Genomic DNA, 57671 nt, shown 5'->3' with positions numbered 1-57671 from the left:
GTGGTTGATTACCCAGTTCAGAGCATTTTTGCTGGTAGTAGTCCGCTTTTGTTGGATGCGCTGGGTTAACAACGTTATAAATGCTATTGGCGTTAGACCAGTTTTCAAGCACTGAAAAAATCGCCGCTATTACATCTTGCTGTTGTACCATGTTCACCACTTGCTGACTTGAGCTAGTAAGCTCTTTACCTGCAACAAACTTACCTGGGTCACGTTCGGGGCCTACAAGTCCCGCTAAGCGCAATGCCTTGCCACCCGCATTTAGCACTAATTGCTCCGCATCGTATAATGTTTGTTGGCGTGCTGATTGGCAGTTAATTTCTGTGCTTTCGTCGTAACAACCATTGTCAGTTGGGTAAACACCTGTCGAAGAACATAAAATAAAGCCTTTACAATTTAGGTGTTTGGCAAGTTCAAGCCCAGCTTGCAATGTATCTAAATAATTACTTTCTGAGCTGCGGCTACGCGGTGGAATTGCACACACCCACCATGCTCCTTCAAGTGATACGTCATGTTTAAGTACACCATCTTCAAGTGCAAACTGACGCTGAAAGTCATGTTCGTGATCGCGACTACGGTGTGTCCCCTGCACCTGCCACGCCAACCCCTTTGCCTTAAGACAAAGAGCTTGCCCCAACCAACCTGCACCTAGCACTACCATTTTATTATCATTCACAACCATTTAGTAACTTACCCTATGTATTTTGTAATATTTTATTAATAACTACCGTTTTGCAAAGTAGCGATTTAAGCGCAAATATGATTAGATAGATAACTCTAACCGATAATAAAAATACGTGCACCTATGTTAAACAATCTCTCTTTACGTAAAAAAATATTACTGCTGATTGGCGGGACGATTAGTGTACTACTGATCATCGCGTCTAGTTTCTTTGTTAATCATATTGCTGACCTATCTCGCAAAGCGATTCAACGCGAAGCTGATAGCTACTTACAAAGCGAACGACTGTCAATGCAAGGTTACTTTGCTAAATACGGTAAAGTTGTTGAAACCTTCGTAACAAATCCGCACTTAGTAAACTGGTTTGACAACTGGACTAAACGTGATCAAAGCCTTGATAACCAACCAGGATACGACAACGTTAATCAAGATTTTGTTCGTATCAGTGGTAACGATGACAACATTCTATCGGCCTTCTTTGCATCAGCAACAACAGGCGAATACTTTAAAGAAAACGAGCGAACCACCCACTACAATGGCCAGCCTTATTACGCTTATAAACGTGGTTGGTGGCAAGATGCTTTAAAGATCAACAAACTTTATGTTGGCCCTATTTCTGTAGATTTAACCACAGGTAATGCCTCAGCGGTTGTGCAACAGCCAGTTTATAATAAACAAAACAAACTTGTTGGTTTTGGTGGGGTTGATTTACAGCTCAACAATATCAACGACATGGTTGAGGCCATTCGCTTTAATGGCCAAGGTTTTGGCTTCTTGCTAGATGGCAATCAAAAGGTTGTTCACTTCTCTGAGCGTACTGGCCATAAATTATCTGTGACTGACGAAGGCCCTAATGGTAAAGAAGGCTTAGATGCCCTCGAAAAACAATTTAGCGACACATCAGGCTTTAGCGAATTAAACCGCGCGATGAAAAGCCAAAAAGATGGTAGCAGCTATGTCACATTTAAAGGTGAGCAATATTACGTTGTATACAATCGCCTTGAACTAGAAAGTCCATATCTTGATTGGTATGTCGGGATTTTGATCCCAACTAGCATGATTGATGAGCCAGTTAACGATGCGGTGATGACAACCACTACATCATTAATCATCATCCTTGCGATTATCATTGCGATGATCTTTTGGGCCACGCAAATGATCACCAAACCTCTTACAAAACTGACTTACATCATGCGTGATATCGCATCAGGCGATGGCGATTTAACACAAAAAATTGAAATTCATAGTCAGGACGAAGTTGGCCAGCTTGCTCATCATATGAACACCTTCATCGATAAATTACGTGCAATGATGCTCAACACAGCCGCGCAAGCAGAGCAGCTGAGCCAAGCAGCTAGTCAGCTGAAAATTGTATCGCAAAAAACCAATGATGAAATTCAGCAAGAAAAACAACAAGTTGATAGTGTAAGTGCCGCTGTTACTGAAATGGCATCTACAGTACTCGAAATTTCACGTAATGCGCAGCATACCAATAATGCAGCCGAAGAAGTGCAAGCCATTACAGTCGATGGCACTAAGCGCTCTACACAAGCTCAGTCAGTAATGACTGCGCTTGCAAGCCACATCGGCGAAGCATCTAAAGTAGTTGCAGGTCTTGAACAAGAAAGTGGCAACATTGGCGCTGTGATCGACGTAATCAACTCAATTGCAGAGCAAACTAACTTACTAGCACTTAATGCAGCAATTGAAGCGGCACGAGCCGGTGAGCAAGGGCGAGGCTTTGCTGTTGTGGCTGACGAAGTTCGTTCACTAGCAAGCAGAACGCAAGAATCAACGGATGATATTCGAAATATGATCAGTCGCTTACAGCAAATTGCTCAACAAGCATCAACTATGATGCAACAGGGTCAAGAGCGTGCTGAAGGCTCCGTTGAGCAAACGCAAATTGTATTGCAAGCACTGCAAGATATCGCGCAATCAGTGACAAATGTACAAGATCAGAGTCATCAAATTGCGACTTCAACAGAACAGCAAACTGTGGTTGCAGAAGATATTAATAATAGCCTGGCGGCTATTAACCACCTTGTTAATAGCACTGCGGATCATGCTCATGAATTGGCAGATGAAGCACGTGATTTAAATGAATTGGCAGCGTCTTTAAATAAGACAGTAAATCAGTTTAAGTTATAAAGATAAATTGCCGAAGTTATTAAAAACCCGATGTCACCTGAAGATGACATCGGGTTTTTATCGTCAGCCTTCCCTGTTAATCGTGGCGCAACCGCTTTCGCGTGTTCCATAAATTCATGCCACTGTTGCTTATTCCATAAAGCAACTCCTTTGTCGGTCAATCCTTGTGTTGGTTGCGTTTGTACTTGTTCCATATAGTCACCTCCTTACGCTAGCTTCATCCTGTTTGGCTCCAAGCCTGAGCTTATCCCTTGCTGTCATCTCCGTTCACTTTATCCATAAAGCGTTGCCATTGTGCGCTACTCCATAACGCTTTGTTACTTCCTTGCTGTCCTTTTTGCTGTGCTACATTGTCCATACTGTAAACTCCTTGCGGTTTATCGTCCTTTACTCCTACAGCTGCTCCTTGCTGTGTTCCCTGACTCATCCTTGCTGATTAATGAGGTAATTATCGCTTAGCGATGATATACACAGCATGAATCAAACCTGGAATGTACCCTAATAAGGTTAAAAGAATATTAATCCAGAACTGCGCACCTAAACCTACCTGTAAAAATACGCCAAGAGGTGGAATTAAAACCGATAAAATAATACGTATTAAATCCATGACTCACTCCTTGAAATCTATTAGCCCAGCCAAAGCTGGGCTAATTTAGGCTTGCTGTTATTCAGCAACAATCGTTAATTCATCGATTACTTTGCGAACGTCTTCAGCGTTTTCAGCGATACTGATTGCTAATTGCTTTTCAGCATCAGACTCAACAGTACCTTTAAGTGTTACTACACCGTTATCGGTATCAACATCGATGTCTGTACCACCTACTTCTGAGTTAAATAAATAACGTGTTGTGATTACAGTACTGATTTTCGCATCTGTTAAATCGCTTTCAGTTGAATCAGCTTTATCTGCTTTCATTTTCTTAGCCTTCATGTTTTTAACAACCGTTAGTTTGTTATCAACAGAGCTAACGCCATCCAGGCTAAGAACAAGCTCTTCAGCAAGCTCTTTATCTAATTCACTATCAACTTTACCTGTAAGTACAACCTTGCCATTCGTTACATCAGTGTTGATGTCAAAGTTGTTAAGGTTTGTGTTCATAAGAAGCACAGTTTCTGCCTTACCATCAATCCAAGCATCTTTACTTTCATTTTCCCAACTGCTTGCCTGAGCTGACATACTTGTTGTTGCACCAATTACTAAAGCGGCAATCATAGATTTGTTAAAAGTGTTCATAATCTTCTCCTTTTGATTTAAGACACTTTTACCAATGCGACTATGATGCCAACTATTTATTTTTTTAATTTCAATACCTTAAACCCTCATTCAGCGACTATTTATATTCAATTCGGTAAAGATTTACAGGCTGCTCGGTAAGAAGTTCACTATATTGCAAAAATAACCATTTAGTTGCTGATTTTATTAATCTGTGGTTAATTTAACTAAGTAACGTTGACACTATAAAACACAACATATTGATTTATAATAAAATAAAATTTGGCCTAAGCTTTGCTTTATTACGAATAACATAAAAATCACTTTGATAATCACAACAGGGAACTACCATGGCCGTTAAACTTGAAGATCGCCCAATCGATCAAGTAAGAGAAGAAGTAATTGATCAACTCATTTATAACTACAGTCATGCTGTTATTTCAGCTGAAGCATTTGAACGCCGCTTAGACCAAGCAATGGAAGCCACCAGCAACGAAGTACTCGTTGAACTTGTTGCGGACTTAGAGCTTAAAGCTGATATTGACTACAAATCGCAAAAGCATGCGCAATTTAAACCTCATTATGGCCACAGCAGCGATAACGAAAGTCTGCAGCTTCGTAGTATTTTGGGTTCAAATGAGCGCAGCGGCCAGTGGGTAGTGCCAAAAGAAATTCACCTTACAAACTGCTTAGGTTCAATTGAGCTCGATTTTAGCGAAGCGATTTTCCAGCACCAACATGTCACTATTTACGTGAACTGTATTTTAGGTAACGACGAAATCTATGTGCCAGAACATGTCAATGTGGTATCAAAGCTGTTCAGCGTTATTGGCAGTGTAGAGAACAGATCAGTCGCCTTAAATAAAGGCCAAGGCCCAACCATTACCATTGAAGGTAATGTATGGCTAGGCTCAGTCGAGATTTCAGTTAAACGTACCATGAAAGAAAAGTTCATCAGCTTTGCCAACAGTCTAAAAGCCAGTTGGAAAGAGATGAATAAGATGTAGTAAAAGTTGCGAGTTGCGATTATGTTAATGTGGTCGTCATTTATGGCGACAAGATATTGCATACGTTTCACCAATGACGCGCTAAAGCACGACCTACTAGAATGCGCGCGAAATAAATTTCACGCCTACGTCAAACGTGGGAACAGCTTTAGCCGTGAATAAAGTAAAGCTGTTCGGCGTTAAAAGGCCCCTACACCGTAGGCGTCACGCTTGCTTGACGCATCTTACATACAACGCTATTCCATCAATCAATACCTGACCTACAAACAACACCGCTCGGCTTCAAACTGACAGCTGAAAGCTCACTAAACTTCACCCCCACATCAAAGACATTTAATCGCACAAAGAGGTTAAGAGGCGCTGCGCTTTAGAGGAAGTAAAAAATGATCTTGAGGTTCCCTCATTCTCTTCTCATTCACTTCTCTTTGTGCAAATACTTTCAGCACTAAAGTACCTCTTAAGAGGCAGGCCTTTGGTAAAGGCCTAAAACAACACCGCTCGGCTCAAAACTGACAGCTAAAAGCTGACAGCTCTAGCTACAAGTCATTATTTCTCTCACTCGGTATATCACTGAAATACTCTACAAACTCAACTTCAAAACCTGCGGGATCGATAAAATATACATTTTTACGATAGGGGTTTTCTGGACCCTGTTTATCTATTTCATAACCAGCGTCAACCAAACGTTCAATTACGGCATTAATATCGTTTGTCACATAAGCAAAATGAGCAAGGCCCACTTGGTGCCCTGCTAAATCACGGTTTTCGTCTTCACCGTTATCACTCAGTGCAAGATATTGGTAATCATCACCAAAGTGCAGCCATTTACGCGGCTTGCCTGACCATGTGCTATCACCTTGGCTACGCACCCGCCAATGTGGGAATGCGGCTTTATAAAAGTGCAGCATGGCATCAACATTACTAACAACAAGGTTTACGTGCTCTAAATACATGGTAGTTTTCCTTTTTATTTTTAAACTGCCATCAAGATAAAACCTCAAGTTAAGTTCAGGTAAAGCACTTTTTCAAATAAAAAAGCCCCACAAACGTGAGGCTTTAAAAATTGAGTAGTTATTGATGAATCAGCTACCAGCAACCTGCATTTGTTCAATCAATACAGAGCCGGTTTGAATACCGCCACGGCGCTCGATATCACCACCTAAACCGACTACCGCTTTAAACATATCTTTTAAGTTACCAGCAATTGTGATTTCACTGACTGGGTATTGGATTTCGCCATTCTCAACCCAGAAACCCGCCGCGCCACGTGAGTAATCACCCGTTACAGTGTTCACACCTTGACCCATAAGCTCGGTTACTAGTAAACCTGTGCCCATAGTTTTTAAGAGTGCTTTTAAGTCAGCATGAGTTTGCTCAACTAACCAGTTATGAATACCACCAGCATGACCCGTTGGTGTCATAGACAGTTTACGTGCAGCGTAGCTTGCTAATAGATATGTTTGAAGCTCACCACCTTGAATAATTTCACGGTCGATAGTTTTTAACCCTTCCGAGTCGAATGGTGAAGACGCTAAGCCTTTTAATAAATGTGGACGCTCAGAAATATTTACACAATCACTAAATACTTTTGTGCCTAAGCTATCAAGCAAGAAGCTCGATTTACGGTAAAGCGCGCCACCACCAATCGCAGACACTAAATGACCGAATAGTGAGTTGGCAATATCTGCTCTGAAGATAACTGGCACTTTCATAGTACCTAGCTTTTGACTATTAAGCTTAGCCAATGTTTCTGTTGCCGCTTCGAGGCCTACTTTTGCAGCATCGTTTAAATCATCTTTATGTCGCGCTACGGTATAAGCAGAATCGCGCTGCATTTGCTCGCCATCTTTACCAATCACCATGGTGCTAATGCTATGACGCGTGCGCGGGTAACCTGCAATCATGCCATGGCTGTTGCCATAAACACGCAAACCTTGGTGAGAAGAAAAACTCGCACCGTCTGAATTTACAATACGCTCATCGGCGTTTAGTGCCGCCTGCTCTGCTTGATGGCAAAGCTCAATACCTTGCTCTGGGCTTACTTCCCACGGGTGATACAGATCTAAATCAAGTGGTGCGAATTCAAGCAGTTCTTTATCAGCGATACCATTGTATGGATCATCTGAAGTGAATTTAGCAATATCAATGGCTTTTTCGACCACTGTACGTAATGTTTTAGGGTTTAAATCAGCCGTTGAAGCAGAGCCTTTGTTATTCCCCACATAAACACTAATACCTAAGCCACCGTCTTGGTTAAACTCTATTGTTTCAACTTCGCCCATGCGCGTACTAACAGACAAACCTGACGTGCTCGACATCGCCGCTTCTGCAGCAGTAGCACCCAACTTTCTTGCATGCTCAAGTACTTCGCTTACCGCGTCTTTCACTTCAGAAATGTGTTGATAAATAGGATCTTTCATCTTGTGTGTCCTAGGTTCTGATATTTTTTATAGTGTAGCGAATGCTAACACACTGCGAGACGTGCATCAGCTAATATTAATCATTAACTAAATGACGTATAATAGCGAATAGTTAAGTTTACTGAATGAGCATCCTTATGGCGAAGAAGAAAAAGCCACTTATCGAAGAAGAAATTATTTACGTATCAAAAAGCGAGTTAAAACGTGAAGCCATGCAATATCATGGTTTGGGTGCTGAAATCGCGAAAATGCCGAAAAAGCAACGCGATCGCTTACCACTCAATCACGATTTAAAAGAAGCCCTTGTTGTTTCTGATAAAGTAAGTGATAAGAGCGATGCTTACCGTCGTAACTTAAACTATATCGCAAAAGTATTACGTACTACTGAAAACGTTGATGAAATCCAAGCGATGATCGATATTATGCTCAACAAAAACAACCAAGCGGATGTTTTGATGAACAAAATCGAAACGCTACGTGATGATTTAATCAAACAAGGTGACGATCTAATCAATTCAACAATTGATCAATACCCTTCTCTTGAGCGCCAAAAAATGCGCCAGTTAGTACGCAGCGCCGCAAAAGAAGTAAAAGCTGAAAAGCCAGCCAAAGCGTACAAAGAGTTATTCCAGTATCTTAAAGATGCGATTATGGTTTAATTTCCTTCGCGCGAAATAAATATCACGCCTACAGCAAAGACATTTAATCGCACAAAGAGATTTTGAGGCGCTTGGCTGATGAGGTAAACAAAATATTTTTTGTTTTCCTCATTCACTTCTCTTTGTGAAAAACATATTTGAACCACAGAGAAAACCAAATTATCACAAAGAGATCATGAGACGCTGCGCTTTAGAGAAAGTAAAAAATGATCTTGTGGTTTCCTCATTCTTTTCTCATTCACTTCTCTTTGTGCAAACAGACTTCGGTAATTTTCACAAAGAGGCCAAGAGACGCAGCGCTAAAGAGAAATAAATTAAGATATCTTTTTGGTTTACTCTTTCTCTTCTCATTCACTTCTCTTTGTGAATATATTTTTGCGCGACTTTCTAGCGCTCACCACCATAACAGCAAATGAACGCAGTACTAACATACCCCATTAGTTCAGCTTCAAACTGACGGCTAAAAGCTTTCTGCTCCTAAAACAAAAAAGGCTCTGAGCGTTCACTCAGAGCCTTTTTAAATCGATAATCAATTACCAGATTTTTACGCGATCTTCTGGTTTGATATACATCTTGTCGCCTTCTTTCACATCAAACGCCTGATAGAATTCTGGCATGTTTGAAAGAATACCGATTACACGGTAGTGGCTTGGTGAATGCGGGTCTGTCATTAGGCGGTTGCGTAACTCTTCGTCACGGTATTTACGACGCCAAATTTGTGACCATCCCATGAAGAAACGTTGATCACCCGTGTAACCATCAATCACAGGCGCTTTTTCATCACCAAGTGATAATTGGTAAGCAGTATAGGCAACTGTTAAGCCGCCTAAGTCACCAATATTTTCACCTAATGTTAGCTCACCATTTACGCTAGCATCTTCAAACGGCTTATATTCATTATACTGAGCAACTAGCTGACCTGTGCGCTCTTCAAACTGTTTAAGGTCTGATTCGCTCCACCAGTTACGTAAGTTTCCGTCACCATCGTATTTCGCACCTTGGTCATCAAAACCGTGACCAAGTTCGTGGCCGATTACCGCACCGATTGCACCGTAGTTAACAGCGTCATCGGCTTCAAGGTTAAAGAATGGCGGTTGTAAGATAGCCGCAGGGAATACGATTTCGTTGTTCACTGGGTTGTAGTAAGCGTTTACTGTTTGTGGTGTCATGTGCCACTCAGAACGATCAACTGGCTTACCTAGTTTAGCAATCATATCGGCATACTCCCATTCGCTGTGGCGAATGTAATTACCGACTAAATCATCGCTTTTAACTTCAAGTGCTGAGTAGTCTTTCCATTTATCTGGGTAACCGATTTTTGGCGTGAACTTATCAAGCTTTTCTTTTGCAGCGATTTTTGTTTCTGGGCTCATCCACTCAAGGTTTTCAATCGCAACTGCGTAACCTCTAATTACGTTATCAACTAACTCTTCCATACGCGCTTTCGCTTCAGGTGGGAAGTTATCTTTAACGTATACTTTACCAAGCATTTCACCTAATACACCGTTTGATGCATCAACTGCTTTTTTCCAAAGCGGAGATTGCTCAGTCACACCACGAAGCGTTGTGCTGTAAAAATCAAAGTTAAGATCTACAAGCTCTTTATCTAATAGTGCAGCGTAGTTGCTCACAAAGTGGAACTTAAGGTAATTCTGCCAAGTTGCTAAGTCTGTATCCTTGTAGATACCTGCAAATTTTTCTAGGTAACTAGGTTGGCGAATGATTACCTCTTCAGTTTTAATACCTGACGCATCAAGGTAAGCTGCAAAGTCAAAGTCGCCAGTAAGTTTGTTAGCATCTGCAACGCTCATCTTGTTGTAAGATTTAGTAGCATCACGACTTTCAACACGGCTCCACTGCGCATCAGCAATGCTTGTTTCAAGATCAATAATAGCTTTAGCCGCAGATTCTGCATCTGCTACACCCGCTTTACTTAAGATAGCTGTAACGTATGCTTGGTAAGCTTCACGAATTTTTGTGAATTTTTCATCGTCTTTTAGATAATAATCACGATCTGGTAAACCTAAACCAGACTGATAAACATACATCGCGTATTCGCTCGAGTTTTTTGCATCATTATTGACATAATAACCAAATGGTAAGCTACCACCTTTAATGCGAAGTTCAGCCATTAAAGCAACAAGCTCAGGCTTGCTCTTTACTGCATCAACGCTTGCAAGTACTGGCGTTAATGGTTTGATACCAGCCGCTTCACGGCCTGCTTCATCCATATAGCTGTTATAGAACGCCGCTAACTTAGCTTCATCTGACCCCGGTTTAACATTAGTGTTTGTCGCTGCCTTTTCTAGCACTTCTTTCATCGCTTTTTGCGAATCATCATAAAGCTGAGTGAATGAACCATAGTTTGATTTATCACCCGGAATTTCTGTTTTTTCTAACCATTCGCCGTTTACGTGATAGTAAAAGTCATCTTGTGCGCGAACAGACTTGTCCATGTTCGCCAGTTCAATACCTGAATTTAAAGGTGCTTTTGCTTCAGTGACGGCCGCAGTTGCTGGTGCTTTAGTTTCTTGTTCTTTTTCACCACAACCAACAAGACCGAGGGCTAGTGCAATACTTGCCGCGGTAAGTGTTACTTTTTTCATGGGAGTCCCGTACTAATTATTTTTTGATGTATTTATCGAAAAACTAGCAAACCTAATTAATCATTAGTTTTTCGCTTTCTCCATAATAAACCTCTCAACCAAAACAATAAAACCGAATATGTAACAATTCTTATCAAAAAAAGATAAGCGGCATATCTGAGCGGTGAGAGGGAGAAAAGCGATAAGGTGAAGACCGTAATGGTATTCCTAACAACTCATTTAATTAGCGTATATTTCGCAAGTCGAAGTCGTTATGAGCCGATGTTTTCACACATCAGCTTTTTAATTAGATGAAGCTTTCTTAAGCTGTGCAATCCCCCAAAAAAGCACCCCAGCCCCCGTGCATGATAAGAAAAAGAACAAACCCAAGCCGACAGGCGATCCCCAAAACAAAATACTGTATAAAACTTCCATCTATATATCCTTTATTATTATTTGAATAACACGTTATATAAGTTTTAGGAACGGCTCGTCAAGAAGCATTATCCACGCATTGCTTGAATACTCTCTAGCGCTTTAGCAAGCTGTGCTCTTAGTTTTTTATAACGTATATAAACAGCCAGTACGATAATGCCATTAATGCCAAGCTGGATAAGCCATAGGCTGTATGTTTTAAACATAACCATATTAAACAAGGCAACGATTAGCAAAGCGCACCAAAGCACAACGCAGCCAATAAAACTCACATGCCAGTAATGAACTTGGTGCTTCAGCTGGTTTTCTTTAAAATTAAGCATTGCATTGACGTCTAGTGTTTCTGCTCGCCAAAGCTTTCGTCTTAAACGGTATGACCAAATTCCAAAACCTAGAGGAATAGGCACTAATAGCGCAAACATAATGGTTTCATAGGTATTTTTTGCCTCAAACAACATGGCGTAAATACAAAATACGGTTACCACAACACCTAATAAAGAGTCGATTAAACCTTTTAGCTTTAACTTAGTTCGCGACTTTTGTGTTTGTGCAATTAACGCCGCGCTATCCACTTTCGGGGTTGCCTGCACGAATGCCTGCTGCCACTTGGCTAATTGATCATCTGCTTCGAATTTATTCACTTTATTACTCCATTAGGCTCGCAAGTTGTTGTCTTGCTCTACTTGCACGTTTAGCAACTGCATCTTCAGACAATCCCAGCGTTTGAGCTATCTCATTTTGATTAAACCCTTCAAGCTGTAAAGCAAGCACCTGCCGGTATTTCAGCGCTAATTTACGAAGGGCGGCCATTAAATCTAAACTGTCGTCTGGTGATTTATGAGCACTTAAGGCGTGGGTGTAATTAATACTTTCAGAGCTTGCCATCTCTTTGCGGTTTTGCTCTTTAATGACATGATCAACCGCTTTATTGTGAGCTATTCGGGCAATATAGGTTTTCATGCTGGCATCACCTCGAAAGGCAATATCGGGAGATGAGCCGCTACTTTCAAAAGCGCGCCAAACAGCCAGCGACATCTCTTGAATGAGCTCATCTTGCAGCGCTTGGTTTATCTCGTAGGTTGCAGCAACACGCGCCAACAACGGCGCGTATTCATTCAGCAACGAGTTTATTTGAACGTCAGCTTTCACTGTACTTCCATGTTTTTATTATTATTTGAACAAGCGATTATAGGCACAAAAGAAGGCACATGCTAATACAGGCCCCACCAATAGCATGGGTAAAAGACTATAAGGGGCAACAAAGGTAACAAGCATATTAATCAAACAAAGCATGCTTAATGGTTTAATCACCGTTAATGCGGTTGTAATACTTTCTTTTACAGCTGAAATAAGCGAAGCATTATTTAAAAGTAACAGGGGCACCACAAACATAAGCAGCATATTTATAGGGACAATTGATACAAACATAACCCCTACGCGCCAGCGCTCAACATCAACAAATTGACCAGACAATAATACCGATAACTGCTCACTACCGATCAAAGCACTGCCAACAGCAAATTGCACCAGCGCCAGTAAAATACCCACAACAGACCAAATCGCAACTCTGCCCCACTTCGCCCATGTTGCATTGTGCCTAAATGAAAATCTCTGGTTATTATTCAAGTTAAACAACAAAGGCCATACCGTTGCCATAAGCATAGGCGCTAACCATTTTGATACGGTTAAACCTGTAGGTGCAGGCAATAGTTGCACCACACCAGGTACAATAGCGAACAGCGTCATAAGTAAGAAAAGTTTAAACGGTGCTTTTTTAAATAGCCCCCATCCTTCTTTTAACCAAAGAGTAGCATCACTAAATGGTGCGTTCATTGAATCAAGTTTTAGCGTATTCACAGTTGAGGTTGTAGTCGTCATGAGTTTGTCCTTTTCGTAAAAATAGATACATAAGACACTGCCTATCGCTACCACCAAATAGAACAACTTCGTGTCATTTGCAGCTATAGACGAGACAAACTCAAAAAACCTGACAAAATATTTTTAAAAAATTAAAAATAATTTTATTTCGTTGAATTTTAAGGATAAAAAAGAGGTGTAGAAATTTTTGAGATTAAGCTAGTAAAGCTAATAAAAGAATTTTGGGTCTATAAGAGGTGTTTAATTTAACTACCTATTTGAAATTGTGTTTCTTTCTTAAGCAAAAAAGTCCCACATAGGGACTTTTAATAATTACTTATGGCCAGCAGGTGCTTTATTTACTACCTGTACTTGAGAGGAAATTGCTCGCTCAATAACTTGATTATAAACTCGCTTTTTCTCACTTGAGCTTGAATCAAGTACAAAGTCTGAAAGCTTAGAATTTTGAGCTTGCTTTGGCTTTATTAAATTTGAAAACATAGGCACTCCTAAAGCTCGTTTTTTGAGCTGGACGATGATTTTATCAGGCTCTCTAGATCTTCTCTAGTGAATTTTTCATCTAAATGATGCTCAATTGCCTGAACATTATCATGATAAAAGCGTGTTCGACCCTTATTATTCTTAACTAATAAATCTACTTTAATTTGACTTCCAAACTTTGCCTTAAGTTCCTTTATAACTTTTTGTGATGCAAAAAATTGATCTATAAAAGTATTTGGTAAAATTCTACGCCCTTCTAACTTCTCTCTAGCTTCAACAAATTCCCATGCATATTCTGGGTTTTGGTATACAAACAAAATAAGCACATTTCGACCTTTACGAATAGATCGCTCAATATTTTTTTCTGCAACATCATAACTTGCCAAGGTACCATCTAACAAAAATGACTGTTTATTTTTAAAAGCATGGTCAAGTGTCCTCTCTACAATAAAAGATACAGCACGATGAAATAAATAAGAATTATCACCTGTGTAACCAGGTATTTGCTCTCTTAACTCATCGGGATCAAGTCTGAGTACATTATCAGCACCAATCTCTTCTAAAAAAGCTTTTGAAGCTTCCGTTTTTCCAGCACCAGGCGAACCTGCCATAAAAACAGAAACCGGTCTTGTATCGGGAGGAAACTGATTTTTGTCTGTTAACTCACGGGCAATACGTGTTCTGTGTTTTTTAGCATAAGCTATGGCATGTTGTTCTAGTTCATCAAGTGTCATATAAAGCCTTTCCCTATCTTTTTATTATGTCCCTAAAGTGCCTATTAGCAAGTGATTTAAATTCAAAATAAACCCTATGCGATTAGCCTCTTCAGAGTTTCTTTATGTTTATAAGCGCTTTTCCCAGCTCTAAAAAGGCGCTGAGCACAGCCCATAGCAGTTCGTGGCAGGGAGATTAACTAGTTGCAACGTTATGATATTGGTGGTGGTCATAAATGGTCATGCTCATTCTCAAAAGCATCTAGTCGCACACTCTTCTTTTCTAATGGCGGACATGGCCTTAGGCGTAACGCACAAGAGAGAATAGCAGAGCTAAAAAGCTTGGGGCTTAGTAGGCAAGTAGCTCTCGAAACTGAATCACAAGAGCTAGGTCATTTCAGGGCTGAAATTACTGAGGTTTATTTAAGGTAAATAGTTGCAGCTATTTCGAAGTTGTAAAGTTTATAACTTTAACAGGTACCATACTTAAACTCACATTACTAAATTTTAAGACCCTTCTTAACCTTTCATAGGTCATTTTTAATTCATATTTAGCCATCAGTGGCAGGCTATTATTGTCAGGTTTTATTTTTGTTTTATCGTACAGCAACCACAGACTGACAGAATAATCAGTTCCAAATATTTCTTCAGGAATCTCTTTGATATGGTCTAAAAATAAATTTTTCTGTAGATGGCCTGATTTTTCAATATAGTTTCTTATTTGTTCAATAAACTTAGGATCAACTAAAAAGGATTCACAATAAAATCGGGCTTGAGAGAATAAATAATTGATTGAGCTACACCCTCCATACTTTTTAACATGGATTATATTGCCTTTCCCTTGACTATCAATTTCAAAAATATCACAAAACTCTTTATCCTTTCGACCTTCTCCGATTTGTAATTTAGCCTGATCAAATTTTATTGAATCAGGATTAAGGTCGCAGTATTTTTGATTAAAATTTTCTTCTCTATTTTGCTTGAGTTTCCCACATGAGATATCTATATTTTTATAGCTGCTTGAGATATCAACTTCTTTCAATTCTTTATTGATAAAGTTATTAATTGTTTCATAAAAATCATCATCAACTTTTCTCCACTCACCATTAGAAAGAACATAACAGGATTCTTCTGCTATTTCGGCAACAAGACATTCATACAGAGACCAATTTTTATAACTTAATATCTTGTTTTGATCATGTGAATATGCATAAATATTTTTGCGACTCAGGCTACTTAACGATATTTTACTGATATCTTTAAAAACAACTTTTGCTAAATCATCAACGCTAATATGGGAAAAAATTTTATTTTCTCGCTTATCAGAATTCGAGTAGGAAAAGCTATACTCGTCATCTGGTATGAACTCTGGAATAGCTAAATGTATTTTAGAAAAGTCTTCGACTTGAATTAACTTCAAAAGTTTTTCATCAAGCTCATTTTTCACTTCTTCGGAAACCGGAGATAAATTGGGATAATTAGGGAACAAATCTTTGTAAGCTTCTGAATTATAAGCTTCTAGGTACTCATTCAAATTAGAAATCAAACGTTCCCAGTTAATCTTATCATCACCAACAACTTTAACTGTTAGGTTATTCTTACCTTGCAACGTAACTTTTTTATCATCTGAGTGGTGTGCTGATAAATAGCTCAGTAATTCAGTTTCTGACATACCAAAGTCAAATGCATCCGAAGGCTTACTTAACTGACGGTCAATCATTTTTGTTGTACTGGAGTGCACTGAACTTTTTGCCTGTCTAACTTCTTGATTACCGCATAAATTCATAGCTACTTTGATACCGAAGTCTGGCTCAAATAAGTTTTTCTTTAACCAGCTTCGACCACGGGTCCCAAATGCGGCAGCAAAAACACGATCGTTTTTCATTACCAATAATAACCCACTTGGACGTAAGGATGAGATTGTGAAATTAATTTCGGAACCCCCCTCTAGCTGTGAATTAATAAAGTCCAACCATGGCGGAGGAGATAAGTCAGATTTTATTTGATGACAATAAAACTCGCAGTGACAACCTCCAACCTCAAAGCTTCTAACTTTAAAAGAGTCACTTTCTACCTGCGGCATTTTTTCAACATCAATCAAATCACTAAAAATTTTACCTTTCTTAGATAAATAAAGTGATATCTGTCCTAACTCGTTATCCATAGCGTTCCCTACTATTTAAATAAAACTTTACTATGAAGTATTAATTTATAAAAACAAATATGCAAACATTAGTGGAACGCAAGTGAGGTTACACAATTATATTAATTTGCTATATTGAAAAGTAGCACAGGGTAATTTCTGTTAGTAGGTGTTTACTTGGGAAGCTTTTAAAAATGGTGGCCCCTCCCAGACTTGAACTGGGGACCTAACGATTATGAGTCGTGTGCTCTAACCAACTGAGCTAAGGGGCCATTGTATTAGCTTTTGCTAATTTTGAGATGCGTTTAGGAGGGCTAACTCACTAAAGCGGGTTGCAGTATAAAAAGTTTTTGTAACCTTGTCACTAGCAAAACTCTTTATTTTAAAAATCCTTAAACTATTTGCTCAAATAGTAAACTCTTTGTTTTTTCAACGACCTTAAAGCATGTCGATTGATTTCTAGCCTCCGACATTGTTCTAGATCAAATAGCTAAATCACTAAACTCGTTAAAATAGCCGCTCAATCAATTGCGGAGTGCTGACTGTGATAAATTTACCAAGCTGGGATCAATCTTTGATCAATAAATACAATATTTCAGGGCCAAGATATACATCTTACCCCACTGCGTTGTCTCTAGCTGATGGTTATAACCAACAAGATATGATTAACGCGATTGCGGCATCGAAAAGCCGTTCTTTATCGTTGTATATCCATATCCCTTTTTGCAGTCAGCTTTGTTATTACTGTGGTTGTAATAAGGTGATCACTCGTCATCAGTCTAAAGCCGATTTATACCTCGATAATTTAGCGCTTGAGATTGCTGAGCAGGCAACGCTTTTTGCTGATTATAACGTTGAGCAACTGCATTTAGGGGGTGGTACGCCAACGTTTTTATCTACAGAGCAAATGAGCCGCTTAATGGCGTTAGTTGAGCAGCATTTTAATTTTGCTGATGATGCTGAGCGCGGAATTGAGATTGACCCTCGCTCTTTAGCTGATGGCATGTTAGTACATCTACGTAAGCTTGGCTTTAATCGTGTCTCGTTTGGTATTCAAGATTTTAATGATGCTGTACAGCTGGCGGTTAATCGTCCGCAAAGCGTGCAGTCAGTAAAAGGTTTAATTAGCGAGGCTCGTGAGCTTGGCTTTAAATCAATTAATGCCGATATGATTTACGGTTTGCCATTACAGACACCTGAAAGCTTTAAAGAGACGATTGCACAGCTGATTGAGCTAAATCCTGATCGCGTGTCTGTGTTTAATTACGCTCATTTACCAGATAGATTTGCAGCGCAACGTAAAATTAAAGACGCTGACTTACCTTCTGCTGGCGATAAACTTACTATGTTCAAAAATACACTTGAGCAAATGTTAGCGGCGGGCTATCAGTTTATCGGTATGGATCACTTTGCTCGTAAGGATAATGAACTAGCGATTGCCCAAAATGAAGGTAAATTACACCGTAATTTCCAAGGTTACACAACACATGGTCAGTGTGACTTATTAGGTTTGGGTGTGTCGTCAATTTCGCAAATTGGCAATGCCATTTTACAAAACGAAAAAGAGTTAAAGCACTATTACAAAGCCGTGCAAGAAGGCTTTGGCAATGCAGTATGTAAAGGTGTCGCTCTCACTGATGACGATACTTTACGTGCAGCAGTGATCAAACAATTGATCTGCCAGTTTGAGCTGGATATTCCCTCAATCGAAAAACAGTTTAATATCAACTTTGCCAGCTATTTCTGTGAGGCATTGCAAGCACTGGACCCATTACTAGCTGATGGCTTGGTGTCTGTTAGCCAAGATAAGATCACAGTAACAGCCCGCGGTAATTTATTTATTCGTATTATTTGTATGTGCTTTGATGCGCACCTACAACAACAAATCAAGCAAACTCGTTTCTCACGAGTAATTTAACAACAAAAAGCAGAGCCTAGGCTCTGCTGTTTAATTAGCTTAATTCAACGATACGTCAACTTAATTAAATACTACGTTTTCGCTGCCTGGAGCTGCTTTAAACTCTTCAATGATACGTGCGCAATCTGCTTTAATCTCATCGCTATGCTGCTCTTCAGCACGCCAACGAGTGGTGTCCATTTTAAAGATCTCTTTTTTAGAGTACTTTTTACGGGCATCGTGCGTTGGCATGTCTTTTACAACTTCGTACATTTTGAATATGCCTGGGTAGCGCTCACTTAACTCAAACTCTTCTGCAAAGCTGTATTGAGAGATCAGCACCCAAATGCGTAGACAGCCTTCTGAGAACTCACATTGCTCTTCATTCATCGCACGGGCAATTAAATGAATGCTGTCGGCTAACTTTGCATTACGCTTTGCTTTTGAGTCAGCAAGCTTTAGCGCATACTCAGCTTTTTTCTTAGCGATAAGCTTATTTTGCTCTTTTAGTTTATACAGAAGTTGTCCTGCATAAAACGCAAGTCCTGCGATAATTGCCGCACCAATAACTATGGCAATAATCAAGGGTATGCTCATCGTTCATCCTCATCTTCGTCATCTAACCATTCGTTTGCTAGGTCATCAGATAAGTACTTATCGAAGTCAGATTCACCTTCATCGTATGAATCATCTTCAAAGTCATCTTCGTACTCGTCTTCGTCTTCAATACCTAGCAGTTCACATAACTCTTGGTGACGTGCGATACGACTATTGAAGTACTTAGCATCTTTACCTGTTAACAGCTCACCACGTTCGTGACGCTCAACAAGCTTTAATAAGCGCTCATCATTTTCTAATGCTTCTAGCTCTTGCTCTGGTGTTAGCTCTGGCTCATTAACTTTCTTAAGCTCAACCATTGGTTTTAAGTTACGTTTCATTTCAACTTTTGGTTCAGCTTTAGGCGCAACTAATGAAACTGGCTTTTTGCTACCAACACGTTTATCTTTCGGTTGGTTATTAGCCTTTGTGTTCTCTCCCTTTTGCACGTCAGGGGCGTTTCGAGAACCTGGTTTAGCACCTTTGGTCTTTTTAACTCGCTGCTCCTTCAACGCTCGCATCTCTCTAAGTTTTTCTTTACTCAGACGTACCGGGCCATTTGATGGAATTTTACGCGACTTTTTCTTTCTACTCATATCTTGATCGTCTCACTTAAGAGGTTGTGCACAACACCTTTAGCGGCATTGTAATGCTGGCATAACCAGAAGAATTCGGTGTGCGGATGTGGTTTGTCAACATGACGAACTGCGCACTTTTCATACTCTCATATCAATCGTGTTAAGTTATTTAGCAGCTAAATATTTAAGTCGATTGGTATTAGTACAAACGGTGGCTATTGTAACAGGACAAATAAAAAGGCGGTAGAGAAAACATCTCTACCGCCTACTAATCTGAGCGCCAATAATTTGGACACTTCTCCCTTCGACTTTTAGTCTTTATTATTTTTATTATTATTTTTTATCCATTTTGTTATTTTTAAACCTTCCGTGTAGCATTCCATTTTGTTTTTATTATTAAACTTCCGTGAGCTTTTATTATTCTCGGTCAATCCTGACACTTTTTTGTTATTTCCTTTAGTACATCAAACGATGTAACCCCCTAAAGATTTGCCGCAATCACTTTCCTTATTGCTTTGTCCTTGTTGTTTTTATTGTCTCAGCGACAGTGGTTAATTTACTCATTAATAATTTTGTTACAACTAATTTATATAACTTTTCTTACAGTCAAAAGATTAAAAAACGACAATTACCTTTTAAAACAATTTGTTATATTATAAAAAAAAATAAAAATAAGATTTAGCTCACATTGAAGTGTGGGCAATGTCTCACAAGGAAGTAAGAAATTTCGATGAGATAAATATGAAAAAAAAGCAGCTTGCGCTGCTTTTTTTACAATTTGTACACTTTAATGCCAATATTTACATTCGGCAATCAGACTTTAGTGTAAGCCACCTAAGTATTTTGAAAGAACTTCGATGTCTTTGTCTGTTAATTTTTTAGCGATGTCTTGCATCATGCCGTTTAGGTCATTATTGCGTGTACCATCACGGAATTTTTCAAGTTGAGACTTGATGTATTCTGGGTGTTGGAACGAAATTTTTGGGAATTTAGCAAGTGATGTACCGTTACCACGAGGACCGTGACACGCAGCACATGCTGGAATACCACGCTCTGCATCACCGGCTTTATAAAGCTGCTGACCCACTTCTACTACATCTTTAGGTGTTGAACCTTCAGACATATTTAAAGAAGAGAAGTAAGCTGCTAGGTCTTTCATGTCTTGATCGCTAAGCGGCATAGCCATACCACTCATTACTGGATCCATACGGCCTTCTTTGCCGCCAGACGTCATACCTAATTTAAACTCTTGTAATTGTTTATAGATATAATCTGCGTGTTGGCCTGCAATTTTAGGGTAGATATTAACCGGTGCATTACCGTCTGGGCCGTGACAGGCCGCACACGTTGCCGATTTCTCTTTACCTGCGTTTACATCGCCATCAAATGCTGTTGCGTTGCTTGCTGACAACGTTCCAAGCAATATAGTTAAAGATAGTGCTATTTTTTTCATGGTGAATTCTCTGTTTCCGACCCTGTATCATCTACAATATGGATGTTGTGATTTCTATATTCTACACGATAATAAATTCTCTGGCACGTTTTCTGCCCACTTTAAGCTCATAATTTATAGGGATTTGACTTAGATTAAGTTTCTATCTAGAAATTTTCCCACTAAGTAACTAAATTTAGCACGCTTAAATACGCTTTTGAATGCTGCTTTAATAGTATAAAATACGCGTCTTAAGTGAATTTTAGTCACTGTTCAACATTATTTATAAAAGATTAGGAGAGCCTGTGCTCAAATCTCGTATCAAATACAATACTGCGTCCTTTGTTACTAGCGCACCTGACATCTCACGCTTGCCTGCTGATACGGGGATTGAAGTCGCGTTTGCTGGTCGCTCTAATGCGGGTAAATCAAGTGCCCTTAATACGCTAACTGATCAAAAGTTAGCACGTACCTCTAAAACGCCGGGTCGTACTCAGTTGATCAATACTTTTGAGCTTGATGCTGATAAACGCCTTATCGACTTACCTGGTTATGGCTTTGCGAAAGTGCCAATCGAAATGAAGAAGAAATGGCAAAAATCGTTAGGTGAGTACTTACAAAAGCGCCAAAGTTTGAAAGGGATTGTTATTTTAATGGATATTCGTCATCCACTAAAAGATCTTGATCGTGACTTAATTGACTGGGCCGTTGGCAGTGAGATCCCAGTGCTTGCACTTTTAACTAAAGCCGACAAATTAAAACAGGGTGCACGTAAAGCACAAGTTTTACAAGTTCGCCGTGAGCTAAGTAGCTTGGAAGGTGATATTACTGTTCATGCATTTTCATCATTAAAAGGAACAGGCTTGCCAGAAGTTGCTAAAAAGCTAGATGAATGGTTCTTAGGGCCAATTGAAGTTCAAACTCCTGAATCTGAAGAAGAACCAGAAGCTTAGGCCAAGTAATAACGCTTACCTAATGACTCTATAAAGTAGCCCTGCTCGTCTGAGCAGGCTATTTCAGCCCATTGATAATAAACATTTCTCGATACTCTTGCCACTAACCCATGTGCTAACTGTAAATAAGGTACCTGCAGATTTTCAAATTTGCGTAATTGTAGTGGTTGCGATGATGTCACTAACCAAGTGCGTTGTAGATTATCAACACAGCATAAAGCCTGCCCTTGCTCGGTCTCTTCAAAATACCAATCAACAATAACAAATGGCACATCAATGACTGTAATCGCCATTTTCTCTACTGGCGTTTTTAAATAGTAAGTATTGGCTTCTTTACAAAGTACGGATGCAAATAGTTTGACCATTGCCTCCCGTTGAATTTCGCTGCCAGCATAAAACCACACTCCTTGACCATTGATCTCAATAGGCAACTGACCACAATTGTCTGGTTGCCATTGATCAAAAGGTTTATCAGGCTCTGCAAGTGCAGCTTCTAGCTCGGCAAGCGACTGCATTACTTATCTTTATCGAGCGTCAAAGAAAAAGTTACAGGAACAGCTGTTGCAATAGATGGTAAACCAGCAAGCTTTTGTAGCTGTGCAATGCCTTCTGTTACTTTGAAATCAGCTGCATTAATAATCACTGGTGAGAACGAAGAAACTGTCACATCACCATTGGGTGACATGTTTGCCAGTACATCAATCGTTAACTCTTTTTTATTGCCATGGAAGTCAAGCTCGGCTTTCAAACCAGTTAATACATGTTGTCCTGGCTTCAGTGCTAATAATGATTTACTTAAATCAGCAGTTAAAACTGCATGAGGAAACTCAGCTGTTTCGAACAACAATTTAGTCATGCGCTCATTACGGATAGGAATTAGCGTTTCAACAGAGCTAAGATCGATCATTAACTTGAATTGACCTTGCTCATTCAACGTACCTGATACTTTTTTGAAATGATGCGCTTCAGCAATTGAATTCTTTTTGATAGATACAAAGCTAACCTTGCTTTGCTCATTGTTAACCTGCCAGTTTGCACTAGCAAAAGGAGCAACTAATAAACTTGATAATGATAAGGCGGCAAAGGCCACAGATTTAAACATAACGCATTCCTTCGAAGATAATAACAATCTATTAGATGGTATCACCTGCGTTAATTTGTGCAATGAATTGTATGATAAGAAGAGAAAAAACGGCTCGCTCAATAACAAGCGAGCCGGTATAGCAAACTGGGGAGAAGCTATCAATACGTTGCATCTTTTCAGATGCATCATCAACAGGATGTCCTACAGGATGAGGACGGCGCGGACTTTAACAAAGTCCGCGTTAAAAAGAAATTGCATCCGCAATGAAAACGCTCGATTTGATAAACATATAACGAAACTCTAAAACTATCTTTTCTTGTTTACCTATAATTAACATTACATCAAGTGGTTATTTAAGGTATCGTTAAATTAATCAGAGAAAATAGCAGCATTATTAATACATGTTGATGGCAAAAACTTAGCACAAGAGTAAAAAGGAATGAAAAAATGCCTCCTAGCACTAGCTACCATCTTACTCATTTCGCTGAGCTTACCCTGTCACGCGAAAAATAATAGCACTCAATACCCGATTGTTTTGGTACATGGGCTGTTAGGTTTTGATAGCCTATTAGGCGTTGACTATTTTCATAATATCCCTAGCACTTTATCGCTTGATGGCCACCAGGTTTTTGTTGCTGCTGTGTCAGCTGTTCACAGTTCAGAGTTTCGTGGTCAACAATTACTGGCTCAGGTTAATCATATTTTGGCACTCACGGGCGCAGAAAAGGTTAACTTAATTGGTCATAGTCAAGGAGCGCAAACGGTTCGCTATGTCGCTTCGATCTCGCCTAACTTAGTTGCCTCTGTGACCAGTATCGGGGGTGCAAACTATGGCAGTACACTTGCTGATCTTATTCGCGAAGAAATAAAACCAAACTCACCATCTGAACATTCGTTTAAGCTAGTATTTGCAGCACTAGGCAGCATGATTTCGTTACTATCAGGTCACAGTGATTTACCGCAAGATCCGTTAGCAGCATTATATAGCTTAACCAGCCAAGGAGCCTCTGTATTCAATCAAAAGTACCCAGAAGGTTTACCGCCAACGGCATGCGAGCAAGGACAAATGCTTGCCAGTAATGGGGTGTATTATTTTTCGTGGAGTGGCACAGCAGCGCTTACCAATATTCTTGATCCAACCGACTTATCTATGCTGCTTGGATCAATATTGATCGTAGGTCAAGATGATGGCCTGATTTCACGCTGTAGTAGCCACTTAGGTCATGTCATTAAAGATGATTATAAAATGAATCATTTAGACGAAATCAATCAATTTATAGGTTTGCATCATTTACGCGAAGTCGACCCTGTTGAGCTTTATCGTCAACATGTAAAAAGGTTACAAGAGTTGGGGTTATAGTTAACGAGTAATGATTTATTTTTGGTTAAGTCGGGTCGCTAGAAGTGATGTTCTGTATACAGAAGCGATCAGCTTTCAGCCTTCAGCCTTCAGCGGTCAGACGCGCGAAACAAGTTTCACGCCTACCTGTAGCAGCGCCTTTATGCCGCGACCCTTAAATTGGAAGCTAGATTCGAGATAAATACGGTATAACGGTCAAGCAAATCGCTAACTTTTAGTCTGAAAGCTGACGGCTGATAGCTGACAGCTCTAACTTTCCCCTAGAAACTCGCTAACTTTCAGTCTGAAAGCTGACGGCTGATAGCTGACAGCTCTCACCTATTGCGACTATTAGTGTGCTTGTTGCCAGTTGTCACCGCTGTCGGCTTCAACAATCAGTGGCACATCAAGAGTGGCAGCTTCTGACATTAGCTTACAGATTTCAGCTTTATAGTCGTCAACACACTCTTCTTTAATTTCGAACACTAATTCATCGTGCACTTGCATTAGAAGCTTCACTGACCCTTCAGCTTGTGCGTTTACCCACTGATGAACTTTAAGCATCGCTTTTTTGATGATATCAGCAGCAGTACCTTGCATTGGCGCATTGATAGCTGCACGCTCAGCGGCTTTGCGACGAGCACCGTTACGGGCGTTGATTTCTGGTAAATGTAAGCGACGACCAAAAATAGTCTCTACATAACCTTTATCAGCCGCTTTTTCACGGGTAGTTTCCATGTACTCAAGTACGCCCGGGAAACGCTCGAAATATTTATCAATATAATGCTGTGCTTCATGACGTGGTACATCTAACTGACGTGATAAACCAAACGCTGACATGCCATAAATTAAACCAAAGTTAACCGCTTTGGCTTTACGGCGCATATCGCTGGTAACCTCTTCAAGGCTAACGCCGAATACTTCTGCTGCGGTGGCGCTATGAACATCTAAGCCATTAGCAAACGCGGTAAGTAGGCCTTTATCTTGTGATAAGTGCGCCATGATACGCAATTCAATTTGGCTGTAATCGGCAGCGACAATTTTATGGCCAGGTGCAGCAATAAAGGCTTCACGAATACGACGACCCTCTTCCGAACGAATTGGAATATTCTGTAAGTTTGGATCCGTTGAACTTAAACGCCCCGTTGCTGTTACCGCTTGATGGTAAGAAGTATGCACACGCTTAGTGCGCTCATTCACCATTAACGGTAGTTTATCTGTGTACGTTGATTTCAGTTTCGATAAACCACGGTGTTCAATAATTACCTTAGGTAGCGGGTAATCATGAGCAAGTTCTTGCAATACTTCTTCTGCCGTCGACGGTGCACCTTTTGGTGTTTTCTTGATAACCGGAAGCTCTAGCTTTTCAAACAAGATTGCTTGCAGCTGCTTAGGTGAACCTAAGTTAAACTTTTCACCAGCCATATCATAGGCTTCTTGCTCAAGCTCTAATAAACGTTCGCCTAAACGCTGGCTGTGAGCTGCCAGCATGTTGCTATCAATTGCAACACCGGTACGTTCAATATCAGAAAGCACCGACACAAGTGGTAATTCAATGTCTTCGAATACCGATTTTAATTGGCTATCAGCATCGATTTTTGGCCATAACACTTGATGAAGACGAAGCGTTATATCTGCATCTTCAGCAGCGTATGGTGCGGCTTTTTCGAGCTCAATTTGATTAAATGTCAGCTGCTTTTTACCTTTACCAGCAATATCTTCGAAGCTGATATTTTTGTGGCCTAGGTATTTAAGTGCCAGCGAATCCATATCATGACGGCTGCCTACACTATTAAATACATACGACTCCAACATAGTGTCGTACTTAATACCCTTTAATTCAAAGCCTGCATTCGCTAATACACTTTTATCGTATTTTAGATTCTGGCCTACTTTTGCCTTGTTTTCGTCAGCTAAGATTGGGCCAATTTTTGCCATAACTGTGTCTAAGCTTAATTGCTCTGGCGCATCTGGGTAATCGTGAGCAACCGGAAGGTAAGCCGCTTCACCGGCTTTAACCGCAAAGCTCATACCAACCAATTGGGCCTGCATGTAATCAAGGCTGGTTGTTTCAGTATCAAAGGCAAAAAGCTCGGCGTCATTTAACTGCGCAACTAAGGTATCAAGCTGCTCTTCAGTTAAGATTGTTTCGTAGTGCGCATCAGCCACTTTAGGTAGTTCGTTGGCTTCTGTTGGTACATCTAAATGAGTGTCAGCATCTTTAGGGTTATCAAGTAGCTCAGCTAACCAACGGCGGAACTCACATTCACCATAAAGTGCAATCAGTTCATCACGGTTTGGCTCTTGTAGTTTGAAACTTTCAAGGTTCGTTTCAACTTCAACATCACATTTTATGGTTGCCAGCTCATAGCTAAGTGGCAAATGATCAAGTGCTGCAGCAAGCTTTTCACCAATCTTGCCTTTGATCTCACTAGCGTGATCAATAACACCTTGTAATGATCCGTATTTTTGTAACCATTTCACCGCCGTTTTTGGACCACAGCCATCAACACCCGGAATGTTATCGACTTTGTCACCCATTAAGGCAAGGTAATCAATGATCAGCTCAGGTCCAACACCAAACTTTTCAACCACAGTTTCTGGATCTGAGATGCTATCGGTCATTGTGTTGATAAGCGTTACATGTTCATTTACTAGCTGCGCCATATCTTTATCGCCGGTAGAGATCAGCACATGGCGCTGTTGCTCAGAGGCAATACGTGCAAATGTTCCAATCACATCATCGGCTTCAACACCTTCAATACTGATAAGCGGAAAACCCATTGCTTTAATAATGTTATGTAAGGGCGCAATTTGTGTGCGTAAGTCATCCGGCATAGGTGGACGATTAGCTTTATATTCGCTGTACATATCATTTCTAAAGGTTTTTCCCTTCGCATCAAACACTACAACCATATGTGATGGATCATATTGTTTGATCAAACTCTTCAGCATATTTACAACACCGTATATAGCACCTGTCGCTTCACCTTTAGAATTAGTAAGGTGCGGTGGCGAATGATACGCACGGAATAAATAAGAAGAACCATCAACAAGAATTAGTGGATTTTCAGGGATCTGAGCCATGGTGAAATTGGATCCTAATTGAATAACATTAAATTGTTTGTAAGCATGCCATAAGGCTATGAAGAAAACGACTGTGAATTATTAACCAACAAGCGTTTAACTCAATAGCAACCTGTGGATAACTATGTAGATAACGGACACAGTTAATCCTCCCAAAATGTAAAAACACTTAGGAAAATTTTATTAAGACTATGTTTTTATTTAAAAAAGATAATGCGTGGTTCTTTTTTTATTATTTTTATCCGATGTGGAAAACGGTTTTAGCAGCGATTTACCTTGTGCTTATTCGATACCGAATTAACATCCCTTTTCATAACCGGAGGAGTATTCTAGCATAATGGATCAAAGATCATAGCGATCCTTTATACTTTTTTTTTCGTTAGCTGTTTATGAAATGGCATAAACAGCCATTCATCATGCTTTGCGAGTAACTGAGCATCAAAAATTTTTTATTTTGTCGCCTGACTCGCATAATTGTTACACTAGCGTTAGTCACATTAAGGAGAGACAAAAAATGAAAAAAGTTGCTGTAATTTTAGCGGGTTGCGGTGTTTATGATGGTGCAGAAATCAACGAAGCCGTCCTAACTTTACTACACATTGCTAAAGCAGGTGCAAGCTATCAATGTTTCGCTCCTGATATTGAGCAAATGCACACTATTAATCATCTAACGGGCGAAGAAATGACTCCAAACCGTAATGTATTAGTAGAAGCGGCACGTATCGCACGTGGTGAAATAAAAGCATTAACCGAGCTTAATGTGAATGAGTTTGATGCCTTAATCGTACCAGGTGGTTTTGGTGCCGCGAAAAATTTATCTGACTTTGCAGTAAAAGGTGCTGATGCCCAAGTGCAAAATGATGTACTTACAACAGCAAAGGCCTTTGTTGATGCAAACAAAGCAGCTGGATATATGTGTATTGCACCGGCAATGTTACCAATGATCTATGGTAAAGGAGTCAAAACAACCATTGGTAATGATGCAGATACAGCAGCGGCCATTGAACAACTTGGTGGTTCACACCAAAGCTGTGCAGTTAATGATATCGTTGTTGATGAGCAACACAAAGTGGTCACGACTCCTGCATATATGCTGGCGCAAAGCATTTTAGATGCAGATGCAGGTATCGAAAAATTAGTAAATAAGGTCTTAGAACTCGTTTAATTATTTATGTTAAGGCCAGCATCTAATGCTGGCTTTTCTTGCGCTAACGCAAAAAAATGACGTTTTTTATCAAGAAAAAGCCTTTTAGATCATTTTATAAATTGTGGCTTAGCGTTATAATCGTTCTAATTTCCGTCAGATATCGTGATTGATCACGTTCAAATCGAAGTGAGCAAGGCAAAATGAAAAAACTATCAGCTGCATTATTACTGCTAGCAACAACGGCATATGCACAAGCGTATGACAACTCTTTGACTGAAGATGCTATTAAAAAGCGTCTAGCGCCAATTGGTTCTGTATATCTAGAAGGTGATAAAGCTGCGGCCGCTGCTGAGCCTACTGGCCCTCGTTCTGGTGAACAAGTTTATCAAGCAGCATGTTTTGCATGCCATGGTACTGGTGCATTAGGTGCTCCTAAATCAGCTGATGATTGGGCTCCTCGTATTGCTAAAGGTAAAGATACACTATTAGATCATGCTATCAATGGCTTCAATGCGATGCCACCAAAAGGTACATGTATGGATTGTTCTGATGAAGAAATCAGTGCTGCTATCGACTTTATGACTAGCAAGTAACAATTCAGAAACTAATACTAAGGGCTTAAATTTTTTAAGCCCTTTTTTTGTGCCCATTTTTGCTCGCCAGGCTAGCTCTGTCGCAGAATTAGCCCCACAATTAATTAGTATTTTGTTAACAACTGTTACTTGACGATCTAATAAAAAAGTGGAACTATATAGGACGATATTTAAACAATAATAAGATCTGGTTCTAAATCATTGGAAGATTCAGCAACACACATTGATAAACTAGCCCGTAAAAATGCTCGTTTAAAATCGCTTTTACAACAGTATAAGCAATCACATCACCTGCAAAATGCTCTCTTACAATTATCAGAGCAGGCCAGCACTGTTGCCGAATTAACCCTACTCTATCCAGCTATTCACGAAATTTTACAAGATTTTATTCCTAGTAAGAATTTTTTCGTCGTTTTACACAATCCTGTATACGATAACCTCGAACTGTCTTATTTTGCCGATGAAAAAGATGGCTTATCGGTGCCTTTAAAATATGAGCAGTACTTTAAGGAAGGATTAACGGGGTATGTGTTTAAACACGGAGAAACCAGTTACTTTACTAAACAACAAACAGAGCTAGCAGAGCAGCAAGGTCTGTTTAAAGTATTTGGTACCCCGGCGGAGCATTGGGTGGGGGTACCTGTATACCGAGATAAAACAATCATTGGTGTAATGGTTGCACAAAGTTACGATGAACAAAATGGCTATACCGAGCAGCAAATTGAACTACTCGAAGCGATGTCGATGTACTTAGCAACAGCGATTGAGCGGGTCAAAAAACGTGAATTACTAGAATCAGAAGTAAAAATTCGTACTCGTGCACTAACGCAAAGTAACCAAGCCCTCAACGAAGAAATTCAACATCGGAAAAATGCCCTCGAGCGACAACAGATCCTGTTTAAAATCTCAGAGCTAGCTACGCTCAGTGAAAACTTAGAGGATGTTTATCTACATGTGCATGAAATAATTAAAACAATTACATACGCAGATAATTTATATATTGCACTGTATGATGAAAACACAAACTGGTTAAGCTTTCCGTATTGTGTTGATGAATATAATAACAATGCTAAGCCGCGTCCGTTTGCTAAAGGGTACAGTGAATTAGTGCTAAGTACCGAAAAATGTCAGCTTATTGATAGTAAAAGAGAACAAGAACTGGTTAAACTTGGCATAGTTGAGAAGCCTGTTAATGTTCCCCGAGAACAAACAGCCACGAGCTGGTTAGGTGCCCCTCTTAAAACATCGCAAGGTGTTATCGGTTTAATAGTCTGCCAAGCATATAATAACAAACATGAATTTAGCCAAGATGACTGTGAGCTCATTACCTTTGTTTCACATCAAATTGCCAACGTTATCCAAGCACATTTAGCCAATCAAGCGCTTAAACAAAGCCATCAAAAGCTTGAACATAGAGTGGCCGAAAAAACCAAAGAATTACGCCAAGCTAATATGCACTTGCAAATGCAGATGGAAGAACGTAAAAAAATAGAGCAACAGCTTTATCATGATGCCCATCATGATTCTCTCACTAGTTTACCTAATCGCAGTTTATTCTTAACTCAGCTTGAGAAAACACTTCAGCACTACCAGCGCTATCCAGAACAACAATTTGCAGTGTTATTTATCGATTTAGATAAATTTAAAGACATTAATGATCAGCTTGGTCACCAAGCCGGAGATCAGTTTTTAATTAGTGTTGCAGAATCCTTTTCGCACTGTATTCGTGAGCATGATTTATTAGCGCGCTTAGGCGGCGATGAATTTGTTGTGTTGTTGACTCATCTAACAGAGCAGCAGCAAGCACAAGATGTTGCTAAGCGAATTATTGAGATAATGAAAAAGCCGTTTTGTTTAAAAGGTCAATGTATTCAAAGCGGTGCGAGTATTGGTATTACTTACTCTCAACCGAGTTATAAGCACACTGATGAAATTATTCGCGATGCTGATGCTGCTATGTATTACGCTAAAAATGCAGGTCGTAATCGATTTGAATCTTTTCATCCATTGCTTAATACGTCGCTAACTCATCACGAATCAGAATCAATGCATCACTTGGATGATTTGCCAATGCACTTTAGAAGTGCAGAAATCATTACCCTTGATGAGCAACCTCACCCAGAGTCTTTACTCGAAGCATTTGGTGAACACCCTGTACTTGGCAGTACTAGCTTTGAAGTTTTGAAGAAGTTTGCGACTGATCGCGTGCAGCACTTTGAAGTTGAACTAAAGCTCATTGAACAAGCTTTTACGTTAATCAATACGAATAATCTTAAAAAAGTATTATTCCCATGCTCAGGCTTAGTACTTGAACGCATTAATTTCAAAGTATTGACTAAGCTATTACAAGTAAATCATGCGAGCAAAATCTGTTTGCTATTTAATGAGCAAGAGATCCGTTATGCATCAGCAGTGCAAATAGAGAACTTAAAAGAGCTTATTTCTTTGGGAGTATCTATCGGCTTGAACGAATTTGCTAAAGATCGCTGTGAACTAAACCTGCTTACTGAGTTCGAGTTCGATTACTTACTGTTAAGCTCAACCTTCAGCAAACGAGTACTACAGCAAGAAAATTATCATTTACAACTGCAAGGTGTGCTGGCGATTACTAAACTGCAAAATATCCAAGTAATCGCTAAAGGGCCGTCTATTTTCAATTACCGCACCTTGCTAGAAAAGCATGGCTTATCTTTGTTTATTGGAAAACAACGTGCGCTGGCACCCTTTGATCAAGTCGTGCCAAACGCAAAGTCGATTACTTCTTAAGCATTGCTCTTAGATTAGCCACACGAGCCTGTCCTTTTTCCATACGCTCTGCTTGCGATGACGGTGGCTTTTTAGATTCAAAGGCTAGGTCATCTTGCGGTAATTCCTGTACAAAACGGCTCAACTCAGTCTCTGAGGTTTCACCAAATTGACGGCGTAACTTAGCATAGGTCATTACCAGCTCTTGCTGAGCACGCGTAATACCTACATAAGCAAGGCGACGCTCTTCTTCGACGTTATCTTCATCAATGCTCACTTGGTGCGGTAATAACCCCTCTTCCATGCCAACCATAAACACATACGGGTACTCCAAACCTTTTGAAGCATGTAGCGTTAGTAATTGTACCGCATCGGATTCGTCTTCTTCTTCGTTACGTTCAAGCATGTCACGTAAGGTCAGTTTACTGACCACTTCAGCGAGGTTCAGCGGTGGATTGTCTGCGTCCCCTGTTAGCATATCAGTGATCCAACGATAAAGCTCTGAGACGTTTTTCATGCGCATTTCAGCGGCTTTTGCACTCGGTGATGACTCGTACAGATATGCTTCGTAATTAATTTGCCTAACTAATTCTTTAACTGCTTCAAGGGTGTCACCACGTACAGCGTTATCAGATAGCTCAACCACCCAACGGGCAAAACCAGCTAAAGCATTAAAACCACGGCCTTTTAGTCGATGCGCAAGCTCAGGCTCAAAACAGGCAGCAAATAAGCTGATATGTTTTTCATTAGCAAGCGTACCTAGCTTTTCCAAAGTGACCGTACCAATCTCACGGCGTGGCGTATTGACGATTCGTAAAAATGCGTTGTCGTCATCTTGGTTCACCAATAGGCGTAAGTAAGCCATGATGTCTTTAATTTCTGAGCGAGAGAAAAACGACATACCACCGCTGATCTTATAAGGAATGCGGTTGCTCATGAGTGCTTTTTCAAACACTCTCGCTTGGTGGTTACCACGGTATAAAATTGCGTAATCTTTATAGCTGGTGCGTTTCATAAATTTATGAGAAATGATCTCTGCCACCACTCGCTCTGATTCATGCTCTTCATCACGACAACCAATGACCTTGATAGGCTCACCATAACCAAGCTCACTAAATAGCTTTTTATCAAACTCATGAGGGTTATTGGCAATCAAAATATTCGCCGCTTTAAGAATTCGCCCAGCACTTCGGTAGTTTTGTTCAAGCTTAATCAAACGTAAGCCCGGAAAGTCTTTACTCAATAACACAAGGTTTTGTGGTCTGGCACCGCGCCATGAGTAAATTGATTGGTCGTCATCGCCTACCACGGTAAAACGAGCTCGCTCACCCACTAATAATTTAACCAGCTGATACTGACTGGTATTAGTATCTTGATACTCATCCACCAGCAAGTAACGAAAACGCTGTTGCCAACGCTCACGAGAAGTGGCGTTTTGGCTAAGTAATAAAGTGGGGATCATTATCAGATCATCAAAATCAAGCGCATTATAAGCCCTCAGTTGATTTTGATAACGCGCATACAGCTGGGCAAATAAAGCTTTTTGCGGCTCTCTGGCTTCGCGAATAGCACGCTCAGGTAGAATTAATTCGTTCTTCCAGCTGCCTATTTGCATCTTAAGCAGGTTGAGTAAATCTTTGTCTTTTTTAAGCTCTTCTTCGGTCAGCTCAGCTAATAGCTGATTGGTATCTTGATCATCAAACAACGAAAATCCGGGCTTAAATCCTAAAGTGGTTAGCTCTTTTTTGATTATCTCAAGCCCGAGGGTATGAAACGTTGAAACCCATAAGCCTTTCGACTCTTGCTTGCCGAGTGTTTGCGTGACACGCTCACGCATCTCTTTTGCTGCTTTGTTGGTAAAGGTTACCGCAGCAATATTGCGTGCTTGATACTCACACTTTTGCACCAAGTAAGCGATTTTATTAGTAATAACACGCGTTTTACCAGAGCCCGCACCGGCTAATACCAGACACGGCCCACTAATATACTTTACCGCTTCATCTTGTTTTGGGTTGAGTTTCATAAGCCCCTAAAGAAATTATCCAAAGACAGGACGGGCAATTTTACCGTAATCACTACACTACGCCTAGCCAATAAGGTAAGATTGTTTTTTTACGTGACTCAAGGGACGAACATGATCAACCCAGCAAAACTTGAAGAAATCGCTAAGCAAATTACTGATAACATGCCGCAAGGTGTGAAAAACCTTGCCGATACAATCGAAGGCAAAACTAAGCAAGCTATTCAAAACAAACTTGCTGAGATGGACTTTGTAAGCCGTGACGAGTTTGATATTCAAAGCCAAGTACTTATTCGTACTCGTGAAAAACTCACTGAGCTTGAAGAGAAAGTTGCATTACTTGAGCAGCAACTTGCTAGCAAACAAGACGAACAATAAAAAAGGAGAGCGAATTAGCTCTCCTTTTTTCTACTTTATTCGGTATTAGCTTTTTTCAGCCACTCGTTCAAATACACGTTTAACCGCAATACCATAGGTCTCATTAGCTTCTTCAGCACACGTCACAACCGACTCTAAGTCATTGAGGTGACCATTCGCTAAGCCATAAACCCAACCATGGATTGTTAACTCTTGGCCTTTCGCCCATGCATCTTGCACTATGTTAGTACGGCACACGTTACGTACTTGTTCAATAACGTTTAATTCTATCAGACTATTTAAACGCTCTTTTTCAGGTAATGCGTTAAGTTGTTCGATGTGTTTTTCTTTTACATCACCTACATGACGAAGCCAGTTATCAATTAAACCAAAGCTCGCTTCATTTAATACCGCTTGCACACCACCACAACCATAGTGACCGACCACCATGATGTGTTTTACTTTAAGCACTTCAACAGCATACTGCATTACTGATAAACAGTTATGATCAGTGTGAACAACGACATTTGCTACATTACGGTGAACAAATAATTCACCCGGTAACAAGTCAACGATTTCATTAGCCGGTACACGCGAATCTGAACAACCGATCCACAAGTACTCTGGATTTTGCTGCATTGATAGAATTTTAAAAAACTCAGGATCATTTTCACTCGTACGCGCTGCCCAACGTCTATTATTTTCGAATAAATTTTTTAACTTTCTCATTGCGCCTCTTTACGATGTTTTAATAATTAGCTTGGATCAAGATATTCCTTGGGGTGAGCTGCTTTTCACAAAACGTACTAACCGTTACTTGATACCCTTGTTGTTGCAAATATAAAGCACGATCGAGCACGAGCCAAACTTCAATTGCCCTTCTGAACACATGTCGGACGAGTTCAACACGCTCAGTTACTCGTTTTCGTTGTTTCCCTATTGCTAAAAATTCATGGTAATCAATATCTTCTGGCAGTGATAATGATTTTTTCTCAGCAGCCCATAAACAAAATGATTTAAAAGAATCAGAAAAGATCGCTTTGTTCACCGACGGGACACTAACATAGTGCTGCTCTGCCGTGATTGATTTACGCAACGCATCAAAACCAAGCCGCCATTCGACTTCAGTTTTTCGTACTTTATCAACACGACTCGGAGCAGTGACGGTTTCTTGTAGTGCCAATTTTAAATCGCGATGAGTCAACGCAAGCTGGCTTTGCTTTGCAGGCTCGCTCATTGCTTGATAATCGTTATCCGTGAATAAATGATAACAACATGGAGAAAAGCTTATTTGCTGAGTTTTAGCATCACTTGCTTGCTGCATAAATGTTTGATGCAATCGACCACAGGCGTGCAACGCAACGGCATGCTGTTGCTCTTTAAAATACTCAGTAACATCATCGGTAAGTACATTAGCTTGCGAAAACTGCATAGGTAATTGTTGTTGATTAGCACTGTGTTGACCTTGTTCACACAAATGCGCTTGTAGTTCTATGCTATGAATACTCGGTGCTCCATTAAAAGCGAGCATGCGCCCTAAATGCCCTTTTCCAGCACACCATTCAAGTACTGGATACTGTGACTTCTGCTGGCTAATCGCTGCAACAAAGTCCTTTAGTTGCTCGAACTTACGTCCTTTAATGCCGTTACTGATCCAAAATGGAAACTCATCTCGGGTTTGTTGGGTTGTGGGAAGTTCGCATAACGATTTAAGCTCATCGAGCCCCTTAATTGCCTTTGCAAAATAGGCATATAACGCATTCTGGTCACTATCTAGTTCACTAACTTGTTGATCGTCAAGCGCCCATAATAAAGACGAAAGTTCAGGCCAAGGGATTGCATCATAATCAAATGCGGTACATTGCCAGTACTGGCGGGTTGAAAAAAGCAAAGTATCTAAGGCAGCAAACTGCTGAGCAAGGGTCATAACTACAAAACGACAACAAATAAAATGCAGTATAACAGTTTTTACAAGCGCAGATTACTTCTGTTCAAGTGGATATATAATGGAATGCAGGCAATGCTTAATAAAATTGCTAAAATCAGCATCCAAGATAATTCTAATCCCTCATCTTGCTGGTGTTGATGCATAAAACCGGCAAACGTTTGATCAAACTCGTCTTGGCTGAGTCCATATAAGTCCGCAATCAATCGCCATTTAGCCATCGACATATTGCCGATGTTAATTCCTGGTGGCTGAATATAATTGACCAACACATCAGCTTCATGGGCAAGTTCTTGAATACTCTTATGAACCGCATAGTGCTTTTTGGTCAATGCAATCGTCTCATTCATGTTGTGTAATGCATAGCGCCAGCCTTTAATACTTGCTTGATAAAAGCGGTTAACAACATCAGGATTAGCTTTGAGCATCGACTCTGAAGTATATAAAATATCGCTATACACATTTAGACCAAACTTTTGTGGGCAGATTAATCGGTGCCCTACACCACGCAGCGTCATTGTATAAGGTTCATTGGTAACATACACTTGCACCGCATCAAGCTCACCATTAAGCCACTGCTCAATTCCTCCTTCGGTGCTTGCCTCTATTAAATGTTGATAATCTAATCCAGCTTTACGAAGCATGACTAGTAATTCGGCGTTTTCCAACGAGCTTACTTTACTGATCTTCTTGCCTACAAAGTCTCGAGGCTGAAAAATATCTGAGTTATTTTTCACCATCCAACAATAAGGTGAAAACTGCAGTATGGCTCCTAAGGCAACAACTGGCGCTCCTTGTTGGCGCTTTTGCAATATGCCTGAGTGAGTAATTGCAAAGTCAGCTTTGCCACTTAACACTTTAGGGAAGGTATCAGGGTCGTTTGGATCGGCGGGTAAAATTGTTACATCAAGGCCTGCTTCTTTATAAAAGCCTTTCTGTGATGCCACATAATAGCCAGCAAATTGGAATTGATGAGTCCATTTTAATTGTAGGGTAACCTTATCCTTACTCAATGCACTCAAGCTGCACATTAAACAAAGTAACCCTAGGTAATAGCGAGTTCCACGCACGCATCATCCTTGCTTGAAAACCATCCATTAACTATAGGAAAAGCCAATAAAAAATCAAGGCTCCAAAAGGAGCCTTAAATCGGTTTTATTGATTAGCCGCTTTTACATCAGCTAACTCTTGGCCTTGAGTGGTTAAAAATTGCGTAAAGCATGGGTTATTTGTTTCATCTTGAACGTTATAACCCAACCGGTTCAAGTGCTCGTTAAATACCTCATAATCACTCGGCTCAATAGCAAAGGCAGCCAGAACATTACCAATTGATCCACCATGATTACGATAGTGGAATAAAGTGATACTCCAATTGCTACCTAGTGTATCTAAGAAGCGCGCTAGTGCACCTGGGTATTCAGGAAACTCAAAACGTAACAGACGCTCATGCAACTGAGCCGGTGCTTTACCACCCACCATATAACGAATATGCAATTTAGCCAGCTCGTTATCTGATAGATCGCAAAACGTATAACCATTTTCAGTCAGTGCGCCTTTCAGCTCATCAAGCTCTTGTTGGCCTTGCCTCAAAGCAATACCAACAAAAATTTGTGCTTCACCTGGTCCTGCATAACGATAGTTAAATTCGGTGATTGCACGCCCACCTAAAGAAGCGCAAAACTGCTTGAAGCTGCCCTTTTCTTCTTTGATAGTTACGGCAAGAAGTGCCTCGTTCTTTTCACCAAGCGCAGTTCGCTCAGCAACATAACGTAAACGGTCAAAGTTTAAGTTTGCACCCGATAAAATCGCAGCTACGTTTAAGCCTTTCACACCATTTTGTTGGCACCACTTCTTTAAACCCGCAGTTGATAGTGCTCCTGAAGGCTCCGCTATAGCACGGGTTGAAACAAAGATATCTTGCATTGCTGCGCAGATTTCATCGCCCGTTACAGTGACAACTTCATCGCAAAACTTTTGCGCTAAACGAAAGGTTTCTGTACCGATGATTTTTACTGCTACGCCATCCGCAAAGCTGCCAACGCGGTCAAGCTCAACGGGTTTGCCAGCCTCAAGCGCAGCTTTTAAACAAGCACTCTCGTCGGCTTCAACACCAATAACTTTGATATCGGGACGTAAAGATTTAATGTACACCGCCATGCCTGCAAGTAAGCCACCGCCCCCCACAGGAATAAAGACTGCATCAAGATCATTAAGCTGTTGCATTAATTCACGGGCAACCGTACCTTGGCCAACAATCACATCAGGATCATCAAACGGTGGTACAAATACCCCATTGCGCTGCTCTGTGAGCTCTAAAGCATGGGCTTTTGCCGCATCAAAATGATGGCCGTGTAATACCACTTCACCACCTAAAGCACGCACTGCATTGACTTTAATTTCGGGTGTTGTAACTGGCATCACAATAGTTGCTTTATGCCCTAAAAAAGAGGCACTCAGTGCTACGCCTTGTGCATGGTTGCCAGCTGAAGCCGTGATCACATCAGACCCTTTTGGCAGCTTGCCCAGTTTATGAAAAGCACCACGTAGCTTAAATGAATAAACCGGTTGTTGGTCTTCACGCTTTAACCACACATGATTGCCTAATCGCGCACTGAGCTCAGCCATTTCGCTGACCTCAGTGACTTTTGCAAGCGGCTCCATGTTCGCTTGGATGATAGCGCGAAAATAATCGAGCTCTTGGGACACCATAATTAACTTAGCTCCTCAAGTTTAGCTAAATCGCGCACAGCTCCTTTATCTGCGCTGGTTGCAAGTAACGCATAGGCTTTAAGTGCAGGCGATACATAGCGTTCACGATTTAATGGTTTATATGCATCTTTACCACGCGCTAATTGTTTTTGCTTACGCGCTTCAAGCTCTTCATCAGACAACGCCAAAGTGATTTCACGGGTCGCGATATCAATGATTATTTTATCGCCGTTTTCAACATAGGCTATTGCACCACCGCTTGCTGCTTCTGGCGAAACGTGGCCAATTGATAAGCCCGACGTACCACCTGAGAAACGACCATCTGTGATAAGCGCACATTTTTCGCCTAAACCAACCGATTTTAAGTAACTTGTCGGGTACAGCATTTCTTGCATGCCCGGACCACCTTTTGGCCCCTCGTAGCGAATAACAACCACATCACCCGCTTTTACTTCGCCATTTAAAATTCCTTCTACCGAATCATCTTGTGATTCATAAACAACGGCAGGGCCTTCAAAATGTAGCATCTCTTCAACAACACCGGCACTTTTAACAATACAGCCATCAAGGGCAAGGTTGCCCGATAACACAGCTAAGCCACCATCTTGACGAAAAGCATTTTCAACACTGCGGATACAACCGTTTTCTCGGTCATTATCAAGTTCTGGCCAGCGGCATTCTTGGCTCATTGCTTTTGTAGTTCGAATACCTGCAGGGCCCGCTTTATAGAATTTTTGCGCCACTTCGTTACTTGGATCGGTCGCGTCCCATTTAGCAACCATCTCAGCCATAGTATGACCTGCTACGTGATCAACTGATAAATCAACTAATCCAGCTTTGCCTAGTTCTCGGATGATGGCCATCATGCCACCAGCACGGTGAACATCTTCAATGTGGTATTTGTTTGTCGCGGGTGCCACTTTACATAGGAATGGTGTTTTGCGAGACAGCTCATCGATGTGCGACATATCAAAGTCTACACCTGCTTCTTGCGCCGCAGCTAATAAGTGAAGCACCGTATTTGATGAACCACCCATGGCAATATCAACCACCATCGCATTCATAAAAGCGGTGCGATTTGCAATAGCACGTGGTAATACCGCTGCATTATCTTTTTGATAATATTCACGGCATAAATCAACAATGCGTGCGCCCGCTTCAACATACAGCTGCTTACGGTCTTTATGCGTTGCAAGTGTGGTTCCGTTACCCGGTAGTGCCAGACCAATCGCTTCTAATAAACAGTTCATTGAATTGGCAGTAAACATACCTGAACACGAGCCACAAGTAGGGCACGCTGAGCGCTCTACTTTTTCTGAATCTTCATCGCTCACAGAGGTATCAGCTCCTTTAACCATGGCATCAACCAAGTCGAGCTTGATATCGATATCAGCAAGGCGTGTTTTACCCGCTTCCATTGGCCCACCCGATACAAAGATAACTGGAATGTTTAAACGAAGCGCTGCCAGCATCATTCCTGGGGTGATTTTGTCGCAGTTAGAAATACAGATCATGGCATCGGCACAGTGTGCATTAACCATGTATTCAACTGAGTCAGCAATTAAATCACGCGATGGCAGTGAATAAAGCATACCGCCGTGACCCATTGCGATGCCATCATCGATTGCAATGGTATTAAACTCTTTTGGTACACCACCTGCTTCGGTGATGGTTTCGGCCATTAGTTCGCTTAACTGATTGAGGTGAACGTGACCAGGAACGAACTGAGTGTATGAGTTAACAACTGCGATAATCGGCTTACCAAAGTCTTTATCTGTCATCCCCGTTGCACGCCATAGTGCGCGCGCACCTGCACGTTTGCGACCTTCTGTTGTTGTTGCACTTCTTAATTTAGCCATAATTACCTCAGTTGTTGCAGTGGCATGCCACTGACTTCCTCATTCCAAAAATTTATTTATTCGCTTAACCATCGTTTTAGCGCTTAAGCGACCTGTTGAATTAGTTTATTCGTTGTTACATTGCCTGTTGGTGAAACTGGTTTTCAATGCTGACCTGTCTTACATCAACCAATTTATTTAACTGTGATGTTAGTAAATAAATTGGCTTATCGCTGTCGACTGTCATGGTGACATGAAAAGTTCCATCAGCCATTTCTAGGTTCATTGTTGTTAAATCAAAACCGCGATGACGAACAACGCGTAAAAAGCGCTCAACTGCGACACTTTGATTTTTTAATGTAATCGTTAGGGTGTGTTTCATTTTACTGTCTCCGTCATCATTTCATCATTGGCTGCACCTGGTGGTACGAGCGGCCATACATTTTCTTTATCATCAATACAAGCATGTAAAATGTAAGGACCTTCACTTTTCACTAACGCATCAACCGCAGCATCGACCTCATCTGCTTTAGTGATGGTTTGACCTGGAATACCAAATACTGCAGCAAGTGCTACAAAATCAGGATTATCCGAAAGATTGGTTTCAGAATAACGGCCCTCAAAAAATAGCTGTTGCCATTGACGTACCATGCCTAAACGCTGGTTATCTAAGATTAAAATTTTAACTGGTAAGTTGTTACGACGAATCGTTGCCAGCTCTTGAATGTTCATCATGATTGAGCCATCACCTGACACAGTGATCACAAAATCATTTGGGCGAGCAACTTGGGCACCGATCGCTGCCGGTAAACCAAAGCCCATAGTACCTGCACCACCACTACTTAAATGATTGCTTGGGTGGCTAAATTTCATATGCTGCGCAACCCACATTTGGTGCTGGCCAACATCACAACACACTACGCCGGTTGATGGCATTTTTTGACTTAGTTGGTTTAACAAATAAGGAGCAAATACTTTTTCGCCCGGGTAGTCATAACGCCAAGCATGCTCTTTCATCATACTTTCGATATGAGTCAACCACTCGTCAGGTGTCACAAAACAATCAAGTTGCGGTAATGAGGTTTTTAAATCTGCCACTAACGACGCTTTTACAGGCTTGCGTTTGCCTACTTCAGCGGCATCAATATCTAAATGGATTACCTTTGCTTTTGCCGCAAACTTACTCAAGTTGCCAGTTACTCGGTCGTCAAAACGAGCGCCGATACAAACTAATACATCACATTCTTGCACTGCTAAGTTAGCCGCTTTACCGCCATGCATACCTAGCATACCTAAGTCATAATCGTAATCAGGTAACACACTACCTAACGCTTTTAAGGTTGAAACCGCAGGCATATGTGTTTTTTCTAAAAACTGCATAAGCTCGTTTTGCGCATCAGCGGCTTGTACGCCACCGCCCACGTAGGCTACTGGGCGCTGTGCTTCGCTTAAGATTTGATTTGCTATAGCAACTTGGTTCGGATCTAGTTTAGGTAAATAATCTTCTGCAGCTAGCCAAGGGTGGAATGGCACTTGTGCCATTTGAATGTCTTTGGGGATATCCACTAACACAGGGCCAGGGCGACCGCTTTGTGCTAGGTGGATGGCTTCTTGCAGGATTTCGGCAAGGTCTTCTGCACGTTCAACCATGTAGCTGTGCTTTGTGCATGATAATGACATACCCAACACATCCACTTCTTGAAAAGCATCTGAGCCTATCGCAGCGGTTGGCACTTGCCCTGTTATAGCAAGTAATGGCACTGAATCCATCATGGCATCGGCAAGTGCAGTGATTAAGTTAGTTGCACCTGGGCCCGATGTTGCAAAACACACACCTAACTTACCCGTGCTACGTGCAAAGCCTACGGCCGCAAAACCAGCACCTTGCTCATGGCGTGTCAGGTAATGCTTGACTGGCGCACCGTACAAAGCGTCGTAAATAGGCATGATGGCACCACCTGGGTATCCAAAAACATCCTTAACGCCATGTTTGGCTAATAAATCGATTGTTAACTCTGCGCCTGTCATCGTAAATCCTCATTCCTCAGTGACATTGTGTATTTGCTGCGATTCAAACCCTTTAAACGAAAAAGCCCCCCGGACTATTAAGTGCGGGGGGCTTTTTAAATGCTTTACTTTTCTCCAAGCACTAACTAGCCCCCGCGGTAATAATAATCACCACGACGTTAATTAGAATAAGAGTGAGTTTGTTAGTAAGCATTATCTGTAACCAAATTCTGTTCATTTGTAGCGGAAATCTAGCCATCCCGCTGCCTTTTTCTATTAGTACCGCGACAAGCCCGTTAAGTCAACATAAAAATCAATTCAAAAAAACAAGGTAAACGCGAATTTAAAGGAAAATATATGCACAAAAACAATTATTACGGATTTATTTTTCGATATCGTTCGTTTTTTGAAATTTCATACCTCGTAATAAGCCATTAAATGATTGATTAATTTTTATCTAGGATATTGCTGAATTTCTATTTGAGAGCGATTTAATTTAACGACCAACAAAAAATTAGTTTAGTATTGAAAATAACGACAGCTTAAAAGGAAAGTTATGAAACTCATTCAGCATATCAAGGTTTTGTTTTGTCTTGTTTTAGTGCTTGGCTTTAGTCAGCATGTTTTTGCAGAACCTGGCTTATGGAAGGTAGAAAAAAACGGCGTTGCCTCTTATTTATTTGGCACTGTTCATGTGGGTGATACCAGCATGAAAGGCTTGCCAAACAAAGTAACTCAAGCCCTTGATAATAGTGATAAAGTGATTGTTGAAGTGGATATTAGCTCAATATCTCCTATGGAGATGCAACGTCGCTCATTGCCATTTATGATGCTAAAAGATGGTAAAACATTACAGTCAGAATTATCGCCAGCTAACTATGCGAAACTGCAAAAGTACTTTGCTGACAAATCAATTGATATCGCAATGTTTAAGAACTTAGCGCCTTGGGCGGTTATGATTACGATGATGCAAATGGAATTTCAACGCGTTGGATTTTCAGATCAATTTGGGATAGACAAACAGGTTCTTGCTTACGCTAAAGAAAATAACATTGCCGTAGGTGAGTTAGAAACTCTAGAACGACAAATGGAAATGTTTGAACACCTAGCGATCATGAACGACAAAATGATTGAGGAAACCTTTGAGCAACTCGCTGATGTCGATACCTACTTTTTAGGTCTGATTAAGGCGTGGAAGTCAGGCGATATGAAAACGTTAACCTCTTTTTATAACGAAAGTTTTGACGACTCACAATACGGTGAATTAAGTGAGCAGGTTATGCTGATTGATCGCAATAATGACTGGGTTGAGCAACTATCGACTCGCATTGGTAAAGAAAAACTGTTCATAGCTGTAGGCGCTTTACACTTACCTGAGCAACATGGTTTATTAAAACAATTAACAGATAAAGGTTTCACCATTACCCGTATCTAAATATATAAACAACTGAAAAAAGCGCCTTATGGCGCTTTTTTTGTGAAATCAGCCATCTCTAAATAGTTGTCGATGCCTGCAATTTTATCACTGGCATGATGGTTAACGTAAACCACAGTGCTGGTTCCCGCGGCGCAGATTTTTTCTATTAGTAACAACACGCGTTGCCTATTCGCTTCATCAAGACCTAGGCATGGTTCATCTAAAATCAATAAACTAGGATGTTTTACCATAGCTCGCGCTATCAATAATAAGCGTTGGTCGCCAAAAGAAAGCTGGCTAAATGAGCTATTTTGTTTGTCGTTTAACCCTAGTAAGGCTAACCATTTTTTAGCGATTGATAGCTGTGTTTCAGTGGCTTTTTGATAAAGACCAATGCTGTCATAAAAACCCGATACGATGGTATTAAGCGCTGTTATATTAACGCGATAATCCATATGCAAGGCATTTGAAATATAACCAATATGCTGTTTAATTTGCCAGATACTCTCGCCACTGCCGCGCTGATAGCCAAACACCTTAATATCGTTGTTATAACACTGTGGGTTATCACCTGTAATTAGATTAAGTAAGCAAGTTTTACCCGAGCCGTTTTTACCCGTTAACTGCCAATGTTCACCTTGATTAATTTGCCAGTTTAGCTTTTCAAAAATAACGGTTCCGCCAAAACTTACAGAGGCATCTTTAAGTTTTACTAATATGGGATCAGTTAAGGCTGGCGCTTGATGGTCGTTATCTGCCTCGGGCACGTTTAATTCGGTTTGCACTAAATGTAGCAATTTAAAAAGATCTTGGCGTTGCTCTTTCGTTGGCTGTGCTAATTGGTGAGTGATCTGAGCATGTTTTATAAACGCATAATGATCAACAAAGTCAGGGATTTCACTCAACCTGTTAAGAACTAAAATCATCGTCGTGTGTTTGCTTAATTCAGCTAATAACTGATTAAGAGTTTGCAGTGCTGTTACATCTAAACCATCAAACGGTTCATCCAAAATAAGTAACTCAGGGCGTCCAATTAGCGCTTGGATCAGCATCAGCTTTCGCGTTTCACCGGTTGATAGGTCACGAAATGCATTATTCATTTTACTATCAAAATCAAATGTTTTTATGAGTAGCTCAAGTAATTCACTGTCAATGTCATGGTCGCTTCTGGCGGCCAAAATAATGTCTTTAACTGTGCTTAGCGGCGTAAGACCATCAATAATATCATCCTGATCTTTATTTAGCTCATCGGCCAATAATTGCTTTTGTCTATCAGGTGACACCACAGCAATTCGTGCAAAGTTATTGGTAAACTGGCCTTGCTCAATACGCGAGCAACCTGCAATTACAGCTGCTACTGCTGATTTTCCTGCTCCATTTTCACCCAGTAATACCCATTGCTGCGCTGCTGATACAGTTAAACTTAAATCACGTAAACGATACTCTTCATTACCCTGCCCCTTAAGGCTGGCATTAACATTAACCAACTGAACATATTGCACTATGAATCCTCATTCCGGCTTATTACTAGCCTGACGTTACAACATTCAACAAAAAAATAAAAATCGTTTAAACCTTTTTTGAACATAGCTGCGACTAAGGTATAAAAGGTCATCAACAGGAAACAGACAATGAAAAAATTACTTTATGTAGCAGCTATTGGCTTAGCACTAACAACAACATACGCAATGGCGAAAGATTCACGTGAATTAAATCATAACTTCGCAGTGAGTGGTGCAAGCCAGCTTGAAATTGATTTTCCAGTAGGCAGCTTAGAAGTAGAAAACTATGACGGCAGCGAAGTGGTCGTTACTGTACGTATTGAGCCTAAAAATGATAAAGGTTGGTTTGGATCTGAGGTTGATTTATCTGATATCGAATTAAGCCATTCACAAAGCGCAGGGTCGTTGAACTTAAAACTAGATAACGATGACATTCAACAAAGCTGGTATGTAAAAATGCCGAAGTCAATGGCCATTGATGTTGAGCTGGGTGTTGGTGATATTGAAATTAACGACGCTAGCAACTCGGTAGATATTGAGCTAGGCGTAGGTGCCGTTCGAATTGATAGTGCGCTTGACGACTATAAACGTATTGAACTCGATACGGGCGTTGGCGATACCAAAATTCGTGGCTTAAAAAATGATGCAAACACTAGTCGTAAAGTTGTCAGCTCTCACTCAAGCTACCGTGGTAATGGTAAATATGCTATTGACGTTGAAGTGGGTGTCGGCGATATCAAAGTAACTAACTAAATACCGGTTTATCCCTGTGAGCTCTCGGTAAATAAAATACTGAGGGCTTTTTCGACCGAGTCAGCAGAAATCGGTTTATATACGTGTAAATTAGCCCCTAGTTCATATACTCGTTGTAAATCATCATTAGAGGTGTTCGCTGTCACAACCAAGATTGGGGTTTGCTGTCCTTGCTCATTACGAATGATATCTATCGCTTTAAAACCATCCATTACGGGCATATTTAGGTCCATAAAAATTACATCATACTGAGTATGCAAGGCCATATCTGTGGCGATTAAACCATTTTCAGCAACGTCAAAACTGTAGTTAAAATGCTTAATTATGCGACCTAGTATCGTGGCATTAAGAGGATTATCCTCAACAATTAAGCAGTTTAAAGTACCTGGCAACTTTGCAGACTGTTCTGTGCCCGGTGAACTTACGAATTTAAGATTTATAACCACTTTGGCGCCTTGTGGCTGCGCATTAAAAAATTGAATGTCGCCATTTAATGCTTTAACAATGTGCTTGACTCGCAGTAGCCCTGTTTTTAAGCCTTGAAAATGTTGCTCAGTTCTATTTTCATTATCTTGTATATCTGAGGGTAATTCGTCAAACCCCTTACCATTATCTTGCACTTCTAATAGCAGGCGTTGCTTACCTTGATTAGTCGCTGTAATTGCTATTCGCCCTTGCACCGGCGTAAATTTAACCGCGTTATTTATCAATTCAGCAACGACTTGTTGTAACCGCGGATGATCAGTAATGAAATCGCTGTTAAGCGAATCAGATAAACTGACGCTAAGAGTAATCTTTTTCTCGTGACAAGCGTATTCATAGGGTGCAATCGCTTGTTTTAATGTTTCTAACAAGTTGCCTTGGTCAAGTTTAGGTTGCCACTGACCTGTGGTCATTTCTTGTAAATCAAGCAACTCATCTAACATCACCACCAAGCGGTTAGCACAATATAGTGCTTGTTGCTGAGCCAGCTTTTGCTCCTCTTTAATATCAAGAGACTCAATGGATGCTGTTAATCCTTGTAAAGGTGTTCTAAATTCATGACTAGTGCGAGCAATAAAACGCTCTCTCGTTTTATTTACCTGTTCTGCATAATCTTTTTGTTCTTTATAACTTGTAAGTGCTTTTGTGATTAGATTCTCCATTGGTTTAAAAACAAATAGCAACTCAATGAGTAGTAATACCATTGCAATAACCCAGAACATCATTTCGAGAACGGCAAGTAGTGTGACCTTATGCACTGACTTTTGCTCTAAGAGCTTTACGGCTTGATCTAATTTTGTAAGTAAGGCTTCAAGCTGATTACTGGCAAATAGTGAGCTGTCTATTTCTAAATAATTTTCGCGGCTATTGAGAAGTAACTGGGCTTTACTGATGTAGCGTTTAACGTGGGCATCAAGAGCTGTGGGCGGTAAGAAGTAGTGAGCCTGTAATGATTCGTTTAGATAAATATAATTACCTTCACTATCTTGCTGAATTAAAAACTGGTGACCTGCAATAAACTGATCGACCGCCTGCTCTAGCAATCGACGATGTTGTTGCTGAAAGCTATCAGCTTCATGATAAATTAACGCATTACCGTAAAGAGCTATCTTTTGCGAAAGCATGCGCTGTTTACCTGCAATGTTAATCACTTTCGCATCTCCCTTTTGCACATACAAAAGGGTTTGGATCAACGCCGCTGAAGTTGATATCAAAATTGCTATCGCTAACAATCCGAAGCGATATCTTCTGCGTATATCTGTGACTAACTTAAACATGTTTTACTCGTTTATTTTTAGAGTAATTGTAGATCATATAATGCAATAAAGCCCACTCAAGGTGGGCTTTAAATATCAGCTAAATAGGTAAATTAATTTACCTATTTTCAAGTCGGTTATAATCAAACAAACCAAATTCGACGCCGCGATACTCTTTCGCTACACGGTGTAAAATATCGCTGTATTGCCAAAACTGTGGATGCGTGCGACGAATAGCAAACTCACTTTTTAGCTCTCTGTAGGCAGCTTCATCTGTTATTTTTGCAAGCCCAGATGCAAATGCAGCAACCTGCTGTTCATTGTGTAAGTACCAAATTGCTTCTGGGTAATCACCTATAAATCCGGGCACAATTGTTACGGTATCTTCATCATAAGCACGCTGACCTTCTTCATTCAATAAGCTCGAGATATTGTAATGAGCATTATGGTGGATCAAGGTGTAGGCTTTATGTTTATCATCGCTGTCTTTGACCAACACAAACGAAATTTGTGGCAGCAAGTTAACTGCTTTAACAGGAAGATCGTTAATTTTCGCCAGTGGTTCAGGCACTTTCGTATAGTCATAGCGAGGACTCAAAATTGGTTTGAGCTTCTCTTTGAGCATATTATAAAGTTCAGACTGTTGATCTGCGGTTTTATATTCTATGCCTGTAGGCTGACTAAACGACAACTCATCTTCAAAGAAACTCGTTAGGCTAGGTGGCGATTTACGATACCACTGGGCTTTAATTTCTTTACGTTTAGCTTCTGGTAATAATGCAAGGTAGTTTGCTTCACCTTCTAAGCGTAAAAAGTCCATATACAAACGAGTTAATAACTGATGACCAATGTTGCCATAAACGTCAAAACCTGCCACCAGCAAGTAATGAATACGTTCAAATAACGCGTAGTCGAGTATCCAAGTGGTCTTTGGCTCTTGACCTATCCAGCCTTTAACAACCGTTGCGCTATCGAAATGACGAAATACCGTCAGGGCTGCATTTTGGTTATGACCATCACCTTGCCAAAGTAAATCGGTTGTGAGGTGCTGACCGTTGGCAAACATCTTATTTGCCAGTGCAACTTTGGCAGACAAGTATTTATTTTGGCGTTTTGAATACTTCACCCAGCTAGAAATCGGTAAAGCATTACTTTCTTCTTCGGCAGGCAAGGCTAGCGCATCTTCATGTTGTAACAACATTTCACCGACTTTCGGTGTCGCCGCCATTTCAGGCTTCGCAAAACCTACCCAGAACTGATCGTTAATCACGTTTAACGCAATTTGACCACGACAAACAGGCCCTTTAATAAAGCCCATAATAATAAGCTCAGCTTCATCAAGCATAAATTGATAACGCGAGTTTACTGGAATTGCAGCAAAGGCTTTAAACGGGTTTGATGCCACTTCAGGCTTATAACTTGGTAGCTTGTTTACTTGATAATCAGCTTCAATAAATTGTGAATGTAAGCGTGCAAGCTTTTCATCATTTAATGCTAAAGGTAAATGTGTTTTCGCTAAAATAGTCGAACGGTCATGCATTAAACGATAATAAACTCGCTCAACTTTAGGGTCTTCATATGGGCGACGGGTGCTAATGTGTTTGATCTCTTCACCCGGCGACGTCGAAGAGCGCACCAACTTAAAGTAGCTATGTTTATCGCCATGCTCAGGGAAATAAATATGCGCTAAGTACCAGTGTTCATAAATATAGCGAGCGGCAAGCTGATGCTTTAAACCATCTTGATTTAAGAATGCTTCCCAGCGTTCAACTTGTTTTAGTACGTCCTTTTCAGGAGGATCGATATGAGCAAGATAGCCGCCTTTTCTAAGCCACTTAGCCAGATGCTGAAACTCTTCCGTTGAAATACCAGGCAACCCATAAGGCATACCGCTGTGCGGGTTATCCTTAGCAAATGAGTCAAACTCACTCATTGTGGTACATGTTTGCTCACGATCGAGTGAAAAATCAAACTCATCGCCTAAAATAGCTTGCTTAGGCAATGGGCTACTTTGCTTAAGCACTAAGGCATTGTAAAGCACGCTTCCGGTAAGGTTTGCCTCTGCTGTTTGGACTCTTTCATTGAGTACTGGAGTGAAACCTTTCTCACGCCACTGAGCGGTCGTTGTCGCATCAAATAGTAAGCGACTTGGCTCTTGCGCTAATAATCGTGTGCCGTCATAAACACGCTCTTTACTTAAACCACGGTCGATACCTTCTACAGAAGATAGCTTGAGCTGACACGGTGCGTCATAACAGCCATGACACACCACACAACGAGTATCAAGAACAGGCTTAACATCACTTAAAAACTCAGCACCTTCAAGTGTTGAAGCAGCAACAACACGCTCTCTTGGTTGTTCTTTACCAAACAGTTCATCGTAATGAGCGGCACCTAAATATGCACAGCCACTTAATAGAATAAGGCCAAATACGGTGGTGAGGAGTTTTCTCATCCTTCCTCCTCGATATCTTCAATGTCATCACCTAAATCGAAGGTTGGCATCATATCTACTTGCGGCGACACAAAGGTTTGGTCGTTGTCGCAGCTAAGCATAGCGCTTAATAGTGGCCCACGAACTAAACTCAGTTGCGCGCTGTGCTCACCATCAATTAATACTTGATAATCATCATTTAACGCTTCAAGACGATATTCATTAATGGCAATTGCGACACTGCTATCAACAGCTGGGTTTTGGCAAAGCTGTGCGAGTAACTCTTCGCTAAGTGTTACATGTAATAATAAATCTGGAGATTCGATATCGCGGCTGTGAAGATTTTCATCGAAATAAAAAAGTGGAAGGGTTAAATCGCTATTTTGCTCTAATTCCATGTGCTTTTCTCTACATCAAAATGACTTTCAATTGTACGAGTATAGCAAACTATAAGTTCAATAATTAGCGAAAGTTATCAGCCGTTAGCAGCTTAATCACTACTAACTAGCTGAAGATAAAAAAAGCAGAAAAAACAACTACCAAGGTAGCGTTTCGCCATTTGAATGCCAAAACCCACCAGTGTTGCTTAGGTTTAATTCATCAATACGCTTAATGAGCCGCTCTGCCGCAGTTTCGGGGCTTATGTCGCCGGCAAAATTAACCATTTGCGTTTGTACAAAGCCTGGATGAAATAACCCTACTGCAATTTCTTTCTCTTTTAGCTCATGGGCCAAACTAACACTCGCGGCATTAAGTGCTGCTTTTGACATCCGATAGCCAATGTAACCGCCCGAGCTATTATCTGCAATTGAGCCCATACGAGATGTGATCATCGCCACTTTGGCATCAATACCTAAGCTTTGCAGTAATGCATGAGTAATGCGAATTGGTGCGATACTGTTAACGCTGATTTGCTTTTCGATGGCAGCAAAGTCCATGTCAGCTAATGTTTCGTTATGAAAAATACCGGCGTTATTAACCAAAATATCAATTTTGTCGCCGTGTAAGTAGTTGGCAAGTGTTGCAACATCATCGGCGTTAGATACATCAATGTCGCTAATGATTTTTACATCGAGTGCTTGTAACTCTTCGCTTGGAGTGCGAACTACTGCACTAACACGGTAACCTTGAGCTAAATACTGTTTACAAAAATTAAGGCCAATACCTTTATTGGCCCCTGTAACCACCACATGCTTAGTCATCAATCTGCTCCTTAGTTGGCTTTTCTATACCCAAGTCACCTCAAGGTGCGAGTTTCTGCATCTTCAGGTGGTTTGATTATATATATACCTTGGGACAGATTGGCAAAAACCAAGGGCTTAAGTTAATTCATCAATGGTTGACTTAAGAATGGAAAATACGGCCCCTTGGGGATCGGTAATAACACTAAAGCGTCCAACATCTGGGATGTCTGTTGCTGGCACACAAATAGCCCCATTAAGCTGCGTTGCTTTGGCAACTGCCTGATCGCAATCTGCTACCGCAAAATACGGCATCCAATGAGATGGAATGTCATCGGGCCATTCGTTGGTCATTTCAAGCATGCCTGCAATCGGTTGCTCATCGATGGTAAATAAGGTGTAGTCCATGCCCTCCATGGGTTTCACCTCAAACTGCCACCCAAATAACTGACAATAAAAGTCGCGACTTTTTTGCATGTCTTTCGACACAAGCTCAAACCAGTAAGGCAGGTTTAGCTCTTGCACTCGTTTAGCCCCGATATGCTCACCCGCTTGCCATAAGGCAAATGTTGCACCGCCCGGTTCTTGCAGCATCACCATACGGCCTGCTGTCATTACATCATGTGGCCCTGCCAAAACCGTTGCACCTAATGATTTTGCAAGCTCTGTGCTTTGATCAACATCATCAACAGCAATATATAATAACCAATGGGTTGGCATCTCGCTCATACTTGCTGGCAGTTGATACATAGCGGCAATATCATCACCTTGCTTTTGCAGCATGGTGTAATACATATCTTCGCCTATTGGCTGATCGTCAAAACCCCAGTCAAAAAGTTGCGTATAAAATTGCTTTGCAGCTTGCCAGTCTTTCGCGCATAACTCGGCCCAACAGAAAGTACCTGCTGGGTGTTTTGTATTTATTTTTGTCATGGCTGTTCCTCCTTGGTTAAACTTAAGCAACAATCGCAAAATTTACCAATCAAACCAAACAATAGTTGTGGTATTTCTTTGAAGTACGTAATTTTGCCTTAGCTAAAACAGACAATGAACAGCGCTAGCAACGCGAAGCTACAGAGACAAAAATGCCGCTAAAAAAGCGGCATTGCAATAATTAATTAGTGATGATGGCCATGCTCACCTTTGAGCTGATTACCTTGCGCATCATAAAAACCGCTCGCACCATGTTCAACAAAACCTTGGTTTATCATTTTAGCTAAAAATGGATCGCTTTCATTATCACCGATATCTGCGTAATCGGTCGTTTGATAGTTATCCCATTTCGCAAACTCTGCCTGCACATCTTGTTGATTATGATTGCTGGCTGTTAACACAATCTCTCGGCTATAGCTGGGTGTTGAAATTCGAAGTGATTTTAGTAATTTTTGATTGGCAAGCCAGCTTAGCTCTACTTTGCTTTGGCCTTGCTGCTGGGTGTAATACTCTGTTAGCTCACAACCTTCACCGGTGCTTTTTTGGTGCGTCATAGAGGCTAAAAATTTATCGCTTACTAGCTGATACTTACTACTCCAATCTTGCTCACCTTGTACTTCAGATGGTTGATACTCAATACCACGCTGTGCGTCTTGGAAGTAACGGATTGGGCGAACTTGTTGATTACGTAACTGTTGCCACAGCTCAATAAACTGTGGATTTTGCTTAGCCACCTGATGTGGTGTACGCCAAAGTGTAAAAGTATTTTCAGTCTGCTGCTTATTAGCAACAATAGCTGTAGTGACTTTGTAGTCAGCTTGCGTGTAACCTGTGTTCATATCGCATTGCCCAGCAACGGCTAATGGGCTTAGTAATGAGGCAATTAAGATAGCTACTTTCACGGGGTTCTCTTTATATTTGATTTTTAATTAACTAATTAAGTCAGGGAGGCTCAAAGCCTCCCAATAACTCATTACTGTGCTAATTTAGCATCGGCTTGCTTAACAAGGTCGGCTGCATAATCCATCACGTGGAAAATAAGGCTTTGCTCATTAGTACCTGTTACTAAATGTGCACCTGGGCCCACTGCATACACACCCACATCTTCTGCTGCATGTGTTTCAGAACCAAGCGGTACAACAGCTTCTTGATGGAAGCCAGGTGTGGTTGTGTCAACATCAGTTAAATCAACACGACCGGTCACTGGCGCAAAGTCATAACCTACATCAGCATCTGTTTCGTCACCTAAGTCGCGGAAACCGCCACCATTGGTATACCCAACGGTTGTGTATGGCATGTTATCTGCGGCAAGTGATGGCTCATCACTACCAACTGGTACCACTTTACCTAAGATTGGGTTACCACGTTTTGGGTAGCCCGCAATGGTAAATACGTGGCTGTGGTCAGCTGTTACGATGATTAACGTGTCTTCGATGCTGGTTTTATCAAGAGCAACTTGCACAGCTTTTGATAACTCAACAGTATCGCTCAATGCATTATAGGCATTACCTGCGTGGTGAGCATGGTCAATACGTCCTGCTTCAACAGTTAAGAAGAAGCCTTTGTCGTTGTTATCTAATACATCAATTGCTTTTGCTGTCATTTCAGAAAGTGACGGCTCACCCGCTACGTCGTTCGCGCGATCTGCTTCGTATTGCATGTGAGTTTCATTAAATAAACCAAATACACGTTCAGTCGTATCAGCATTGATTGCATCAAAACCGGCTTGGTCCATCACATACTGACCTGCAGGGTATTTGGCTTTCCACTCAGCTGTTAGGTCGCGACCATCTGTACGGTCACCTTCTACCGAGCTCACTGCATCGGCTGAGTTATAAGCTGCATCTTTAGGCAAGAAATGACGACGACCGCCGCCCATCACAACTTCTAAGCCATCAACATCTAGGCCTTCGTAACGAGCTTCGAGGTTTGCTTCAAAGTTAACTAATTGCGATGCAATATCTTCACAACCTGCTGCCACTGCTGCTTCTGGCATATCAGATACGTCTTCCCAGTTACGGTCAGCCGATTTTGCATACGTTGCTGCAGGCGTTGCGTGAGTGATACGCGCTGTAGATACAATACCTGTCGACTTACCCGCGATCTCTGCCAGCTCAGTGGCAGTAACTAGCTCATTACCCGCAACTGTTGCACAGTTACCGCGTTCGATATTTTCATCTACACCAATCACACCTGCATCAGTTTTTACACCTGACGCCATTGCCGTCATCGTACCCGCTGAATCTGGTGTTTGTGCGTCAACGTTATAGGTTTTAGCAAAACCAGAGAATGGTAGTTTTTCAAAGCTAAGTTGGTGCTCTTCACCCAACTTACCTTCTAGCTGACCTGCCATAATACGCGCAGCTGTTACGGTCGAAATACCCATGCCGTCACCAACAAATAGAATCACGTTTTTCGCTTTACCTGACTCTTTTACAACTGCAGCAATATTTTCTTCGCTAGTAGCAACTTTAACTTGTGCTGACTTAAACCAGTCATTGTCAGTCAGTGGCGCTAATTGCGATGCAGTTAACGAGGTTGCCGGTGCATTACATGACACTGTTGAATCAGTTACTTCTGCTGAGTCTAGCTCACCATTATCGTTGCTATCTGCACCTGTTAGAGTTTCTGTACCACCGTTTACACACTGCTCAGAACCAACCGCTAGAGTATTTTCAACAGTCAGTGTTTTTGTTGAGCTTTTATCGTCATCATCAGAGCAGCCTGCTAATGCCACTACTACAGCAAGAGAAATTAAATTTAGTTTTTTCATCGTCGTCGCCATTATTCTTCAATTAGTTCTAGAGCTTGGTTAATGATGTGGAAAATTACGTTTTGCTCCACAACGCCTTGTGCTAGTTGCGCACCGGGACCTTTTGCATGCAGTGAAATATCTTCACCTGCGTGGGTCTCTGAACCTAATGGCACTGTTGCTTCTTGGTGATAACCAGGTGCAGTTGTATCAACCCCCGTTAAATCAACACGACCTGCAAATGGAGCCTCGTTGTAAGATACTTCCGCATTGGTTTCATCACCTAAATCGCGAAAACCTAAACCATTAGCATAACCAACTGTGGTGTATGGCATACCATCTGCTGCTAGGCTTGGTTCTTCACTGCCAACGGCTACTACTTTACCTAAAATTGGGTTACCACGTTTTGGATAGCCTGCAATAGTGAATACGTGACTGTGGTCAGCTGTTACTAGGATAAGTGTTTCTTCAGGGTTAGTATTTTCAACTGCTGTTTGCACCGCTTTAGCAAATTCAACAGTATCGCTTAATGCATTAAAAGCGTTGCCCGCATGGTGACCATGGTCGATACGACCCGACTCAACCGTTAAGAAAAAGCCTTTTTCGTTGTTCTTTAAGATATCAATTGCTTTGCCAGTCATTGCAGATAATGACGGCTCCCCCGCTACATCGTTAGCGCGGTCTGCTTCGTATTGCATGTGTGATTCATTGAATAATGCAAATACACGCTTGGTATCAGCATTGAGCGTATCGAAGCCAGCTTGGTCCATTACGTACTTGCCATCAGGATACATTTCTTGCCATTCAGCAGTTAGATCACGCTCATCCGTACGGTCACCTTCGACTTCACTGACAGCATCAGCTGAATTGAATGCCGCATCTTTCGGTAAGAAGTGACGACGACCACCGCCCATCACCACTTCAAGGCCGTCTACATCAGTACCTACGAAGCGTGCTTCAAGGTTCTTCTCGAAATTAACAAGTTGTGAGGCAATGTCTTCACAACCTGCTTCTACTGCATCAGCAGGCATATCAGATACGTCTTCCCAGTTACGGTCAGCTGATTTTGCATAGGTTGCAGCTGGTGTTGCGTGGGTGATGCGGGCTGTTGAAATAACGCCTGTTGCTAGACCTTTGATTTCTGCAAGTTCCGTAGCAGTGATTAATTCATTACCTGCAACTGTTGCACACTTGCCACGCTCAATGTTTTCGTTAACACCAATTACACCTACATCAGTTTTAACGCCAGAAATAATCGCTGTCATTGTGCCTGCTGAGTCAGGTGTTTGCGCATCAACGTTGTAGGTTTTGATTTGCGCCGAGTAAGGGAACTCTTCAAAGCTTAATAAGCCTTCTTCACCCGACTTACCTTCCATTTGACCTGCCATGATACGTGACGCAGTTAGCGTTGAGATACCCATACCATCGCCAACAAATAGAATGACATTTTTAGCTTTAAACGTTTGCTCAGCCTGAGCTGCCGCTTCTTTTTTTGTTAATGTAGCTTCAGCGGCACTATACCAATCATTTTGTTTTTGACTGTCTGGTAACACACCTGCATTGGCCGTCGCTGACAATGCCAACGTTAAACCAATTGCAGTCGCAATTTTATTAATTTTCATCGTTACGTTCCGTTAGTACGTTATTTTTAAGAGTTTGGAGCTAATTAAGCTGCGCTTGGTTAATTAGCACAGCCATCCTATGAGTGTTTTGTTACTGAAAAAGTGACTTTTCATGACAAAATGATGAAACCAAAAAAGCAGCGCAAGAAGGTAAGTAATTAGTTTTAGTGGAAATAAATAGGCTAGTTGCTAGATATGAGTTGCGAGTTAGCGAGTTGCGAGGGTAAAGGCTCTAGGCTCTAGGCTCTAGGCTCTAGGCTCTAGGCTCTAGGCTCTAGGCTCTAGGCTCTAGGTTCTAGGTTCTAGATTCTAGGTCAAGCATAACCTTGGGAGTGCTTTAATGTGGTTTGGGTTTACCAAAGAAAAGGTTTACATGGATTGTGTTGGGTTTCGCTGCGCTCAAACCAACCTACCCGAAGAATGAACAGGGAAAATGCTGAGTGAGACACCACATTAAACAACCATCTCGATCTAAGCTGACAGCTGATAGCTGATAGCTTTTCTACAGGCATTAAAAAGGCCGCCTAGGGCGACCTTTTTATAAGCTGTGAAGCTCTATCTGTTGATATTACTCAACGATAGATGCAACAACACCAGCACCAACTGTACGGCCACCTTCACGGATAGCGAAGCGTAAACCTTCG

At 41.0% G+C, this 57671-nt stretch carries 49 protein-coding genes, 1 tRNA gene and 1 pseudogene (1 of these 51 running past the window's edge); 13 read left to right on the top strand and 38 right to left on the bottom strand.

Features of this window, described 5'->3' with window-relative positions; genetic code table 11:
* A protein-coding gene (locus QL229_RS17110) for an NADP-binding protein (RefSeq protein WP_253038163.1) crosses the window boundary here: on the bottom strand, nt 1–682 show its 5' portion. It extends 89 nt beyond the left edge of the window; the window shows 682 of its 771 coding nt (coding positions 1–682); the start codon lies at nt 680–682; its stop codon lies beyond the left edge, outside the window.
* A 123-nt stretch (nt 683–805) separates the two neighbouring features.
* Here QL229_RS17110 and QL229_RS17105 point away from each other — a divergent pair, with 123 nt between their 5' ends.
* Nucleotides 806–2833, top strand: coding sequence for a methyl-accepting chemotaxis protein (locus QL229_RS17105; protein ID WP_135922763.1), 2028 nt, complete (start codon nt 806–808; stop codon nt 2831–2833).
* Here QL229_RS17105 and QL229_RS17100 read toward each other — a convergent pair.
* From QL229_RS17100 to QL229_RS17090, 3 genes are all read right to left on the bottom strand, one after another.
* The gene (locus QL229_RS17100) at nt 2818–3027 is read right to left on the bottom strand and encodes a hypothetical protein (RefSeq protein WP_135922764.1); all 210 of its coding nucleotides are present in this window, start codon (nt 3025–3027) and stop codon (nt 2818–2820) included. The genes QL229_RS17105 and QL229_RS17100 overlap by 16 nt on opposite strands.
* A 254-nt stretch (nt 3028–3281) precedes the next feature.
* Nucleotides 3282–3440: a YqaE/Pmp3 family membrane protein gene (locus QL229_RS17095; RefSeq protein WP_064971745.1), complete on the bottom strand. Its 159-nt coding sequence runs from the start codon at nt 3438–3440 to the stop codon at nt 3282–3284.
* Nucleotides 3441–3497: 57 nt separating this feature from the next.
* Complete coding sequence (locus tag QL229_RS17090; protein WP_281547204.1) at nt 3498–4067, bottom strand: BON domain-containing protein; 570 nt, start codon at nt 4065–4067, stop codon at nt 3498–3500.
* A gap of 329 nt (nt 4068–4396) precedes the next feature.
* On the opposite strand from QL229_RS17090, the gene QL229_RS17085 reads away from it, so the two are divergent.
* On the top strand, nt 4397–5053 hold the full coding sequence (locus QL229_RS17085) for a LiaF domain-containing protein (RefSeq protein ID WP_135922766.1): 657 nt from the start codon (nt 4397–4399) through the stop codon (nt 5051–5053).
* 536 nt (nt 5054–5589) lie between these two features.
* On the opposite strand, the gene QL229_RS17080 is transcribed toward QL229_RS17085, so the two are convergent.
* Nucleotides 5590–6006: a VOC family protein gene (locus tag QL229_RS17080; protein ID WP_135922767.1), complete on the bottom strand. Its 417-nt coding sequence runs from the start codon at nt 6004–6006 to the stop codon at nt 5590–5592.
* 129 nt (nt 6007–6135) lie between these two features.
* The gene (gene pmbA, locus QL229_RS17075) at nt 6136–7473 is read right to left on the bottom strand and encodes a metalloprotease PmbA (protein WP_281547203.1); all 1338 of its coding nucleotides are present in this window, start codon (nt 7471–7473) and stop codon (nt 6136–6138) included.
* A 137-nt stretch (nt 7474–7610) separates the two neighbouring features.
* On the opposite strand from pmbA, the gene yjgA reads away from it, so the two are divergent.
* Nucleotides 7611–8132: a ribosome biogenesis factor YjgA gene (yjgA, locus tag QL229_RS17070; RefSeq protein ID WP_135922769.1), complete on the top strand. Its 522-nt coding sequence runs from the start codon at nt 7611–7613 to the stop codon at nt 8130–8132.
* Nucleotides 8133–8665: 533 nt separating this feature from the next.
* Here the strand turns inward: yjgA and QL229_RS17065 are convergent.
* The 6 genes from QL229_RS17065 to QL229_RS17040 form a co-directional block, all read right to left on the bottom strand.
* Nucleotides 8666–10738 carry a M13-type metalloendopeptidase gene (locus QL229_RS17065; protein WP_281547202.1) on the bottom strand — a complete coding sequence of 691 codons (2073 nt, stop codon included), beginning with the start codon at nt 10736–10738 and terminating at the stop codon, nt 8666–8668.
* A 482-nt stretch (nt 10739–11220) separates the two neighbouring features.
* Nucleotides 11221–11793: a hypothetical protein gene (locus tag QL229_RS17060; protein WP_281547201.1), complete on the bottom strand. Its 573-nt coding sequence runs from the start codon at nt 11791–11793 to the stop codon at nt 11221–11223.
* A 4-nt stretch (nt 11794–11797) separates the two neighbouring features.
* Nucleotides 11798–12301, bottom strand: coding sequence for a sigma-70 family RNA polymerase sigma factor (locus QL229_RS17055; RefSeq protein ID WP_281547200.1), 504 nt, complete (start codon nt 12299–12301; stop codon nt 11798–11800).
* A 21-nt stretch (nt 12302–12322) separates the two neighbouring features.
* Entirely contained in the window at nt 12323–13030 is a 708-nt protein-coding gene (locus tag QL229_RS17050) for a hypothetical protein (protein WP_281547199.1), read from the bottom strand.
* A 312-nt stretch (nt 13031–13342) separates the two neighbouring features.
* Nucleotides 13343–13510: a hypothetical protein gene (locus QL229_RS17045; protein WP_166338703.1), complete on the bottom strand. Its 168-nt coding sequence runs from the start codon at nt 13508–13510 to the stop codon at nt 13343–13345.
* 8 nt (nt 13511–13518) lie between these two features.
* A complete protein-coding gene (locus QL229_RS17040; RefSeq protein WP_235383241.1) occupies nt 13519–14244 on the bottom strand; it encodes a zeta toxin family protein in 726 nt (241 codons plus the stop codon).
* A 183-nt stretch (nt 14245–14427) separates the two neighbouring features.
* Here QL229_RS17040 and QL229_RS17035 point away from each other — a divergent pair, with 183 nt between their 5' ends.
* Nucleotides 14428–14655 (top strand): hypothetical protein, encoded by a 228-nt coding sequence (locus QL229_RS17035; protein WP_348649205.1) that lies wholly within the window; start codon nt 14428–14430, stop codon nt 14653–14655.
* 10 nt (nt 14656–14665) lie between these two features.
* On the opposite strand, the gene QL229_RS17030 is transcribed toward QL229_RS17035, so the two are convergent.
* Nucleotides 14666–16387 carry a DUF6119 family protein gene (locus QL229_RS17030; protein ID WP_281547198.1) on the bottom strand — a complete coding sequence of 574 codons (1722 nt, stop codon included), beginning with the start codon at nt 16385–16387 and terminating at the stop codon, nt 14666–14668.
* A gap of 174 nt (nt 16388–16561) precedes the next feature.
* A tRNA-Ile gene (locus tag QL229_RS17025) sits at nt 16562–16638 on the bottom strand.
* Between the two features lie 272 nt (nt 16639–16910).
* On the opposite strand from QL229_RS17025, the gene hemN reads away from it, so the two are divergent.
* Nucleotides 16911–18284: an oxygen-independent coproporphyrinogen III oxidase gene (gene hemN, locus QL229_RS17020; RefSeq protein WP_281547197.1), complete on the top strand. Its 1374-nt coding sequence runs from the start codon at nt 16911–16913 to the stop codon at nt 18282–18284.
* Between the two features lie 60 nt (nt 18285–18344).
* Here hemN and QL229_RS17015 read toward each other — a convergent pair whose 3' ends face one another.
* The 3 genes from QL229_RS17015 to QL229_RS17005 all read right to left on the bottom strand — a co-directional run bounded on the left by QL229_RS17015 (nt 18345) and on the right by QL229_RS17005 (nt 20891).
* A complete protein-coding gene (locus tag QL229_RS17015; protein WP_135922776.1) occupies nt 18345–18860 on the bottom strand; it encodes a DUF2489 domain-containing protein in 516 nt (171 codons plus the stop codon).
* Nucleotides 18857–19456 carry a Der GTPase-activating protein YihI gene (gene yihI / locus QL229_RS17010; protein ID WP_135922777.1) on the bottom strand — a complete coding sequence of 200 codons (600 nt, stop codon included), beginning with the start codon at nt 19454–19456 and terminating at the stop codon, nt 18857–18859. Before yihI ends, QL229_RS17015 begins: the two co-directional genes overlap by 4 nt.
* An 802-nt stretch (nt 19457–20258) precedes the next feature.
* On the bottom strand, nt 20259–20891 hold the full coding sequence (locus QL229_RS17005) for a c-type cytochrome (protein WP_135922778.1): 633 nt from the start codon (nt 20889–20891) through the stop codon (nt 20259–20261).
* Between the two features lie 284 nt (nt 20892–21175).
* Here QL229_RS17005 and yihA point away from each other — a divergent pair, with 284 nt between their 5' ends.
* Nucleotides 21176–21823 (top strand): ribosome biogenesis GTP-binding protein YihA/YsxC, encoded by a 648-nt coding sequence (gene yihA, locus QL229_RS17000; RefSeq protein ID WP_135922779.1) that lies wholly within the window; start codon nt 21176–21178, stop codon nt 21821–21823.
* Here yihA and QL229_RS16995 read toward each other — a convergent pair.
* Together QL229_RS16995 and QL229_RS16990 are read right to left on the bottom strand one after the other, a co-directional pair.
* Nucleotides 21820–22338: a DUF1285 domain-containing protein gene (locus QL229_RS16995; RefSeq protein ID WP_281547196.1), complete on the bottom strand. Its 519-nt coding sequence runs from the start codon at nt 22336–22338 to the stop codon at nt 21820–21822. The two genes, yihA and QL229_RS16995, sit on opposite strands and share 4 nt — an antisense overlap.
* Complete coding sequence (locus tag QL229_RS16990) at nt 22338–22925, bottom strand: YceI family protein (protein ID WP_281547195.1); 588 nt, start codon at nt 22923–22925, stop codon at nt 22338–22340. Before QL229_RS16990 ends, QL229_RS16995 begins: the two co-directional genes overlap by 1 nt.
* 421 nt (nt 22926–23346) lie before the next feature.
* Here QL229_RS16990 and QL229_RS16985 point away from each other — a divergent pair, with 421 nt between their 5' ends.
* Nucleotides 23347–24267 (top strand): triacylglycerol lipase, encoded by a 921-nt coding sequence (locus QL229_RS16985; protein ID WP_253038156.1) that lies wholly within the window; start codon nt 23347–23349, stop codon nt 24265–24267.
* 330 nt (nt 24268–24597) lie between these two features.
* On the opposite strand, the gene polA is transcribed toward QL229_RS16985, so the two are convergent.
* Nucleotides 24598–27333, bottom strand: a complete 2736-nt coding sequence (polA, locus tag QL229_RS16980; protein WP_281547194.1) for a DNA polymerase I — start codon at nt 27331–27333, stop codon at nt 24598–24600.
* A gap of 514 nt (nt 27334–27847) precedes the next feature.
* Between polA and elbB the strand changes: the two genes are divergently transcribed.
* From elbB to QL229_RS16965, 3 genes are all read left to right on the top strand, one after another.
* On the top strand, nt 27848–28498 hold the full coding sequence (gene elbB / locus QL229_RS16975; RefSeq protein WP_135922784.1) for an isoprenoid biosynthesis glyoxalase ElbB: 651 nt from the start codon (nt 27848–27850) through the stop codon (nt 28496–28498).
* 182 nt (nt 28499–28680) lie between these two features.
* A complete protein-coding gene (locus QL229_RS16970) occupies nt 28681–29073 on the top strand; it encodes a cytochrome c5 family protein (protein WP_062568504.1) in 393 nt (130 codons plus the stop codon).
* Between the two features lie 201 nt (nt 29074–29274).
* A complete protein-coding gene (locus QL229_RS16965) occupies nt 29275–31839 on the top strand; it encodes a diguanylate cyclase (protein ID WP_199527138.1) in 2565 nt (854 codons plus the stop codon).
* Here the strand turns inward: QL229_RS16965 and rep are convergent.
* Nucleotides 31829–33841 (bottom strand): DNA helicase Rep, encoded by a 2013-nt coding sequence (gene rep / locus QL229_RS16960; RefSeq protein WP_138557993.1) that lies wholly within the window; start codon nt 33839–33841, stop codon nt 31829–31831. The two genes, QL229_RS16965 and rep, sit on opposite strands and share 11 nt — an antisense overlap.
* Before the next feature lie 111 nt (nt 33842–33952).
* Here rep and QL229_RS16955 point away from each other — a divergent pair, with 111 nt between their 5' ends.
* Entirely contained in the window at nt 33953–34216 is a 264-nt protein-coding gene (locus tag QL229_RS16955; protein WP_036971505.1) for an accessory factor UbiK family protein, read from the top strand.
* Between the two features lie 45 nt (nt 34217–34261).
* Here the strand turns inward: QL229_RS16955 and can are convergent, their stop codons facing one another.
* The 7 genes from can to ilvG form a co-directional block, all read right to left on the bottom strand.
* Nucleotides 34262–34924 (bottom strand): carbonate dehydratase, encoded by a 663-nt coding sequence (gene can / locus QL229_RS16950; protein WP_135922787.1) that lies wholly within the window; start codon nt 34922–34924, stop codon nt 34262–34264.
* 19 nt (nt 34925–34943) lie between these two features.
* Nucleotides 34944–36122, bottom strand: a complete 1179-nt coding sequence (locus QL229_RS16945) for a methyltransferase (RefSeq protein ID WP_281547193.1) — start codon at nt 36120–36122, stop codon at nt 34944–34946.
* A gap of 41 nt (nt 36123–36163) precedes the next feature.
* On the bottom strand, nt 36164–37171 hold the full coding sequence (locus QL229_RS16940) for an ABC transporter substrate-binding protein (protein ID WP_281547209.1): 1008 nt from the start codon (nt 37169–37171) through the stop codon (nt 36164–36166).
* 124 nt (nt 37172–37295) lie between these two features.
* Nucleotides 37296–38849, bottom strand: coding sequence for a threonine ammonia-lyase, biosynthetic (ilvA, locus tag QL229_RS16935; RefSeq protein ID WP_253038152.1), 1554 nt, complete (start codon nt 38847–38849; stop codon nt 37296–37298).
* A 2-nt stretch (nt 38850–38851) separates the two neighbouring features.
* Complete coding sequence (ilvD, locus tag QL229_RS16930; protein ID WP_135922790.1) at nt 38852–40708, bottom strand: dihydroxy-acid dehydratase; 1857 nt, start codon at nt 40706–40708, stop codon at nt 38852–38854.
* Nucleotides 40709–40823: 115 nt separating this feature from the next.
* Nucleotides 40824–41069 carry an acetolactate synthase 2 small subunit gene (ilvM, locus tag QL229_RS16925; protein ID WP_135922791.1) on the bottom strand — a complete coding sequence of 82 codons (246 nt, stop codon included), beginning with the start codon at nt 41067–41069 and terminating at the stop codon, nt 40824–40826.
* Entirely contained in the window at nt 41066–42715 is a 1650-nt protein-coding gene (ilvG, locus tag QL229_RS16920; protein ID WP_138557996.1) for an acetolactate synthase 2 catalytic subunit, read from the bottom strand. The genes ilvM and ilvG overlap by 4 nt, the downstream gene beginning before the upstream one ends.
* Nucleotides 42716–43250: 535 nt before the next feature.
* On the opposite strand from ilvG, the gene QL229_RS16915 reads away from it, so the two are divergent.
* Entirely contained in the window at nt 43251–44129 is an 879-nt protein-coding gene (locus tag QL229_RS16915; RefSeq protein ID WP_281547192.1) for a TraB/GumN family protein, read from the top strand.
* A gap of 26 nt (nt 44130–44155) precedes the next feature.
* Here the strand turns inward: QL229_RS16915 and QL229_RS16910 are convergent, their stop codons facing one another.
* A complete protein-coding gene (locus QL229_RS16910) occupies nt 44156–45613 on the bottom strand; it encodes an ATP-binding cassette domain-containing protein (RefSeq protein ID WP_281547191.1) in 1458 nt (485 codons plus the stop codon).
* Nucleotides 45614–45742: 129 nt separating this feature from the next.
* Between QL229_RS16910 and QL229_RS16905 the strand changes: the two genes are divergently transcribed.
* Nucleotides 45743–46366, top strand: coding sequence for a DUF4097 family beta strand repeat-containing protein (locus QL229_RS16905; protein WP_281547190.1), 624 nt, complete (start codon nt 45743–45745; stop codon nt 46364–46366).
* An 8-nt stretch (nt 46367–46374) separates the two neighbouring features.
* On the opposite strand, the gene QL229_RS16900 is transcribed toward QL229_RS16905, so the two are convergent.
* The 9 genes and pseudogenes from QL229_RS16900 to QL229_RS16860 form a co-directional block, all read right to left on the bottom strand.
* The gene (locus QL229_RS16900; protein ID WP_281547189.1) at nt 46375–48126 is read right to left on the bottom strand and encodes a response regulator; all 1752 of its coding nucleotides are present in this window, start codon (nt 48124–48126) and stop codon (nt 46375–46377) included.
* A gap of 97 nt (nt 48127–48223) precedes the next feature.
* Nucleotides 48224–50560: a fatty acid cis/trans isomerase gene (locus tag QL229_RS16895; protein WP_281547188.1), complete on the bottom strand. Its 2337-nt coding sequence runs from the start codon at nt 50558–50560 to the stop codon at nt 48224–48226.
* On the bottom strand, nt 50557–50937 hold the full coding sequence (locus QL229_RS16890; protein ID WP_135922798.1) for a hypothetical protein: 381 nt from the start codon (nt 50935–50937) through the stop codon (nt 50557–50559). Before QL229_RS16890 ends, QL229_RS16895 begins: the two co-directional genes overlap by 4 nt.
* Before the next feature lie 138 nt (nt 50938–51075).
* A complete protein-coding gene (locus QL229_RS16885) occupies nt 51076–51741 on the bottom strand; it encodes an SDR family oxidoreductase (RefSeq protein ID WP_235383207.1) in 666 nt (221 codons plus the stop codon).
* A gap of 117 nt (nt 51742–51858) precedes the next feature.
* Nucleotides 51859–52653: a VOC family protein gene (locus QL229_RS16880; protein WP_138558003.1), complete on the bottom strand. Its 795-nt coding sequence runs from the start codon at nt 52651–52653 to the stop codon at nt 51859–51861.
* A gap of 185 nt (nt 52654–52838) precedes the next feature.
* A complete protein-coding gene (locus QL229_RS16875) occupies nt 52839–53555 on the bottom strand; it encodes a hypothetical protein (RefSeq protein ID WP_135922801.1) in 717 nt (238 codons plus the stop codon).
* A gap of 71 nt (nt 53556–53626) precedes the next feature.
* A complete protein-coding gene (locus QL229_RS16870) occupies nt 53627–55426 on the bottom strand; it encodes an alkaline phosphatase (RefSeq protein ID WP_199527132.1) in 1800 nt (599 codons plus the stop codon).
* Between the two features lie 11 nt (nt 55427–55437).
* Nucleotides 55438–57027, bottom strand: coding sequence for an alkaline phosphatase (locus tag QL229_RS16865; protein ID WP_138558976.1), 1590 nt, complete (start codon nt 57025–57027; stop codon nt 55438–55440).
* A 568-nt stretch (nt 57028–57595) separates the two neighbouring features.
* A pseudogene (locus tag QL229_RS16860) lies at nt 57596–57671 on the bottom strand (elongation factor Tu); the annotation flags it as partial.

Origin of the sequence: Pseudoalteromonas sp. PAR1, assembly GCF_947311895.1 — a bacterium.
GTDB classification, from domain to species: Bacteria; Pseudomonadota; Gammaproteobacteria; order Enterobacterales; family Alteromonadaceae; genus Pseudoalteromonas; species Pseudoalteromonas lipolytica_C.
Note: the sequence above shows the minus strand (reverse complement) of the source record. Positions and strands in the feature narration are given on the sequence as shown.

What these genes read in the sequence shown, in the direction of transcription:
- polA (WP_281547194.1), bottom strand. Translation starts at nt 27,333, where the DNA reads ATGGCTCAGATCCCTGAAAATCCACTAATTCTTGTTGATGGTTCTTCT.
- QL229_RS17065 (WP_281547202.1), bottom strand. Translation starts at nt 10,738, where the DNA reads ATGAAAAAAGTAACACTTACCGCGGCAAGTATTGCACTAGCCCTCGGT.
- QL229_RS16880 (WP_138558003.1), bottom strand. Translation starts at nt 52,653, where the DNA reads ATGACAAAAATAAATACAAAACACCCAGCAGGTACTTTCTGTTGGGCC.
- QL229_RS17080 (WP_135922767.1), bottom strand. Translation starts at nt 6,006, where the DNA reads ATGTATTTAGAGCACGTAAACCTTGTTGTTAGTAATGTTGATGCCATG.
- QL229_RS17085 (WP_135922766.1), top strand. Translation starts at nt 4,397, where the DNA reads ATGGCCGTTAAACTTGAAGATCGCCCAATCGATCAAGTAAGAGAAGAA.
- QL229_RS16945 (WP_281547193.1), bottom strand. Translation starts at nt 36,122, where the DNA reads ATGACCCTTGCTCAGCAGTTTGCTGCCTTAGATACTTTGCTTTTTTCA.
- QL229_RS16905 (WP_281547190.1), top strand. Translation starts at nt 45,743, where the DNA reads ATGAAAAAATTACTTTATGTAGCAGCTATTGGCTTAGCACTAACAACA.
- QL229_RS16955 (WP_036971505.1), top strand. Translation starts at nt 33,953, where the DNA reads ATGATCAACCCAGCAAAACTTGAAGAAATCGCTAAGCAAATTACTGAT.
- QL229_RS17095 (WP_064971745.1), bottom strand. Translation starts at nt 3,440, where the DNA reads ATGGATTTAATACGTATTATTTTATCGGTTTTAATTCCACCTCTTGGC.
- ilvA (WP_253038152.1), bottom strand. Translation starts at nt 38,849, where the DNA reads ATGGTGTCCCAAGAGCTCGATTATTTTCGCGCTATCATCCAAGCGAAC.
- QL229_RS16915 (WP_281547192.1), top strand. Translation starts at nt 43,251, where the DNA reads ATGAAACTCATTCAGCATATCAAGGTTTTGTTTTGTCTTGTTTTAGTG.
- QL229_RS16985 (WP_253038156.1), top strand. Translation starts at nt 23,347, where the DNA reads ATGAAAAAATGCCTCCTAGCACTAGCTACCATCTTACTCATTTCGCTG.
- pmbA (WP_281547203.1), bottom strand. Translation starts at nt 7,473, where the DNA reads ATGAAAGATCCTATTTATCAACACATTTCTGAAGTGAAAGACGCGGTA.
- QL229_RS16995 (WP_281547196.1), bottom strand. Translation starts at nt 22,338, where the DNA reads ATGCAGTCGCTTGCCGAGCTAGAAGCTGCACTTGCAGAGCCTGATAAA.
- QL229_RS16900 (WP_281547189.1), bottom strand. Translation starts at nt 48,126, where the DNA reads ATGTTTAAGTTAGTCACAGATATACGCAGAAGATATCGCTTCGGATTG.
- rep (WP_138557993.1), bottom strand. Translation starts at nt 33,841, where the DNA reads ATGAAACTCAACCCAAAACAAGATGAAGCGGTAAAGTATATTAGTGGG.
- QL229_RS17105 (WP_135922763.1), top strand. Translation starts at nt 806, where the DNA reads ATGTTAAACAATCTCTCTTTACGTAAAAAAATATTACTGCTGATTGGC.
- can (WP_135922787.1), bottom strand. Translation starts at nt 34,924, where the DNA reads ATGAGAAAGTTAAAAAATTTATTCGAAAATAATAGACGTTGGGCAGCG.
- QL229_RS16870 (WP_199527132.1), bottom strand. Translation starts at nt 55,426, where the DNA reads ATGAAAAAACTAAATTTAATTTCTCTTGCTGTAGTAGTGGCATTAGCA.
- QL229_RS16895 (WP_281547188.1), bottom strand. Translation starts at nt 50,560, where the DNA reads ATGAGAAAACTCCTCACCACCGTATTTGGCCTTATTCTATTAAGTGGC.
- ilvG (WP_138557996.1), bottom strand. Translation starts at nt 42,715, where the DNA reads ATGACAGGCGCAGAGTTAACAATCGATTTATTAGCCAAACATGGCGTT.
- QL229_RS16940 (WP_281547209.1), bottom strand. Translation starts at nt 37,171, where the DNA reads ATGTGCAGCTTGAGTGCATTGAGTAAGGATAAGGTTACCCTACAATTA.
- QL229_RS16990 (WP_281547195.1), bottom strand. Translation starts at nt 22,925, where the DNA reads ATGTTTAAATCTGTGGCCTTTGCCGCCTTATCATTATCAAGTTTATTA.
- QL229_RS17015 (WP_135922776.1), bottom strand. Translation starts at nt 18,860, where the DNA reads ATGAGCATACCCTTGATTATTGCCATAGTTATTGGTGCGGCAATTATC.
- ilvD (WP_135922790.1), bottom strand. Translation starts at nt 40,708, where the DNA reads ATGGCTAAATTAAGAAGTGCAACAACAACAGAAGGTCGCAAACGTGCA.
- QL229_RS17030 (WP_281547198.1), bottom strand. Translation starts at nt 16,387, where the DNA reads ATGGATAACGAGTTAGGACAGATATCACTTTATTTATCTAAGAAAGGT.
- QL229_RS17100 (WP_135922764.1), bottom strand. Translation starts at nt 3,027, where the DNA reads ATGGAACAAGTACAAACGCAACCAACACAAGGATTGACCGACAAAGGA.
- QL229_RS17040 (WP_235383241.1), bottom strand. Translation starts at nt 14,244, where the DNA reads ATGACACTTGATGAACTAGAACAACATGCCATAGCTTATGCTAAAAAA.
- QL229_RS16865 (WP_138558976.1), bottom strand. Translation starts at nt 57,027, where the DNA reads ATGAAAATTAATAAAATTGCGACTGCAATTGGTTTAACGTTGGCATTG.
- QL229_RS17050 (WP_281547199.1), bottom strand. Translation starts at nt 13,030, where the DNA reads ATGACGACTACAACCTCAACTGTGAATACGCTAAAACTTGATTCAATG.
- QL229_RS17045 (WP_166338703.1), bottom strand. Translation starts at nt 13,510, where the DNA reads ATGTTTTCAAATTTAATAAAGCCAAAGCAAGCTCAAAATTCTAAGCTT.
- QL229_RS17090 (WP_281547204.1), bottom strand. Translation starts at nt 4,067, where the DNA reads ATGAACACTTTTAACAAATCTATGATTGCCGCTTTAGTAATTGGTGCA.
- QL229_RS16890 (WP_135922798.1), bottom strand. Translation starts at nt 50,937, where the DNA reads ATGGAATTAGAGCAAAATAGCGATTTAACCCTTCCACTTTTTTATTTC.
- elbB (WP_135922784.1), top strand. Translation starts at nt 27,848, where the DNA reads ATGAAAAAAGTTGCTGTAATTTTAGCGGGTTGCGGTGTTTATGATGGT.
- QL229_RS16970 (WP_062568504.1), top strand. Translation starts at nt 28,681, where the DNA reads ATGAAAAAACTATCAGCTGCATTATTACTGCTAGCAACAACGGCATAT.
- ilvM (WP_135922791.1), bottom strand. Translation starts at nt 41,069, where the DNA reads ATGAAACACACCCTAACGATTACATTAAAAAATCAAAGTGTCGCAGTT.
- yjgA (WP_135922769.1), top strand. Translation starts at nt 7,611, where the DNA reads ATGGCGAAGAAGAAAAAGCCACTTATCGAAGAAGAAATTATTTACGTA.
- QL229_RS17005 (WP_135922778.1), bottom strand. Translation starts at nt 20,891, where the DNA reads ATGAAAAAAATAGCACTATCTTTAACTATATTGCTTGGAACGTTGTCA.
- yihI (WP_135922777.1), bottom strand. Translation starts at nt 19,456, where the DNA reads ATGAGTAGAAAGAAAAAGTCGCGTAAAATTCCATCAAATGGCCCGGTA.
- QL229_RS16885 (WP_235383207.1), bottom strand. Translation starts at nt 51,741, where the DNA reads ATGACTAAGCATGTGGTGGTTACAGGGGCCAATAAAGGTATTGGCCTT.